This is a genomic window from Anaerobutyricum hallii DSM 3353 (assembly GCF_000173975.1).
Taxonomy (GTDB): Bacteria; Bacillota; Clostridia; order Lachnospirales; family Lachnospiraceae; genus Anaerobutyricum; species Anaerobutyricum hallii.
Genome location: NZ_ACEP01000011.1, coordinates 1 through 57,671, shown reverse-complemented (window position 1 = coordinate 57,671; position 57,671 = coordinate 1). Strand labels below are relative to the sequence as shown.

The following is a 57,671-nucleotide window of genomic DNA, read 5'->3' as shown; positions in this document are numbered from 1 at the left end:
CTTCGCATACAAGCCGGAGAACTTCGATTTCTTTAGCAGTAAGTTCTGAACTGTCAGCAAGACCCAGCTTTACGCTAGGTGTTTTGTCTGGGAAGATATGTTCACCTGCCATCGTTTCCTCTATAACATCAATTAGTTTTTCCGGACTGATATCTTTATACCAGAAGCTGTCGGCTTTTGCTTCTCTCGCTCTTTTTAAATATCCGACTTCTACCATCGAAGTTACGATAATTATTTTTATGTCCGGGAATTCTGCTTTAATTTCTGCTGCCGCTTCAATACCGTCTTTATTACCGGCAGTACACACATCCATTAAAATCAGGTCAATTTTCTCCCGCCTGCATACGGCAAGTGCGACATCTGCTCCGTTTACACTGGCACAAAGCTTATATTTGCCACTATCAAGGAGAATCCTTTCCATGTTTTCACGAGGCATCCTCTGATCCTCTACAATCAATACCTTCTTCATGATCTAGCTCCTTTTTTTGAAATGTTATTGTTAATGCAAAATATGGCATGGACTGTATATGCATTTCCCCACTATAATCAAATATATGACGTGAAAGATTATATAAGCCGCCTTTTGGAACAACTTCTTTTTCCGGAACTTCCCCATTATTTGTAATACAAATATGATAACAATCCTTATCTTCTTGCATCGTTATAAAAAGCTCTGTCGCACCGGCATGACATACTCCGTTTGTCAGACATTCCCTCATGGCAAGAATATATATGTGAGCATACTCTTCTTCCTTTGGTAAGGAGCCGGTGCAGCGAACCTTTACACCGATTGTTCGGGCATCCTGTAGAAATCTTTCAAATTCTCCCTCTTCTAAAGGATATTGATTATCATTCCAGATCGCATTTACTGCCTGACGGAGTAATCGCACCGCATTGCTGTAATCTGCATTTTCCTGTGCTAAACTTTGTCGGATAGCGGTTAATCCCGCTCCCATCTGATCATGCAATTTAGTCTTGGCAGCAAGGACTTCCCTTTCTCTTGTCAAAATCAATACATTATCAGAAAGATATCGTAGCTCTCTGGATATTTCTTTTAACTTTTCTGTTTGCCTTGTAAGATTTATTTTTTCATGATATTGCTTTGTGACATCTGAAAAAACGGCTTCTATATAGACATTTCCCTCTTTGTCTTTCACCTCACTTTCCTGATAATTCCATGCTCGTCCGTCAGGAAAAAGATAAATCTCCTTTTTATCTGTAAGGCGGATGATTTCATTTTGTATATTGCTGTGAAGGGCATCTCGTAATTCACTAAGTTTTTGCAGGTCTTTTTGAGCAAGTGTTCTAAAAAGCCGGTACATCTGTGAATTACAGAGCTTTATTGTACCATTCAAAGTAAAATAGCAGATTCCTACTGGAAGAAGGTTCAACGCTTCTTTAATGGAATTTTGACTAACCTTCTCTTTCGTTTTCTTTTTTAGGTGGATACTCTCTCTAACAAGTAAAAAATCAATAATACCGACAATGCACCAAAGTATCACGATTGGGACAGGCAGCAATTTATAATATTTTTCACCATTATTTATCTGATGGAAAGAATATGCCAGATGATTCAAAAGCAGAAATAAAAAGAAGAATAGAAAGCTGTTCCAATTTCGATAGCATTTCCACATATATGGTCGAAGTTCATAAAGAAGAAAGAGTAAAAGAAGAGAAAATATCAGACTGAGAAATACTACGGCCATAAACATCGTCTGTAGTAGCTTATATGACAGATAGAATGTCTGCATTACGCTTCACCTGCTTTCTTCACAGTAAATGTAAATCTCCATACTCCGTCCTCGTAACTGCTCGTATCGGTGATTTCAAAAAATGAGGTTAAGTTTGCGTTGCTTTCTACTTCCATACAAAAAATCAGACTTTCTTTATGTACACGAAACTTTACCCATACAGATAAAAGGGAATCAAGACAAGCTTCGATTACGGTTTCAAAAAAGTTATAAATACGGACGGCATCCCGCACATAGATAAATGCTCCTGACGGAGCGGCAAATGCACACATAACTCCCATTAGCCTAAGGCTGCTAAAAGACTCCTCCAGACAGGCTTCCAGTTCTGCGATATCAGACACCTCAGCTCTTTCTTCGATAAAAATTAAGTTACCACATCGCTTTATGTAAGTTCCAATTACACTGATTTTAGCAAGCAGCCTGCGTTTCGCTGTCAAATTTGTTTCCGCCTCATATTGATATAACAAGTTATTTAATAGTTCAATCTGCCCGGCAGTTTGCATCTGAAGCTTATCGTATAAGCGGTTCTTTTCCCGGAGCATATTAATCTTTGCTTTTGTCTGATAATTCTCCTGCTCAATGCAGTTACTCTCTTCTATCGTTTTCCGGTTTTCTTCCATCTTTTCCAACAGCATCAGGATGTCTTTAATGTCCTCCTGCCATAAAACATATCCTCCCTGAATCGGCCTGCTTTTAATTACGGTCTTTTTATCAACAACGACTTCTTTCTTTGCAGACTCTTTCATTATAGTCTTAGATAGTTCCATTGCATTAGAAGAAGCATAGCATACATGATACTTTAAATCTGTGATCTGCGCTCCCATCGTACATACTTCAAACAATTGTTCATATCCTGTATTTGTCTGAATCAGGCCACAGTAAATACAGCTTTCAAATATACATACAAACATCAGACATAAAACAGCGGTAATATCTCCGCCGATGACCTGCATCCACTGTACGCCACTTGCATAAATAATGGCATAGATGATAGTAATACAAATTCCTATAACGGGAAGATACTTCTTTCTCTGAGATAGTCGGCATTTATAAACCATCAAAATAAAAGCAGATACCCCACATAGGATTTCCCAGAGGAGTACGATGTAATAGCCGCTTTCATAACAATAAGTTTTATCTGTCCATATTTCTCCTAAAGGAAAGGAAAATACCCGTTGATGAAAATCATTGGATATTACAAGTAAAAAACAGAAAATGGCAGGAAGATATATTAATTTTGACCATTTGGGTAAAGTATACTCTTCCGGCTGTCCAAGAAGAATCGCTGCCTGTAGTGCCGCCTGTGGAATAAAGAGCATAGGCAGATAGTAGCTGTACCACAAATAGCGTTCTATGTTGGCATCTATTGTAAAAAAGTACTTTATAGTGCGGATAATAAACCAGAAAATCATTAACCCGGATATAAGGAGAATGGTATTTTTCACTGATTTTTGAACGACTCGTTTATGGATGCTTATCGCCCATCCGATATATAATCCAATGTATATTATACTTCGTACGATTCCATTTAAAACATACTGGAAACTTATTTTCCCTAAAATACGGCACAGTAGTGCAATGAGAACCATGCATATAAAAATAATGATATTTCTGTTTGCCTTTTTTTGTAATATTTTCTGCATCACAGCGAAAGTGCTCCACATTCATTTTCACGATTCGTCAAAATCCCAAGCCCGTGTTCTAAATTCGGAAGAAGAAACTCTAAAGACTCCTTTACTGCCTTTGGACTGCCCGGAAGATTGATAATGACAGTGTTGTTACGGATTCCGGAAACAGCACGGCTGAACATGGCACGAGGGGTAATCGCCATGGAATAATTACGAATGGCTTCAGCAATTCCGTTTGCCATGCGGTCACAGACGGCGATAGTTGCTTCCGGTGTCCGGTCACGTTTGGAAAATCCAGTTCCGCCAGTCGTAAAAATAAGATTAATCTGGCGCTGATCGCTTAAACGGATCATTTCTTTTTCAAGAAGCTTTTGTTCATCCGCAAGTAAAAGAGTTTCTTTTACATCGTATCCTGCAGATTTTAACATTTCTACGATTGCAGGACCACTTTTATCCTCTCTTAATCCGGCAGCTCCCTTATCGCTTAAAGTGATTACTGCTGCTGTATAAGGTCTGTCTGCTTTTGGAGGGATGCAGGTAACTTCCTGACCGATTTTAATATGCCCACCTGTAATCACTTCTGCAAATACGCCTTCTCTTGGCATGATGCAGTCCCCCATTGTCTTATAAATCAAACAATGATTATGACATTCCTTTCCAATCTGGGTCATTTCAAGAACGACATCTCCGATAACAAAACGGGTACCGACAGGCATAGAACTAAAATCAATCCCCTCAACAATTAAGTTTTCACCAAAAGAACCGGGATGGATATCTGCACCTTTGGCTTTAAAGGCATCCACTTTTTCTTTGGAAAGAAGACTGATCTGACGATGCCATTTGCCACCGTGAGCGTCGCCCTCGATTCCCCAGTCGCAAACAATATTAGCTTCTGTTATGAGATGCTTTTGCACCCCTCTTTTTTCACTGATACAAATTCCGGTAATTTTCCCCATATTAACTTCTCCTCTCATCCGCCAATCTAGAGCGTGTTTGAAAAATCATTCCTGCAATCTGCACGTCCCAATTTGGGGGAGATTTTGCCTTCATTCAGTTGCCGTAGCCCGCTACGTCGCCCTCATTCAGGCGAAATCTCCCCCAAATTGTAACGAACATCTTACAGAAAGCATTTTTCAAACACGCTCTAGCCCAATAATTTTAATAATCGTTCTCAAAATTATATCATATACTTTTACAAAAAGAAAGATATGCAGGAGAAAAACACACTATGCCCTCATATTCATCATAGATTGACATATCATCGGTACTTAGATATAATCACTTAAAAAGTGAATATTTATCGTAAATCACATATAAATGAAGTATACATTTATAGCAAAGAATGAATCAATTATATATTTTAAAGAAAAGAGAGAATATTATGCCAAAAGGTTCCGAACAATTAACTAACGCAAGAAAAGAAGAAATTATTAACGCCTGTGCAAAATTATATACGACGATGAACTTTAAAGATATCACTTTAAAACAGATTAGTCTTGAAACAACCTTTACCCGCACTTCTATCTATAATTACTTTCAGACAAAAGAAGAGATTTTTCTGGCACTATTTCAGAGGGAGTATGACTTATGGACAGCCGATATCCGACAGATTTTCGAAAAATATGAAGTGATGACTGTTGATGAATTTGCCAGTGCCTTAGCTCATACTTTAGAAAAAAGAGAATGTCTCCTAAAATTACTATCTATGAATCATTATGATATGGAAAGCCGCAGCCGTTTAGACAATCTTGTAGAATTTAAAAAATCTTATGGAAACTCTATGGCAGCCGTAACACACTGTCTTGAAAAATTCTTCCCTAAAATGACGATACACGATATTCAAGACTTTTTATATGCTTTCTTTCCATTTTTATTTGGTATTTATCCATATACTTATGTGACAGAAAAACAGACAGAGGCGATGGAAGAAGCACATACAGAATATGTTCTGTTATCCTTATATGAAATTACTTATTCGTGTATTAAGAAACTATTGGCAGATGCAGAATAGGGAGTTCTGACGCAACAGATACCCATAAAAAGCATATATACCAACTGACCCTTATTAGATACAATTCAACCCCCGATCTGCCCCATCGGATGGCTTTCTGTCACTTGCCTCGTATCTTCAAAACAATGCATTTGCGGCTTATTTTCAATACTTTTTCTTAATATATTTTGAATTTCTTCCTGTCGTTTTTCTGGATTTTCCATTCGCAAAGCAGGTTTTAAAGCCCAACGCTGTTCGTAGCACAGGCAGGGTTTTAAATCTCCAGTTGAAGTCATTCGAATACGATTACAGAGATTACAGAACTTTCCATGCATTGCACTGATAAATCCGACATTTCCCTGAAATCCTTCTATAGAGTAATATACTGCCGGACCATTCCCATATACTCGGAAATCCTCTGTTAAATTTCCATAGTGTTTTCGTATCGTTTCTTTTAACTCCTCATTAGAAATGCTTTCCGACATATTTCCATAACCAATCGGCATCATTTCAATAAAACGAACGCTTAACGGTAATTTTCTTGCAAGTTCCGTAAGAGGAAGCCATTCTTCCTCATTCATTCCTTTTTGTAAAACTGCATTAATCTTTACTGGAATACCAGAAGCTACTGCCTTTTCTATAGAAGAAAGGACAACAGCAAGTTTATCAAAACCAGTAATCCATTCATATTTTTTGATATCCAATGTATCAAGACTGATATTAACGGCATCAAGTCCTGCCGATAATAAAGCTTCTAATTGCTCTCCTAATAATAATCCGTTTGTTGTCAATGTGACAAGTTCTGTTCCCGGAATATTTTTTATCATGCGAATAACCTCCGGGCAGCCTCTTCGCACAAGTGGTTCCCCTCCCGTAATTTTAAAACGGGTGATGCCAAGCTTTACTGCTTCCTGACAGACCTCTGTAATCTCCTCATAAGTAAGAATCTCTTTCATCGGAATCCATTCAGCTCCGTCTGGCATACAGTAACGACAGCGAAGATTACAGCGGTCTGTAATGGAAATACGCATATAATTTATCTCTCTGCCATAGCTGTCTTTTATCCCTGTTTTTATCATTATAAAAATTTCCTTTTACTCTCCATTTGTTTTTGGCATATTTTTAAATTCAAGAAATGCCATGATAATTGTAACAACTGCTGCTAAAAAGTCTGCAATCGGTCCACAGTAAATACATCCTTCTATTCCCATAAAATGCGGCAGAATTAAAAGCAGCGGAATAAAGAAAATGATTTGTCTCGTAAGAGATAAAAAGATTCCCTTTGCCGGCTTTCCAATTGATGTAAAAAATGTGGATGTAATTGGCTGTAAGGCATCTAACCAGATAAAGAATAAGAAGATTCGAAAGAAACGTACTCCAAATTCAAAATATTCTGGTTCTCCCGTTCCAAATAGTCCGAGAATCTGTCTTGGGAAAATCTGAAACAGTACAAAAGAAACAATAGAAATGATAACTCCTGATGTTGCTGCAAGACCAAATGCCTTACGCACACGGTCGTAATTCTTTGCTCCATAATTAAAACTTTCTACTGGCTGGCTTCCCTGAGAGAGACCGATAACAATGGAGAAAAAGATTTGGTTTACCTTAATGACGATTCCTGCACAGGCTAAAGGAATCGCTTCTCCATAAACAGAAGCCGCTCCGTAGTGAGTCAGAGAATTATTCATAATAATCTGCACAACCATCATGGCAACCTGATTAAAGAAAGAAGCCATACCAATCTGTGCCGTCTTGCTGATATATTCTATCTGCGGACGGAAATGTTCTTTTGTCAGAGAAACGGTCTTGAAATGAAGCAAATAACGAATAACAATAATCGCTGAAATAATCTGCCCGATAATTGTTGCTAAAGCAGCACCTGCCATTCCCCAGTGAAATACCATAACAAATATGGCATCTAATACTGTATTAATAACTGCACCAATTAAATTACAGAGCATCGCCATATTGGGACTACCGTCTGCACGAATCAGATGACATCCTCCCGTTGTCAAAATCAAAAATGGGAAACCTATCGCTGTAATCCGCACATAGGTCTGTGCGTAGGGAAGGACATTTTCCGGAGCACCAAATCCCGTTAAAAGCGGAGTTAAAAATAATTCTGCAATCAAAAATAAAATTACACCGCTGCCTATCAGACAAATGATGGCATTTCCTACAAAATAAACAGCCCGGTCTTTATGACCGCCTCCCATATTTAAATTAAAGCAGGAAGCACCGCCAATACCAAACATCAGTGCAAGTGCAATACAGGATGTGGTAAGCGGAAAGGCAACATTTGTTGCAGCATTGCCAAGTGTGCCAACAGCCTGTCCAATAAATAACTGGTCAACAATGTTATATAAGGCACTGACAAGCATTGCGATAATACTTGGAACAGCAAACTTCACCATTAAAGAAGCAACGGAAGCTTCTCCTAACGGATTGCCTGTCTGTATGTTTTCTTTACGTTCTTCACTCATATTTTCATCTCCTTGTCTTTGTATTTTATTATTTTTTATTGCATAAAAGGCGGCTGCCTTCTTTGATTCAGACAGCCACCTTTTATTATAGCATTAATTTTGTGAAATACACAAACAAATATTTAAATTTTCTATTATTTTTGTTTATTCGGTTGCCTGAATGGCATCATATCCCGTTTCTTTTGTACGAATCTTTTGTGCATGACGGATTTCATAAGTAAATATCTTACCATCTCCCGGCTCTCCTGTATAAGCAGCCTTTTCGATTGCCTCAATTGTTTTTACTTCCCATTCTTCGGAAGATACCACTATTTCAAACTTTATTTTTGGCTGCATCTGCATATCTACCTGCATACCACGAACAATTTCTTTATAACCTCTCTGGATACCGCAGCCCATGACCTGAGATACGGTAAGACCATTTACACCAATTGCATTTAAAGCGGCTTTGACATCTTCAAATTTATCTTCTCTGACGTAAGCCTCAACTTTTATCATCATGATTAAGTCCTCCTGTTTTCATAATTACCAAAATTACCAAATGAACGATTAAATAACTAAAATTACTGATCAAGACCATTGAAAGATGGATATGCGTTTTCACCATGTTCAGAAATATCAAGTCCGACCTGCTCTTCTCTAACGCTTACTCGTAATGGTGTAAATACTCTGACAATAGCAACACAGATAAGTGTTCCAACAACGGCCACAGCGATCGTGATTATAATACCAACAATCTGTGCTACAAATAAATGGTAATCACCAAAAATAAGTCCATCCCATCTGGCAACTGGATTAATTGATTTCTGTGTAAAAATACCTGTGGCAATACCACCCCAGATACCGCCGATACCATGACAGCCAAATGCATCCAACGCATCATCTATTTTTAACTTTTTCTTGATAAATCCAACACCAAAGTAACAAATCGGACTGACAAGTGCACCGATAATGAAAGAAGACCAGATTGGAACAAAACCTGCACCTGGAGTGATCGCAACAAGTCCAACAACAAGTCCGGTAGCTGCACCAACTAAAGTCGTTTTTCCGTTCTTTATTGTATCAATAAACATCCAGGATAACAATGCTGCTGCCGCAGAAATGGCTGAAGTCATAAATGCATGTGCAGCCAGGCCATCTGCTTTTAATGCACTACCGGCATTGAATCCAAACCATCCAAACCAAAGAAGAGAGGCTCCGAGAACAACAGATGGAATATTATGAATACGATAGGTTGTATGTTCATAACCACGTCTTCTTCCAAGAATAATAGCAAGCACTAATGCACTGATACCTGAACTGATATGTACAACATCACCACCAGCAAAGTCTACAGAACCGATTGCCGCAAGAAAGCCGCCATCTCCCCATACCATATGAGCCATTGGGTAGTAAACAATAACAGACCAGATTGCTACAAAAAGAAATAACGCTTTAAACTTCATACGCCCTACCAGGGAACCAGTAATAAGTGCTGGCGTAATCATTGCAAACATCATCTGAAAAGCACAAAATACCAAATGTGGAATACTATCTGCATAAGGTCCTGCTTCCATTCCAACACCATTTAATCCAAACCAGCGAAAATCTCCGATAATTCCTGCATGGTTTCCACCAAAAGATAAAGAGTATCCAAAAAGTGTCCACATAACAACGGAAAGACCCATAATTGCCACACATGCCATAATTGTGTTACAAACATTTTTTCTTCTAACTAAACCACCATAAAAAAATGCAAGCCCTGGTGTCATAAAAAAGACGAGAGCAGCACAGATCATCATAAAAGCTGTATCTCCTGTATTCATAATTTATATAAGTCCTTTCTTCTCTTTTTTTCTGATGATTCATCATTTTAATTTGCTAAATCTCTTCCGGAAAACAAAAAAGGCGCCTAAAGTATAATTGTTATACTTTAGACACCCTTGTCACGTTTCGAATAGTATCACATATTTAAGTGCTTTGCAAGAGAAAATTATAAAAAAGCTTATTTTTAGTTAATTTTATTAATAAAATATACTATTCGCCTAATTTTTCAGACAATATGTTGGCTGCATCTTCTATACAGCCAGGACAGGAACGAAGTACTTTACCGGTATCCATCCCTTTCAATTCCCGACAGATTGTCGATCCGTTTTTCTTACGGAATATCTCATTTAATTCTCGTACTTTCTGATAAGTAGCCGCTTTTGAAGTTGGTGCTTCAAGATTTCCACAACTATTAGCCATACCCATAACAAGTGCCATACCAGTAACTGCGCCGCAGGTACCATAAGTATCACTGACACCCAGCCCTAATCCTTCTGACACTTTAAATGCTGTTTTTTCATCAAGGCCTACCTTATCGCAAAATGCACAGACAATTGCTTGCGCACAGTTATAACCTTTCTGATGATACTCTGCCGCTTTTTGTGCTCGATTCATTTGTGTTCCTCCTTAGTAAATCATAGTTTTTTATAAATTATAACAGAAATTTAGATGTTCCGACAGATAATTTTTTCTTTGCGAACAGATTTTTTTCTTCCAGCACTTTTTTATTATTATACATTCTTCTCTTGATTTCCTACATTAATCGTCTATCGGTATGTTGACCATAAAACAACAAGGCGATATAATAAAATAAAAAGGGTGGAGGTATTTATGAATAAATATTTAAAACGTACTTTGGTTGTTGCCTCAGTCATGATTATTATATTTTCCATAATCATGCTCTGGCCGCTGCCTCTTCGCAAAGTACTTCGACAAGAAACAGATACGGCAATGACTGTCAGCCTGTCAGACAATGACACGAATATATCGTCCTTTTCTTTGTCTGCAAGTTCTGTAGAATACAGAAGAATTATGGAAATTCTCGAAGATTATTCCTACCATTGTACCTGGTACAGTTTCATCCCTCATGAATCTTTTACCGGTCATGGTGAAAATCTGATTATATACACTGGAAACAGCGGACTAGTCATTGATACAGCTAGCGGACGAGTTTTTGTCGATAGAGGAACTGCGGAACATACATACCGTATGAATTATTTAGGACAAAATGATTCGGCCAAACTGACAGCACAAATTAAGAAAGTACTAAAAATCTGAACAATCGGTATGCAAACAGATAAAATAGAAAGACAAGATTTATAGTAAATTTTGTGTTTCTATTTTTTTGTGTTTCGAATTACATTGCAAATTACATTGAATGAAATAAAATAAAGAAACGCTACACTCATTTTTCATGAAATACTTATAGAATAATTCTTATCTAATATTTTTAGTGTATCTCCATTAACAAAACAGAATATTTTCGCTCTTTCTATACATACTATGAGTACTAAATTTTAGATTTTTTAAAGGAGATTACTATGGAATCAGATACAAAAAAACTGACAGATACTACAAAACTTTTAAGAGAATGTGATGCAGGAACAAAGATGGCGATTTCTTCAATTAATGAAATTTTAGAAAAGGTTGAAGATACAAAATTAAATGAGATTCTAACTAAGAGCAGAAATGCACACGAAGAATTAGAATCAGAGATTCATTCCCTGCTTAATTATCACAAAGAAGAACAAAAAGAACCCGATCCGATTGCAAAAGGCATGTCTTTTATCAAAACAAATGTCAAAATGGGAATCGATGAAAGTGATAAAACAGTGGCTAACCTTATTACCGATGGATGTAATATGGGAATTAAATCTTTAAATAAATATCTAAATCAATATGCCATGGCCGATGTGATTTCTAAAAAAATAACAGAAAAACTGATTCGATTAGAGGAAAATCTACGAAAAGAACTTTCCACATATCTTTAATATGTGTTTGAAAAAATATTCTTGCAATCTATATGCCCAAATTTACGGTATATTTCATATCCACAACCTCATTTCTTACGATAATATGAAATCTCTATAGTATAAAATGATAAAGAAAAGCCCGTCGAAAGCGAAAAACCAAAGAACATACTCACTTTCGACGGGGTTATGCAAAATGCAAAGTACATTCTGTATTATATGTTTTTTCTCATATTTTTCAAGTACTATTGCACGAAATGTAAATTTTATGTCTTGAACAACCACATTTTTTATATTCCCTGCTTGTAAATAAGAAAAAGTATTATATAATATATACATCATTTAAAAACAATGATATATTTTTTAATAAAAAATGTATTTTACATGAAAGGACTATTTTATGATTTCAATTGCTGTCTGTGATGACAATGAGATTACCGCGCAGGAAATCTCAGAAAAAGTAAAACAATGCTGCCCTATTGAAGCAGAAGTTTCTGTATTTTATCACATAAAAGATATACTATTTTCTATTCATAATGAAAACAAGCTGTTTGATATTATCTTTATGGACATCGAATTTGATGTTTCCTCTGGAATTGAGGCATCAAAACAGATTAACGCCTGGCATCCAGACTGTCAGATTATATATATTACAAATTATACAAACTATTTTACCTCTGTTTATGAGACATCACATATTTACTATATTTTAAAGAAAGATATAGATACCTATCTTTCAACCGCATTAAAAAAGGCCATACAGCAGATAGCAAAGATAACCCAGTACTATTTGATTATCCAATCAAAACAGCAGCATATTCGTATTGCACAAAGTAAGATTTTATATTTAGAACGAATTATGCGTACTACAAATATTCATACCGCAGATACAATCTATCAGACACCAGAAAAGATGGATTCTCTTTTAGAACGTTTATGTCCCTGGTTTTGTCCATCTCACCGAAGCTATATCGTAAATGGACGGCACATCGTTAATTTAGACCGTCACCATGCTATCTTATCAAACGATACTTCTGTTCCAGTCAGCAGAACTTGTTACGAAAGTTTAAAAAAGACATTTGCCAGATGTATATGGGCAGATGGGATGTATTTTACAAATGAAGAAGCGAAAGGAGAGCTTTAATGATGCATAAAAAAGATATGATTTTTCTTTCAATTCTTATTGCCTGTTCAGAATCTGTGGTTCTATTTTATTTTTGTTCCGCTAAGTCACCTCGCTCATTCCTATGCATGATGATTTCTTATGCGATTCTTCTTATTTTCCCATTAAATATCTTTCTTGCATCTTTAAGAGAACACCGGACAGGAACTTCTCTTTCTACGTTAGAAACTACAGAAGAAAGTTCAAAGCAGCAACGCGAAATAGAACAGTTTACTCATAAGCAGCTCAAACTTCATAAAAATAATTTTACCCAAAAATTGAAAGAACTTTACATACTTTTAGAGCAAAATGATTTAACAACTGCACAAAAAATACTTGGTGAACAGATTCCTCTTAAAGATACCGATATCATTTGCTGTACCAACTCTATCGTTGATGGTATTTTACAAAGCAAAAAATCAGAATGTATCCAACATAATATTTCCTTTGAATATACGATTTTGTTTCCTGAAAAGAATGATTTTTCTTTTTCTGTTTTAATTAGTCTGTTTTCAAATTTACTTGATAATGCCATAGAAAGTTGCCAGATGGCTTCCTCGTTAAATCCTAAAATTGAATTATCAATTGATTATAAGGGGGATTTCTTAATTATCTTCATGCAAAATACAAAGGAAACAGCCTTGATTTTTAACTCATTAGCAAGAAAAACAACAAAATCAGATTCCCTTTCTCATGGATTTGGATTATCTATCATTGAAGAGATTGTAAAATCTTATGATGGATTTTGTGAGTGGGAAGATCGGGGAAATATTTTTGAATCTCGTATAATGCTTCGTTATCTTTTATAATACCACCGCAAACGAATATGTTTTATCTTGGAATATATTTGAAAAATGCTTTTTGCAGATTGAGGTATGCAGATTGCAGGAATGATTTTTCAAACACGCTCTAATTCTAACGATTAAAATGGTAAAGAAAGGATTTTTTATGACTTTAAACCAAATGTTTGATTTTACACCAGTTTATATTTATATTGTAGCAGCCGTTCAGCTTTTTATAGGATTCTCATTAAGTTTTGCCATTGGGCAGATTCTGCCCTTGCGTATTCGAGAATTTATGTATTACCTTTTTAGTTTTCTTTTTCTATTTATTCCTTTTCTATATGAAATTGCAACAGCCAATGTACAGTCTGGAATGAGAAGCTTTCTTTTTTACCTCGCTCTTCTCATCACAATTTTTTTATTTACCAAAGAATCTTTCTTAAAAAAATTATCGCTGTTTTTTATCCTGGTTTTCTTTGATGGTATCTTAGAGATTGTTATTTGTTCTCTTTACTGGAAAGGAATCTGCGAAAAATTATTCGGTCTTCACTATACCCCGTATATTAATGTTCCTAATCAAAAAGTATCTACTATACTTATTTTCTTTTTACCTGCTGCCCTTGCCGAAATAGCATTTAACTTTCTCTTTCCTCTATTATGGAAAAGATATATTCGGTTTATTCATCTCACAACGTTTGTGGAAATGATTCTGCTTCCTGTATTATGTACAAATGGATTTCTTATCTTTTTACCTGAATTATTCGGAATGACCGGCTGGATTCTCTTGTTTTTTATTCTATTTGTTTTAAGCCTTTTATTTTTGCATGCGGTGACTCAAATTCCAGTCATCTTAAAACAGATTCGGGTTAATAAAGAAAAAAAGAAGCGAATTGAAAAACAAATATTTATTTACAAACAATATCAGGAACAAAATATTCTTCTTCGCAGGCAAAATCATGATATGAATAATCATTTACAGGCACTCTCCTTTTTACTGTCCCAAAATCGGATAGATGATATGAAAAAATATATTAAGGAGCTTTTAAAGGAATAAACTGATAATACATGTAAAAGGCTTCTGTTGCAAACCTTCTGTCGATTTGGTATACTTAATGTAAGTGTAGAACACACCAGAATTGTCAGCACAGGAGGATAGAACAATGATTAAGGCGACAAGCTGCGGTGGTGTTGTAATATTTCGGGGAAAGATACTTCTGTTATATAAGAATTATAAAAACAGATATGACGGATGGGTTCTTCCAAAAGGAACAGTGGAGGCAGGGGAAGAATATAAAGAAACTGCCTTAAGAGAAGTTCACGAAGAGACAGGAGTAAAGGCTTCTGCAATAAAGTACGTAGGAAAGAGCCAGTATACATTTAATACCGCACACGATGTAGTTGTAAAGCAGGTACACTGGTATTTAATGATGGCGGACAGCTATTACTCCAAACCTCAGAAAGAAGAATATTTTGAAGATTCCGGCTACTATAAGTACCACGAAGCATATCATTTGCTTCGCTTCCCTAATGAGCGGCAAATATTAGAAGATGCCTACCAGCAGTATATTGAATTAAAGAAAGCGGGATTGTGGGGAACAAGAAAGTATTTTTAATTCTGATTTCGTTTGAATAAGAGACACCCTTTAAAGGCAAATAAATCCCTATCTGTGACTTTAATCGTGGCGAGGAAAATACCTCATTCGGTATTTTCTCTTGCTCCGAGATCACAGATAGGGATTTATTTGCCTTCAGAGGGCTATCTTTGGCTGGATTTAGTTTAATCAGAATATGATTGGGGGGATTTGGAAATGAGGCATATAATTTAAGAAGGTACAACGAATTTGTGATAAAAAGAATTTTTCAAACACGCTCTAGTATAGTAAAAATAGAGTAAAAAAATAAGCTGTCTACTTTTTAGTAAGACAACTTTCTTTTAAAAAATATATTAAATGCCGCTGATGGGACTCGAACCCATATGGTTTCCCGTACGATTTTGAGTCGTATGCGTCTGCCAATTCCGCCACAGCGGCATATAGAAATTAGTCACAGCTAATGCAACCAACTTCTATATATTATCATCTGATTGTTATATTGTCAAGAAAAATTTATTGATTCGTCTGTGTAGATTCGATATCTGTTTTCTGACTATAATATTCTTTCATATTATTATTGTAATAAGAATCAAATACTCTTTTAGCAATCGGGACAGCATACTTACTTCCAGCGCCGACGTTCTCAACAAGAACACAAACAACTAAATCCGGGTCTTCTACATTAGAATAGCCAACGAACCAGGCATGTGCATATTTGCCCTCATTCTCTGCAGTTCCTGTCTTTCCTGCGGCAGTATATAAATCCGTATCTAAGTTATAACCCGTACCACTGGTAACTACTTCCCGAAGCATTTTCTGGAGCTTTTTCGCATCTTTTTCTGACATAAGATCGGCATAAATTTCAGGGATAGTTTCTTTTACCGTTGTTCCATCTGCTCCTTCTACATGGTCAACGACATATGGCTTCATCAAAGTGCCTTCGTTTGCAACTGCACACATAAGGAGAGCGTTGTGGAACGGCGTCATCAACGTATTTCCCTGTCCAATGACCGTTTGTGGGATTTCACTCTTGTCTGAATTTTGGGTTAATTCAAAACGACTCTTTTTTACTGCAAGATCAAAAGGAATCTCCTGATTGAACAGACATTTTTTATTTAGTGAAACAAAATTCTTTATGTCCAACTTACTACCTAATGTGACAAAAGCAGTATTGCAGGATTTTGCAAATGCCCTGTCTAAATCAACTTCACCATGTTCCTCATTTTCATAGCAGCTGATACGCACGCTATTAACAATCGTCTGTCCGTCACATTCATAACTAAAGTTCTTATAAGAGTTCGGATGTTCTTCCATGTATTCTAGCGCTGTCAGTACCTTATAGGTGGAACCTGGCGGGTAAAGCCCCTGCGTTGCTCTGTTTAAGAGGCAGCTTTCTGAAGAATCAGAAGTAATCTTATCCCAGATATCATCTAACTTATTCGGATCAAAATCGGGCTTGGAAACTAATGCTCTTACCTTTCCTGTTTTGGGTTCGATTGCCACTACCGCTCCCCTATAGTCCTCTAATGCTTCATAAGCGGCCTTTTGCAGACGGGTATCTAACGTCGTTATTACATTATCTCCGATATTCTTCTTGCTGGCAACACCGTTACTGAGCTGCTTCATCAGTTTTTCGTGTGATGTCAAAAGATCACTGTTACAAACAGATTCCAGTCCTGCCTTTCCATAACTGGTATATCCAATGATGTGTGCAAACATATTTTCGTAAGGATAGTGCCGTATCTCATCTCCAGCTTCATTATTCTCAGAATATGCAAGAATCTTCTGGTTCGCACTTAAAATCTGACCTCGTTTTGTCTGGTCAGAGAGAGAAGAATTTCTCTTATTATAAGAACTTTGCGCTACGCTGCTGCTATCCTTTAAGGTAAATTTCACCACATAGCCAATTAACCCCAGAAAAAGTGCGACAACAATAATACTTGTCTGTAGCATATAACGGTTCGTTTTTAATTTTTTCCCTCTTCTTGGAGTAAATAAGCTCTTTATATCAAAAAATAAGGTTTCCTTTTGATCGTGCCTGCGAGATTCTCTTCGTTCAGTCGTATTTTTTACGGTCACTCTCGTCCGGCTGCCCTGCTTGTTCTTCTTCATTCTCATCATCCTCTTTATAGGCAATGATAAATATGCCCTGCATAACTGCAAAAATTATTAATGTACTGGCTACAGAACTTCCTCCATAACTGATCAGTGGAAGTGTTACTCCGGTAGAAGGAATAAACTTAGTAACCCCTCCAATTGTAAGAAACACCTGAAAAATAAAGCAAATAGAAAATCCATATGCTAAAAGCTTGTAAAAGCGACCCCTCACGTCCATCGCAATTTTTAGGAAATGAATAAACACTCCCAAATAAATTAATATCAGACAAATTGCAAATAAAATTCCGAATTCTTCGGTAATTGCAGAGAAAATAAAATCACTTTCCACAATGGGAATATCATTTGGCCTGCCCTGTGTCAGTCCTTTCCCAAGCCAGCTTCCCGCGGCAATCGCAAATAAAGACTGCGTAATCTGATATCCGCTGCCCTCAATGACAGACCAAGGATCTTTCCAGGCAATAAAACGAACCCGCACATGCGCAAACAGCATGTACGCTAACTTTGCCGCAAGAGTGCCCGCTCCAATTCCTCCAAATAAATAAATTCCCCTTCCAGTAGCGACATAGCAAAGAAAAACATATACAACAAAATAGATTAATGCTCCACCTAAATCCTTTTCGCCAATTAATATGATAACATGGCATGCCGCAAAAATGCTCGTAAGAAGCATTGTTTTAAAATTCGGTGCTTTCGTAAGCATCGCTGCAATAAAAAAGACAAAAGAAATCTTAACAAATTCCGAAGGCTGCAAAGCAATCCCATGTCCCAAAGAAATCCAGTTCGTTGCTCCATTCTGTGAAGTACCAATTACAAATACACTAGACAAGAATATCAGTCCAAGGAGGCCATAAATCCATTTCAGCTTTTTGAGCCAGACAGCCTTTTCCATAAAATACGGAATAAATAAAACAATCAATGAAGTAGCCGCAGCAATAATAAATTGCTTTACTGCTTTATCAAATGACAGGCGTGTTAACATAACAAAACCAATCAAAAGCAAGAAACAGGTATGATTCATCAAAATTCGCGAACAGTCTACATATACTCGTGAATAGACAAAAATCAGCATCTTAAAAAATACGACCTGCGCAAGATACAAAAAAATAATCTTTGTATCCAAAGTTTTGGCAAATAATACACCATAACAGATAAAATGAAATACAAACATAAACAATTCCTGCCTGTCCATCCGCTTTACCTGTCGTTTCTCAGTAGAGGGAAGAAAAACGGTAAAACAGGTAATTGCGTAAATAACACCCATGATGACAATAATATAATTCGATCCTGTTGAAATCAAACTCACCATACTTTCATTCCCACCTTTCTACTCTATTCCATAATTCCAGTATGAATCTGAAGTATCTTTACTTTGTTCTTCTGTAAAATGCTGTTCTTTCCATTTAAGATATCTTTGTTTTACGGAAGATACTTCTGCTTCAGTAAGTTCAAATAAATCAAAGCGATGTCTCTTTATGTGAGAAGAAACCTCTTTGATATTCTCTCCGATCAGACTCTTCGGCTTATCCTGCCAAATAAGATTATAACAATCCAGACAGTGTGTAGTTACTAAAAGCTTTCTTTTCTTTTTATCCTCAAGCCATAATCGCCCGGAAGTTTTATTACAATGCCCACACGTCTTTTTAAGGCACTGTGCTGACTGCATTACCGGTATTCTTCCATAAATAAGTAATTCAAAGTCAACTGTCTGCTGCTGTTCTTTATCCATTCCCTTTATCATATCTGAAATTTCTTCTTCCGACAATTCAACAGGCAGCTCTCTTACGGTCATATTATCATAGAGTGCATTTGATTCCTGTATAGCCGAAGAATTCCAATGATAAAAAGAAGCCCCTGCAATCACTCTTGTAGTACATCCTTCTAACTGCATAAGAAATTCCATTTCATTTATAGTATATGCATAAATTCCATCCCAAATTGACAGAGAACAGATCTTTTTTAATTTATCTTCCAGCACATTATTACCTCGAAATACACGAGGAAGTGCAAGATACAGGCTTTTTCCAGCAGTCTTAATCTTTTCGCCCACATTTTCTAACTCTTTTTCCGAAAAAAATTCCCATGGAAGACAGATTCCATCAAAAAAAGTATCCTCACAATATAAAAATGCCTGCTTTATATTATATACACTTGCAATTCGCTCTTCCTGCTCTGAGTTTAGTTCTCGTTGTGCCTGATTCGGACAATCATAGCGCTTATTCATTAGATTCTGTTGATTATCCAATTCTTTTGAGGACAAGTTCTTCTCATAAAAATATTCTCTTTTTTCTGGCAGATTATCTACTCTATTTTTGCAGATGCGTAATTTTTCCTCTAAAAGAGCAAATCCGTCCTGACGAATTCTTTTTAAAGCAGACATTGGAAGAAAACATCCCTCATCTAAATTCACTTCAAAAGAAGTAAGTATAAATGGTACATTACCAGTCTTGTGCATCTGCCGCAGGATATCTTCCTTCGTTACCGGCCTCTTTTTAGAACATTCGATAACCGGTCCTTCAACAAACACACTTTCTTCTCTGCAAAAAAGCTGGAGCATCAAAGGTTCGCCAACTTTTAGTGTAATATCTCCTGTCACAGGGTATTTTATCACGCCATTTAAAATATTTTTTTCAATGTGTGTAAGAAGTTCTTCATTCCTCCTGCGATATACAGGCATTCCAGGCTTAATAGATTGTGTGCGCGGAGCGTTCAGTGTCACCTGTCCTTTTAAAGAAGTACCCACATCTTTAGAAGGGACTGTAAGAATCACTTCATCCTGCCCATCTTTTGAAACAGGAATTACTAAAATATCTTTTGGATGTAATGTATCTTCAAAATGCATCCGAACTTTATTTTTAGAGACAGATAGAACTTTACCAACTTTTCTTCCAGTATTTTTGGGAGAAACAGCTGCCATCATGTCCTGCCCATTGTGCTTGTTCCAATATCCCTCTGTAAAACTGCCGCGACAGTATAATTCTTCTAAGGCATGTATATCCTCTTCTTCTGGTTGAAATTGTGCTCTTTGTTCCCAGTTTTCAGAAATCTTATCTAAATATTTGCGGTAAATTGCTGTAACTCCTGCCACATACTCCACATTTTTCATGCGTCCTTCAATCTTTAAAGAATCCACAGGAATTTCCATTAAAGACGGCAGCATAGAAAGAGAACATAAATCCTTTGGACTAAGAAGATATTTCGTATACTTTGAAGGATTTAATATCGTTCCATCAGCATTCATCAGAGTATATGGAAGTCGGCAAGGCTGGGCACAGCGGCCGCGATTTCCACTTCTTCCGCCATACATACTGCTTAAAAGACATTGACCAGAGTAGCAATAACACAATGCCCCATGAACGAAAACTTCCACTTCAAGGCCTGTTTCTTTTTTTATTCTTTTTATTTCTGCCAAAGATAATTCTCTTGCTGGAACAACTCTGGTCATTCCCATGCGCTTCGCAGCAACAGCACCACGAAAATCTGTCACCGTTAGCTGTGTGCTTCCGTGAATTTCCAAGTCAGGGAAATTCTCTCGAATGAATCGAACCGCACCAATATCCTGAACGATAACACCGTCTAAACCATTCTCATAATAAGGAAAAAGAAAGTCTCCTAATTCTTCAAAAAGCTCTTTCTCTTTCATTAATGTGTTCACTGTAAGATATAACTTACGTTCATGAAAATGTGCAAACTGCAGCGCCTCTATCATATCCTCTCTGGAAAAATTATGTGCATACGCTCTGGCACCAAACTTTTCACCACCCATATAAATCGCATCTGCTCCCGCTGCAACAGCCGCTTTTAAATGCTCGAAAGAACCTGCCGGAGCAAGTAATTCCGGCAGGTTTCTCTTTTTAATGAAATTCATTGTTCGTCTCCAGTCCAATAATCTGTTTTTGCAGCTCATTCACCTTTGCTTTATAATCTGCAACCAGCTTATTCGCTGCATCAAGCCGCATATCTCTATCGACAATCTGCTGCTTTAATTCATAAAGCTCCTGCTCTCTGTCCCGGCCATCCTGATTAAATACTTCAATCTCATCCCGAAGTTTAAAGAGTTCTTCTGTAATATTGAGCGCCAGCAAAATATCACGATATTCTGTGGAAAGCTTATTATATCCTGGCTGTTTTTTTAATTCTCTTATCTTGCCGTCAACATAGGAGGCAAGTTTTTGGAGATAGATATCACTTCCACCCGACAATCTATATACTTTACCGTCAATTACTACTGACAATTCACTTTTTTCTTCCATATCAACCCTCCTGTGATGCAAAATCTTTTAATAAATCTCCTCCGGTACCGGATATCCCATATGTTCATAGGCGAAAGCAGTTAAAGCCCGGCCTCTCGGTGTTCGCTTAATGAGGCCTCTCTGAATAAGAAACGGCTCATACACATCTTCAATCGTACCAGAATCCTCTCCGATTGCTGCTGCTAGTGTATCTAAACCCACCGGTTTTCCCATAAACTTTGTAATCATCGCTTCTAAAAGGTTGCGGTCTGTCGCATCTAATCCCATAGAATCAACCTCAAGTAAATTAAGTGCCGTCTGTGCCACCTCATATGTAATCATACCGTCATATCGAACCTGTGCAAAGTCTCTTACCCGCTTAAGCAATCGATTCGCCAGTCTTGGTGTCCCACGACTTCTTTTTCCAACTTCCATTGCACCGGCCTCATCAATCTTTACTCCAAGAAGTTCTGCTGAGCGTTCTACAATTACTTTCAATTCTTCATCTGTATAAAATTCCAGACGGTTTACAACTCCAAAACGGTCTCGAAGCGGTGCAGTAAGCATTCCTGCTCTTGTTGTAGCTCCTACCAATGTAAAATGAGGAAGCTCTAAACGTATAGACTTCGCTGAAGCGCCCTTTCCAATCATAATATCAATAGAAAAATCCTCCATTGCTGGATAAAGAACTTCCTCCACCTGCCGGTTCAGTCGGTGAATCTCGTCAATAAAGAGAACATCTCCATCAGAAAGTCCATTCAATACTGCCGCAATTTCTCCTGGTTTCTCAATCGCCGGTCCGGAAGTAATCTTCAAATTACTGTCCATTTCGTTTGCGATAATCCCTGCTAATGTTGTCTTTCCAAGACCCGGAGGGCCATATAATAATACATGGTCAAGAGACTCTCCTCGCATCTTAGCCGCCTCGATAAATACCCGAAGGTTCTTTTTTACCTTCTCCTGTCCTATATATTCTGATAAATTCTGTGGCCGGAGGCTGCCTTCTACCGCAATATCCTCCTCCATCAGCTCTGTGCTGATCATTCTGTCCATGTTATCACCTTATAAAAATGTTAATACTTTCTTCAATGCTTCTTTTAATAACTGTTCTGCATCTAACTTCTCTGCTTCCGGCACACTATGTACGGCACGATATGCTTCTCCATTCGAATAGCCTAATGCTACTAATGCCTGTACAGTATCCGCAATGCTGTCTCCTTCTGTAAAGGAACTCTGTGGCGCTGCTTCCTCTGCCCCTGAAACTGACTCTAAAGCTTCTAGATTCAGCTTGTCTTTCAGCTCGATGATCATTCTCTTCGCACCTTTGGGACCGATACCCGGTGTCTTAGCGATACTCTTCGCATCCTCACTAAAAACCGCATAATACAAATCTTCCACTGACATCGTGGAAAGTACCGATAATGCGGCTTTCGGTCCGATGCCTGAAATTCCAAGCAGAATCTGGAAAGTCTCTAACTCCTGAATCGAAGAGAATCCAAACAATGCCAACTGGTCTTCTCGTACATACAGATAGGTATGAAGCATCGCTTCCTCACCGCTATTCACACCCTCAAGAACTCTTGACGGCACTTTTATCTGGTAACCAATTCCATGATTCTCTATCACAACAGAATCCTTCCCCTTATATGCAACTGTTCCCTTAATATATGAAATCAAATGAATTTCCTGCCTTCTTTTAAAATTGTTACTAGAGCGTGTTTGAAAAATATTTTCTGCAAGATGTGCATCACGCATTTTTCAAACACGCTCTAGAACTTATATTCTGACTTCTGACATGATACCATAATTCCCATCATATTACAACTCTTTTACTTTAAGCGCATTTACCCCTTTCTCGAAAATGTGTTTGACATATAAAACGTTCTCTGCTATGGTTATAGCATTATTATACTAAGAATTTTTGAGACAACATATGTCATTCTGGAGGTATCATGTTAACGATTAATAAAATATTCCCACAAGAAAAGATTCCCGAAAAGACAGAATCTTTTTTATTTTTTGATATAGAAACTACTGGTTTTTCCAGAGACAACACCATCTTATACCTGATTGGCTGCGGATATTTTGCAGAAGAAGGATTCCAATTCATCCAGTGGTTTAATGATGACGGCACAAGTGAAGAAGAGATTCTCCTTGCCTTTCAAAATATTTTAGTAAAAAAAGACTGGCAGCTTGTCACATTTAACGGCAACAGCTTTGATATTCCTTATTTAAAGAGGCATTACGACTTAAATGAACTAACCTGTGATATAGAAAAATATCCATCCCTGGATTTTTACCAGTTTTTAAAACCTTTTCAAAATCTTTTTCAGATGACACATGGAAAACAAAAAGACTGGGAACAGTTTCTTGGCTTAAATAGAGAAGACAAATATGATGGCGGACAGCTTATCGCTGTTTACAAAGACTACCTTATGTCAAAGGACGAAGACTTGTTACATAATCTTCTGCTTCACAATGAAGATGATTTACTTGGTATGAAGTATCTTCTTCCGCTCTTTTCCTATCGTCAGATTTTCCTTGAGGACATCACTTTACAGAGAATCGCACCCGCCAATAAAGTGTTTGAACGTGGAAATGGCAGCATTGCTATCTCCTGCAGACTTCCTCGCCCTCTGCCACAGCCATTAGAGGTATCTACCCCTATAGGAGAGCTCTTTTCTGACAAAAAAGATTTGTCCATACTGACGATTACCCTTCCTTTTGTTGAGGACGTGTTAAAACATTTTTACAAAGACTATCACAATTATTATTATCTTCCAAAAGAGGAACGGGCGATTCATAAAAGTGTCGGCTGCTATGTTGAACGTCAATACCGCCGGGCAGCAAAAGCTTCTACTTGCTATGTCAAAAAAGAAGGAATCTTCCTGCCGCTTCCAAAAGCGCAGAAACATTTTGGAATACAGATAGAGAATTATCCTTATGAAAAGACTTTTCCTTTGTATAAGAGAGAATATAAGGAACTTAGATGGTTTGCAGAATTTGATGATGTATTCTCAGAAAAAAATACGGGGATTTCTGTATATTTGCGGGATATCATAAAAGAACTGCTGATTACTCGTATGGAATGTGATTTATAGGATAAGTAATTCTGCTACAGCCAAAGACAGAACCAGGAAAAAGAAAAAATCCCTATTTGTGACCTCGAAGCAAAAATTGGATGCAAGCGTTTCCGCGAACATTCAACCTGCCGCGACTAAAGTCACAAATAGGGATTTTTTATCTTTCTTATTTCGTCAGCTTTGCCTAAAACGACTATTTCATCTCTTTTGCAAGAGCCACAATCTGCGCTTCACTTGTTTCATCTACCGCAGAGCGAATTGTCACCGTTGTATCTGCAAATGTAATATTCTTGCTCTTCTCAAAAGCAGCCTTCATAATCTTTGCTGCCAGCGGGGTCCAGCTTCCGTTCTCTACAAATCCAATCGTACGGTTCTGATAGCTTCTCTCTGTCAGATGGTTAATGAATTCTTTCATAAATGGGAAAATATCTCCGTTATATGTCGTTGTGGCAAGAATTAACTTTCCGTAACGGAATGCATCTTCTACAGCTTCTGCCATATCATCTCTAGCAAGATCTGTAACAACAACTTTTGGACAGCCTTCTTCTTTTAACTTCTCAGCTAACAGTTCTACAGCCTTTTTTGTATTGCCATAAACAGAAGTATAGGCAATTACTGTTCCCTCTGTCTCCACCTGATAGGAAGACCAGATGTTGTATAGGTTCAGATAATGCTCTAAGTTCTCAGTTAATACTGGTCCATGTAATGGGCAGATTGCCTTAATTTCAAGGGAGCCAACCTTGCCGAATAACTTCTGTACCATTGGGCCATATTTGCCAACGATACCGATGTAATAACGGCGTGCTTCACAATCCCACTCTTCCTCTACATCTAATGCACCAAACTTACCAAAAGCATCTGCAGAGAAGAAAATCTTATCTGTTGTATCATAAGTCATCATAACTTCTGGCCAGTGAACCATAGGAGCCATAACAAAAGTAAGGTTATGCTTACCTGTACTTAAAGTCTCTCCCTCTTTTACGATAACCTGACGGTCTGCAAAATCTGTTCCAAAGAACTGCTTCATCATAGGGAAAGTCTTTGCATTACCAACAATCTTTGCTTCTGGATACTTTTCAGCAAAGTTAGCAATATTAGCCGCATGGTCTGGTTCCATATGCTGCACGATTAAGTAATCCGGAGTTCTTCCCGCAAAAGCCTCCTCCAGATTTGCAAGCCACTCATCCTTAAAATGTGCATCTACCGTATCAAATACTGCAACCTTCTCATCAAGAACAACATACGAATTATATGCCATTCCGTTCGGTACATCATACTGACCCTCAAATAAATCTACTTCATGATCATTCACACCAACATAAATAATATCTTCTGTAACTTTAAACATGTAATCACCTCATATTTCTGATTATTGTAAAAAAATATCACTACGTAACCACCACAATTTTCTATGTGGCACAGTTCCTATTATATAAAATTTAATAGAAGTATACAAGACAAATTTCACCTAATTTGCAAACTGGCTGTTATACAGCTTCGCATAGAATCCATTCTGCTTTAACAACGTCTCGTGATTTCCCTGCTCGATAATATGCCCGTCTCGCATGACCAGAATCACATCCGCATTCTGAATCGTAGATAAACGATGTGCTACGATAAAGCTTGTTCGTCCAGCCATCATTTTCGCAAACGCATTCTGAATCTTTTGTTCGGTACGGGTATCAATGGAGGAAGTTGCCTCATCAAGAATCAGCATAGACGGAAGGTCAAGCATTACTCTTGTGATACAAAGAAGCTGTTTCTGCCCCTGACTCATTCCTGCTCCATCTTCTGTAATATATGTGTCGAGTCCCTTTGGCATTTTTTTAATAAAGCTGTAGGAATGAGCCTCTTTTGCCGCAGCGATAATCTGTTCGTCACTAAAGCCTTCTCGTCCCATCGTTATATTATCACGGATTGTTCCACTTCGAAGCCAGGTATCCTGTAATACCATACCGTAGGAAGTTCTAAGGCTCTCTCTCGTAATATCACGGATATCCGTTCCCTCTACCATGATCGTTCCTTTATTTACATCATAAAAACGCATCAAAAGATTAATAATTGTTGTCTTTCCGCACCCGGTAGGTCCGACAATCGCAATACGCTGTCCTTTTTTCACATTAAGATTAAAGTCTTCAATCAGGCGTTTCTCTGTGGTATAGGAGAAGTTTACATGAGAAAGTTCGATATTTCCCTCTGGATTTGCTAGAACAAGGGCATCTTTCTTATCATCGGTTTCCGGTGTTTCCTCAATGAGTTCAAAAATACGAGCCGCACAGGCTAATGCGTTCTGCAATTCCGTAACTACACCAGATATCTCATTAAATGGCTTTGTATACTGATTTGCATAGCTTAACAGACAGGTAAGCTGTCCAACGCTAAGTCCCCCGCCAATGGCAGTGAGTGCACCGCTTAATGCCACGCTTGCATATACAAGGCTGTTGACAAAACGGGTAGACGGATTCGTAATAGAAGAAAAGAAGATAGCTTTTAAAGAATATCCCTGTAACTTATCATTCACAGCTGCAAAACGTTCTCCGGCTCTCTTTTCATAGCCAAATGCTTTTACAACCTTTTCTCCTTCAATCATTTCCTCAATTAATGCTGTCTGCTCTCCTCTTGTCTCTGACTGCAATTTAAACATAGAGTAAGTGTGAGTTGCGATAAAACGGGCAACTAATAAAGAAATCGGTGTCAGACAGACAACCAAAAGAGCAATTCCTACATGGATGGAAAAAATAAATCCAAGCGTACCGAGAATCGTCACAACTCCAGTAAAAAACTGGGTAAATCCCATTAAAAGCCCATCGGCAAACTGATCAACGTCGGCAATAACACGACTTACTACATCTCCATAAGAGTGTCCATCAATATATTTAAGTGGCAGCTTTTCAATCTTTTTCATTGCCTCATTACGGATGTCTCTTGTTACATGAAATGTAATGTGGTTGTTACAGATATTCATGATCCACTGTGTGATTCCCGTAAATAAAATAACTGTCGCACCTTTTTCTAATATTTTTGCAATCGCCGCAAAATTTACCTGTCCTTTTTTAATAATAAAATCAATCGCATCTCCGACAAGGATTGGTACATATAATGTACCGGCAACGGTAAGTGCCGCCATAAGAATCGATAAAATCAGAAGGAAACGGTAGTTTTTTAAATAATGCCACACTTTTTTTATTGTGCTTTTTCTTTTGCCGTTTGTATTTTGCTGTGCCATTTACGCTTCCTCCTTCTTAAACTGTGTCTCATAAATTTCACGGTAAATATTACAGGACTTAAGTAACTGTTCATGCGTTCCCTGCCCTGCTATCTTTCCATCATCAAGCACTAAAATCATGTCAGCATTCTGGATGGAGGAAGTTCTCTGTGACACGATAAATACAGTCGGTTTTCTCTTCATATCCTGAATTGCTTTTCGAAGCCTGGCATCTGTTGCATAATCAAGGGCAGATGCACTGTCATCCATAATGAGGATATCTGACTGTGGCACTAACGCTCTTGCTAAAGTAAGGCGCTGTCTCTGTCCACCAGAAAGGTTTTTACCGCCCTGTTCTATCTTCGCATCAAGTCTTCCTTCTTTTGTGTCAACAAATTCCTTTGCCTGCGAGATAGCAAGTGCCTCTTCTATCTGTTCTTCTGTCGCATCCGGGCAGCCAAAAGTCAAATTATCCCGAATCGTTCCGGCAAAAAGCTGCGCCTTTTGTGGAACAACAGAAATTGTGTTTCTTAAAGATCCATAAGTATAATCCTGTACATTTTTCCCTGCAATATCTACCTCTCCCTCGCTCACGTCATAAAATCTTGGAATCAGATTGACAAGTGTAGACTTTCCAGAACCAGTACCTCCAATAATTCCAATGGTCTGTCCTGGCATTGCCTTAAAGGAAATATTCTCCACAGCATGATCTCCGCCTCCGGCGTAAGTAAAGGAAACGTTTTTAAATTCTACCGCTGGAGTGGTATTGCCTGCAGCAGCAACTGTTTTTGTTCCTTCTTTCATAGATGGCTCAATATGAAAAACATCCTGAATACGATTAAAACATGCCATCGCTTTTGTCACGGAAATAATGAGGTTTGCCAGCTTGATAAGCTCTACAAGAATCTGGGACATATAGTTATAAAGAGCAACAACCTGTCCCTGTGATAACGTACCAAGACTTACACGAACCGCACCGGTATGAATCAATACCAAAATAGCAAAGTTGATAATAATAAAAGTCAGTGGATTCGTAAGTCCTGATATTTTTCCAGCAAATTTCTGTAAAGAAGTAAGTTCTTCATTCTCTGCTAAAAACTTATTATATTCTGCCTGTTCCTGATGAAAAGCACGAATCACACGCACACCTGTAAGATTCTCTCTTGTTGTTCCAAGAATCGTATCGAGTCCTGACTGTACCTTTTTATAAAGTGGCTTTGTAATAAACATGACACCAAATACAACGATAGACAATAAAATGATTGCCACAACAAAAATCATCGCAGCCTTCACATCAATCGTAAATGCCATGATCATCGCACCAAATACGATAAATGGAGACCGCAGGAACAGACGAAGTACCAGATTGATTCCGTTCTGCACCTGATTAATATCACTTGTCATACGAGTAATCAATGTGGATGTTCCTACCGTATCCATCTCCTCATAGCCTAATGTCTGAATATGGGTAAATAATTCATAACGAATCCCTGTTGCCGCTCCAACAGCAGACTTTGCCGCAAAATACTGTGCGGTAATAGAACATGTCAATCCCACTGCTGCTAATACCAGAAGAAGCAGACACATTCTTATGATATGCCCAGAATCTTTTGGAACAATACCATCGTCAATGATTGACGCAACAACCAATGGTACAAATAATTCAAAGAACGCTTCTAACATCTTAAATAAAGGAGCCAGAACACTTTCTTTTTTGTAGTCTTTCATAAAGTATAATAATTTCTTCATAAAATCTTTCTTTTTCATCCTTTCTCTTCAAAATTTAATGACTATATCAATCCCATGTACAAAATCGTATCTATAATAAATATTCTCCTTTGTATTCATGGTTATCTGCCATAAATCTCCCGTTACAGTGTAGCATTTTACTCTTTCTTTTTAAAGGATTAATTTTAAAGGATTAATTTTAAAGGATTAATTTTAAAGGATTAATAATGATAAAACTTTTTAATACCTTTGTTTGAAAAATTGTCGCTAATATGTTATACTAATAACAATAAGTGAATTTATACGTTTATTGAGGTGATTATTTTGAAGGAAAAAAACAACGAATCTGCTGAAAACTATTTAGAGACTATTTTAGTTCTCAGTAAAAGACTTCCTGTTGTTCGTTCCGTTGATGTCGCTAATCAGCTTGATTTCAAAAAATCAAGTGTAAGTATCGCTATGAAGAATCTTCGCGAGAAGAATCATATCACTGTAACAGATGCCGGATATATTTATCTTACAGAATCTGGAAAGGCAATTGCGGATATGATTTATGAGCGTCATCAATTACTTACATCATGTTTAGAAAAATTAGGTGTTTCTGCCGAAATTGCAGAGAAAGATGCCTGTAAGATAGAACATGTTATCAGTAAGGAAAGCTTTGAGGCAATCAAAGAGTATGTGAAGGCGAACATTAGGTAAATGCTGAATGAATGTCAGTGACTGCCGAACCCAGAGAGAAGGAATAATAAAAAAGCTATTGCAGTGTTTATAGTGAACACTGCAATAGTCTTTTTTATTATTTATAATATTTTTGTCATATCCATTAAGGAACAGTAATATTGTCTCCAGTCTTCTTTTTCCTGCATATAGAATACTTTAATGTATACGGTGAGTTTATCGGTTTCTGTTCTTAAGAGATGGAGCATACCATCTGCACCGGATACTGGATTCAGGAAAGAGTTTTCGAGCATTTCGTTGAACTGGCTGCGTTCTTCTGCTGGAATCCGCGCTAAAAATTCTTTTTGAATGTCTTCTTTGAAGTGTTCTGCTCCAATCATCTGGAAGTACTGTTCATTGACGCGGGTTACCTTTATCTTGCCACTCTGTACTTCAAAAAAAACAACTGGGCCAAGTACATTATTGAGCATACTGTCACTGACAAAATTTGAATCAATGAACTCTCGGATATGCATCGGCTCTACCTGTTTGTAAACAATTCCCTGTGTATCAATTCTTCTATGGTCGCTCAAAAGTTCTTCAAATTTAGGAATTGGAAGGGGTTTATAATAATAAAATCCCTGTGTATAGCGATAGCCAAGACCTTGTACAAACTTCTCCTGACTCTCATCTTCTACTCCTTCAACAACAATCGGGAGATGTAACATACTTGCCATATTTACGATGGCTTCTAATATATGTGCACTTTTTTTGCGTTCCGCCTCCTCAAAACGAAGGAAACGCATATCGAGTTTTAATACATCAACAGGTATATTCTCTAACATATTTAAAGAAGAGTATCCACAGCCAAAGTCATCCATCATAACAACTAATCCTCCGCTTCGCAATGTATTTACTGCACTGGCAATCCGGTTATTATTCTCTGTGTAGGCACTTTCTGTAATTTCTACTTTAATCAAATGTTTCGGAATCTGATATTTCTCCATCAAATCAAATAAATAAGCCGGGACATTCATCGAAAAAATGTCGATGCGGGATACATTAATAGAGATTGGAACCGGAGAATGTCCTGTGTCAATCCAATGTCTGAGCCACTGACAGACCTTTTCCCAGATATAACGGTCCAGACGGTCTATCATCTTATTTTTCTCTAATACTGGAATAAATTCACCTGGTAAAAGGAACTCTCCATCCTCTTTCTGCCAGCGGACCAATGCTTCGGCACCGACAATCTGTCCTGTCATAATATTACACTGCGGCTGGACAAAAAATGTAAATTCTTCGTTTTCCAAGCCCTTCTCTATCTCTGCTAACAGATAGACTTCCTCTTCTAAACAGGATTCCATCTCTAAAGTATAACGACAGATATGCCATTTATAATCTTCTTCTGCATGAGAGCGCGCCAGCATGGCACGATCATACATTAATTCTGGCTGTATCGAGGTATCTTCTATCGTGTATACACCAAATAATGGAAAGAATACAGATGTGTTATTCCACTTGCCAAGCTTTTCTATAATTTTTTCCCGTATGCTACAAAGTAATTCATCACTGTCTGGCAAAAGAGCAACAAAATTATCTCCGCCTAAATAGGCATCAATTCCATCATTCTCCATGGTACTCTGTTTCAAACAGGCACAAATATAGCGGATAACCTCGTCTCCGGAACTTCTTCCATACAACTTATTAAAGAGGCGAAAATGTTCAATATCAATTGCCGCTATACAATATGTATTCGGAAGAAGCTTTGGTAGTTTCTTCCGAAGTCCATCCATAAAAGAATGGTTATAATAATAATCGCTTAAACTTTTACTATTCATAATCCCTCATTATCGGTCCTGTAGTTTTTTTACAATAGTTCTGCTAACTAGTCGTTGCTGTTTCATCACTGTATTTCGTTATAATATCATAACGCATACTAGTTCTACTATAATTTTCTTATATTTTGCAATATCTCTTACTGAAAAATTCACTTTTTTTATTCTAACATACTTTCTGCAAATATTCCATAGCCCATTTGCGGATTATCAATTAAAACATGGGTGACTGCACCAACAAGTTTACCATTTTGTAAAATAGGGCTGCCGCTAAGTCCCTGAATAATTCCGCCAGTAAGAGTAATCAGTTCGGAATCTGTCACCCTGATTTTTAACGTTTTTAAAGAATTTTTTTCGTGAAAGAATACTTTTTCTATTTCGATGGAATAATCTTTGCTTTTTCCACTGATACTGCTTCTAAGATATGCTTTGCCTGTTTTCACTTCTGATTTTTTTGCAATACTTATTTTTTTACCTGTAAAAAATTCTTTTTTGTTTTCTGTTATTTTTCCCAAAATTCCTCCGTTCGTATTCGCATATATCTCTCCAAGATAATTTTGCGGGCTATAATCAATCGTGCCGATTATTTCTCCAGGCATTCCTGATTTTCCCTTCAAAATCGAAGATATATTAGTTCGATACGCACTTCCACCCTCAATTAAAAAGCGGACACCAATATCTCCGTCATTAATTCCATGCCCAAGAGCTGCAAAAGTCCCATCCTCTCTTATAAAAGTAATCGTACCAATTCCCTGCGTATCATTTCGAATCCACACACCAATTTGATAACATTTATTTTTTGCAGAATATACGGGTTGTACTTTCACCTTTATCTTTTTGTTCTTACGCTTTAGTGTCAACACCACTTCTTTTTCTCCATTTTTCTGCAATAAGCGTATAAATTGCTGCTTTGTTGTGATATTCTGAGCGTTTAGTTTCAGAATATAATCCCCTTCCTTTATTTTACAGGATGCCGGAGAATTTTTCCCGTCAATCTGCTGGAGTCCTAATACAAGAATTCCTTCCGTTTTTATATAAATTCCGATTGGTATCCCTGATGCATACACTTTTTCCTCGCTTTTTTGTTCGGTTAGTCGTTTCCCCGTCTGAGATTTTGCCGAAACGGTTTCTTTTTGTGTAGAAAACACAGCTTCTGTCTGTAAAACGTGTCCATATTGCCCCATGATAGTTAGTATAAATACTAACAATACAATGTAAAACTGTTTTAATTTTTCCCTCATAAAAAATGCCCCCATATCTAAATTTTCACTTAGTATGGCAGGCATCTTCCTGTTTCAAACAGGCATATTTTACTGTTTTGCCAAAACACGCATTTCTCTTGCATTTTGTAAAACGGCTTCTGTAATTTTCACTCCGCCTAACATTCGTGCAAGTTCTTTTACCGATTCTTCTTCTGATAATGGGTAAATATTACTGATTGTCGAATTGGCATCACTTGTTTTTTCGATTAAATAATGCGAATCTGCCATTGCAGCAATCTGCGGCAGATGTGTGATGGCAATAACTTGTCTTTTTTTTGCAATATAAGCAAGTCGTTCTGAAACTTTCTGTGCCGTTCTTCCACTGATTCCTGTATCTATCTCATCAAAAATCAATGTCTCAATATTTTCTTCATCTGCTAAAATAGACTTGATTGCCAGCATGATTCTGGACAACTCACCACCAGATGCAATCTCATGAAGCGGTCGTACTGCCTGTCCTGGGTTTGTAGAAATCATAAAGCAGACATTATCCTTTCCTAATGCAGAATAGTGTTCTGACTGTTCAAAAGCGATTTCAAAGACAACATCTAAAAAGTTAAGATCTAACAATGCTTCTTTAATTAATTTTGTTAACGGAATCGCTGCCTCTTTACGCAAAGCAGTCAATCTCTCACACTGTATATCCAGTTTTTCCTTTACTTTAGATAATTCCCTTTTTATTTCAGAAATATACTCCTCATAATTGGAAAGTTTTTCATATTTTTCAACACTGTTATCATGATATTTCTGTATTTTCTCTATAGAATCTCCATACTTTGCTTTCAAATGATTAATCAGATTCAAGCGTTCCTCTATTTCTGCAAATTGCTCTCCATCAAATTCCATGGAATCAATATAACTGGAAAGTTCTCTGTTAAAATCATTCAGCAAAGAATCAATGGTCTGCAACTGCTCTGTTAGTCCCCTAGCCTCGGCATCAAGATTAGACACCGTATAAAGCCGTTGTACGGCCGAACCAATGAGATCACCCGCACAACCGTTTTGCCCTGCTGTCACTTCATGAACAGCCGCACAGTCAGAAAGAATTTCTTTTGCATGGGATACTTTCTGGTACTCCGTTTCAAGAGATTCATCTTCTCCAGGGCGAAGTTGCGCTTCCTCAATTTCCTGGATTTCATATTTTAAAAATTCCATCTCCCGAATTCTTTGTTCCTCTCCCATATTTTGTTCGGAAAGTTTCTTTTGAAGTTCCTGATACTCATGATATAAGGAAGCGGTCTTTTCTTTTACAGGAGCGATTACACTTCGATGATAACTATCAATAATTTTCAAATGATTCTGCGGTTTTAAAAGAAGCTGGTTCTCATGCTGTCCACTTAGGTCAAGAAGAAGCGGCGAAAGTTCTTTTAATCTGCCAATTGTAACACTGATATCATTTACCTTATTAATAACTCTGTTATTGGTAATCCTCCTTGATATAATAATCTCTCCATCTTCAAATGGAATCTCAAATTCTTCCATCTTTTTTTGGACTGCCTGGCTTTTTGTGTGAAATATCAGTTCAATAAGTGCACTGTCACAGCCATGTCTTATCATATCTTTTGGTATTTTCGCACCAAGCGCAGATTGAATCGACCCAATGAGAATCGACTTACCTGCACCTGTTTCTCCTGTAAGTATATTGAGATGATCCGTAAAATCTACCTCTGTTTCCTCAATAAGTGCCAGATTTTTAACGTGTAAATTTATGAGCATAGCACCCTCCGATGTTAACGATGTCCCTTCATAATCGTGTCAATTTCCTTCATAACTTCCTCCACCATAGGGGTTTCTTTCACCACGCACATAATCGTGTCGTCCCCGGCAATACAGCCAAGTACTCCATGAAGAGAAATAGAATCAATCGCCGCGGCACATGCCATTGCCATGCCTGGAACTGTTTTGATTACTAATATATTTTCTGCATTATCCATGTGAAGAATTCCCTCAGACAATACTCTTTTATACTTGCTGGAAACATGAATATCCTCAGTCTGAATCGGTGCATACTTCTGTTTTCCATTTGCACCGGTAACTTTTGTGAGTTTTAATTCACGAATATCCCTTGAAATCGTCCCCTGCGTCGAAGAAAATCCTGCCTCTGACAATTTTTTGGTCAGTTCTTCCTGTGTTTCTATATCATTTGTCCGAATAATCTCCAGTATTTTTTCCTGTCGTTTTCCCTTCATTCTTATCTCCACTTCTTTTTATAAAAGCTTCTCCTTTAAAATCTGCACAAAGCTGACTTCCGTTGCTTTAATAAACGGTGTTACTTCCTGTGATTTATATATCTTTACCTGATCTCCCGGAACAATGCTTAACCCTTCTCTTCCATCAAAGGAAATAATAGCCTCTTCCTTAATATTACTTCTTATCTGTTCTACTTCCACCGTAACCACATCTTCCTTGGCAAGTACAATACTTCTCGCAGTAAGAGAATGTGGGCAGATTGGGGTAATCACAAAGTTCTTACAAGTTGGATTAATAATCGGGCCGCCAGCAGACAAGTTATAGCCGGTAGAACCAGTTGGTGTACAAACAATAACACCATCTGCCCGGTAGCAGTCAATTGTTGAGCCATTAATACCCACTTTTAAACCGATAACTCTCGAAGCTCCACAACGGTTAATATTAAAGTCGTTGAGAGCGATATATGTTGCCGCTTTTTCCCCCTGCTTATACACTTCTGCTGTAAGCATGATACGATTCTCTACCTGATATTGGTCTTTTAATAATAAATCCAATGTCTTTGATAGATCAGCAAGATTCACGTCGGCAAGAAAGCCAAGTGTTCCAAGATTAATTCCAAGTAACGGAATCGTATTTCCAACAAGCATTCTTGCAGCAGCCAAAATGGTACCATCTCCACCAATAACAAGAATACATTGTGTCCCCTCTGGAATATCTATAGAAGTAACGTTTCTGTTATACTGGTCATATACGTTACATACTGCACCCATTCTTGTAATATGATGTTTGATCTGTTCTGTAATTTCAAGATTAATATCTTTTTGCTTATTTGCAATAATTAAAAAATTATTCATGCTGTCTATTTCGCCGCTTCACGATGAGACAACGACTGATGGGATGCCGCAACAACATCCGGTATCATCTCATCACTAATCTGGCTTTCCTCCGGTCTGTTTAATAAATGCAGTAAGTACTCTATATTTCCCTCTGGTCCTTTAATCGGTGAATAATCAAGATGCAGCAGTGAAAAACCAAGTGTTAAGGCAAAGTCCATAATCTGCTTTATAACATCTTCATGTACTTGTCGGTCTCTTACTACACCTTTTTTCCCTACCTTTTCTCTTCCTGCTTCAAACTGTGGTTTAATAAGACAGACAACCTGTCCATCCTCTTTTAAACACGCCTTTACTGGTGGAAGAATCTTTGTAAGAGAAATAAAGGAGACATCAATAGAAATAAAGTCGGCCAGTTCTCCAATATCTTCCGGTTTCACATAACGCATATTTGTCTTTTCCATACAAACAACACGTTCATCATTCCTGAGTTTCCAATCAAGCTGTCCTCTTCCAACGTCAACAGAAAATACTTTTACAGCTCCATTCTGAAGCATACAGTCTGTAAATCCTCCAGTAGAAGCCCCAACATCCATACAGGTTTTATCTTTTAAGGAAAAGCCGAACTGTTCTACAGCTTTCTCCAGTTTTAAGCCACCACGACTTACATAGCGAAGCGTAGAACCGTGAATCTCAATGGTTGCGGCAGCCTTCTCATCAAAGGTGCTTCCGGCCTTATCTTCTCGCTGGCCGTTTACGAAAACGACTCCTGACATGATCATCGCTTTTGCTTTCTCTCTCGACGCAGCATGTCCCTGCTCTACTAACAATACATCCAAACGTTGTTTCATTCTAATTCATCCTATCTATTATCGACTTTACAATGGAATCCGCATTGATTCCGGCTTCTTCTCTTTGCTCATTCACAGTGGCATGACCCACAAAATAATCGGAAATACCCAGAGTAAGAAGCTGATTCTTGCATACATTTTTATGGAGAAAAGCAGAAACCATCTGCCCATATCCTCCGATTAACTGATTCTCTTCTACAGTAACAATAAGTGAATATTTTTTGGACAGTACATGCAGCATCTCTTCATCCATTGGGCGAATAAAACGAACATTTACAAGCCCCGGATTATATCCCTGACTTTTAAGAAGCTGCACTGCTTTTTCACATTCTTCCATAATATTTCCTACTGCCAGGATTACGACATCTTGTCCCTCGTAAATCATTTCACTCTTTCCAAGTTCTATCGGAGCATTATATTCAGATAAACCATCATATACACTACCTCTTGGATACTTCATAGCGGTTGGTCCATTATACTCTAAGGCAAACTTCATCATTGCTGGCATTTCTTTTTCATTCTTTGGAGCCATCAATACCATATTTGGAATATGACTCAAATAAGAAATATCAAAAATTCCCTGATGTGTCTCTCCATCTGCGCCTACAAGACCGGAACGGTCAATGCCAAAAAATACAGGAAGCTTCTGGATACATACATCATGAAGGACCTGATCATATCCTCTTTGCAGAAAAGAAGAATATACCGCAAAAACCGGACGCATTCCCTGCGCAGCAAGCCCGGCCGCAAAAGTAACAGCATGTTCTTCTGCAATACCAACATCAAAAAAGCGCTTTGGATAATGCTTTTTAAAAGCTTTTAAACCTGTGCCAGATGGCATAGCCGCTGTGATTGCCACGATCTTTTTATTCTCCCTGGCTAATTCCACCAGGCTCTCAGCAAATATATCTGTGTAGGTCTTTTTCGTTTTCTTTGCTAAAACCTCTCCGGTCTCTTTATCAAATGGCCCGATTCCATGAAACTTCTCTGGATTCTTCTCGGCATACTTATATCCCATTCCCTTTCGGGTAATCGCATGAATCAAAATAGGGCCTTCGTGCTGTTTCGCTCTATTGATTGCGTGAATCAGTTCATAAATATCATGGCCGTTTACAAGTCCATAATACGTAATCCCCATATTTTCAAATAGCATTCCTGGAATAAAAAGCTGCTTGATGGAATCTTTTGATTTCTTTAATGTTCTCGCAACACTTTTTCCTACACCGGGAATATTATTTAGTGCATTTTCTACATTCTCCTTAAACTCACTGTAACTTCTTCTAGAACGCAAATCGTTTAAATAACGGCTCATTCCCCCAACATTCTCTGAAATCGACATTTTATTATCATTTAAGATAATAATCATGTTCTTCTTTTCTCTTCGAAGAATTGATAAATTATTCAGGGCTTCGTAGGCCATTCCACCAGATAAAGCGCCATCTCCGATTACCGCAGCAATGGTTTCTTCTTTTTGTTCTAAATCTCTTGCTACAGCCAGCCCTAATGCTGCTGAAATAGAGGTAGAACTGTGTCCTGTGCCAAATACATCACAGTCACTCTCACATCGCTTAGGGAAACCGCAAAGACCATCTTTTTGTCTTAAAGAAGTAAATTCGTCTTTTCTTCCTGTCAGTAACTTATGAACATAGGATTGATGCCCCACATCGTATACCACCTTATCCTCTGGAAAATGAAGACAGATATGCAGAGCCATTGTAATTTCCACTGCTCCCAAATTCGAGGCAAGATGCCCGCCAGTCTGACTGACATGATCTATGAGGAAATCTCTGATTTCCTGTGCCAGAATCGGATAAAGCTTTGGAGAAATTCTCTTTATATCATTTGGTTCTTTTATTTTATTTAATAAACGTCCCATTACGCATCCTCCGAATGGTATTTTTAATTTTTTCTTCCAACCAGATATAGAAGTAATTCACGTAAAAAAGAATTTTTATACTCTAATTCATCAAAAATCTGTAACGCTTCTCTTGTATATTGTTCTGCATCCTTTTTAGATTGCTCTATACCTTTGAATAAGACGTATGTATTTTTTCCGTTCTTTTCATCGCTTCCTGCTGGTTTTCCAATTTCTTCACTGGTACTTACTACATCGAGAATATCATCTTCTATCTGAAAAGCAATACCTACCTTGTTGGCAATCTGTTCGATCATGGATACTTCTTTCTCGGAAGCTCCTGCAAGTACTGCTCCGATCATCATCGCACATTCAATCAGCGCAGCTGTCTTATTATTATGGATATACATTAATGTATCAAAACTGATTGCCTTATTCTCCTGTTCTACATCGACAGTCTGTCCGCCAATCATACCATAAATTCCTGGTTTTCTTGTAAGAATCTGCAATGCCTTTGCTGTCTGTATATCTTTGTTTGTTCCGTCAAAAGCTTTTGCTGCTGTCTCAAATGCATAGTTTAACAGAGCATCTCCGGCTAATATCGCCATTGCCTCCCCAAACTTTATATGTGCAGTAGGCATTCCTCTTCGCAATGCATCATTATCAAGTGCTGGAAGATCATCATGTATCAACGAGTACGTATGAATCATTTCTATGGCAGCCATAAAAGGCTCGATTACAGAAGAATCCGCTCCCCCAAACATCTCATATGTCTCTGCCATAAGCATTGGGCGCAGACGCTTGCCCCCAGCTTTTACACTATAATTCATTGCAGAAAGTACTGTTTTTTGTAATCCTTTTTCTTCTGGAAGATAGAAATCAATTGTTTGTTCAATCTTCTCAATCTTCTTCGAAAGCTGTTCCTTTATGGATGGCATCATTTTGTCCCTCCTGTAAGATAATTATCTCTTTTTGTGTTTTATCTAATGTCTGAGAGCATTTATCTAAAATCTTCACTCCCTTTTTATATAAGTCCATAGAATCAGACAGGCTGATTTCTTCGGAAGAAAGCTGTTCGATAATGTCTTCTAACTGCTCGAAAGCTCCTTCAATTGAAAATTTTGTTTTTGCCATGACAAACCTCTTTATTTTTTATTCTTTTTCACTGAAACCGGCATTACCTCAGCCTGTCCATCTGAAAAAGTAATGAAAAAAGGATTCTCCTTTTCTATCTGCCCGGCAGAAGTAAGGGGATTTCCCTCTTTCGTTTGTGCAAATACATATCCGCCTCTCAGACGGGATGTTGGGGACAGGGCGGAAAGCCTGTCTACATATCTTGTAAATTGCTGCTGTCTGCTTTGATACTTATCCCGCATTGCCTGTTGCAATCTGCCTTCTAACCGCTCGTAAATGAGCTGATGACTCATCAGCTTTTTATCTGGCCGCTGTGCCTCAAGCTGCCTTTCTAACAAAGCGGTCTTCCCATACATCAGCATCAGTTTTTGCTGTAGCAGTGTCCCGAGTACTTCCTGATAGTTATGCATTCTTGTGTAAAAAGAAGTCATATCCGGAATAGCCAGTTCACAGGCTGCAGAAGGAGTTGCTGCCCGCACATCTGCACAGTAGTCAGCAATTGTCATATCAATTTCATGTCCAGTTCCTGATATGATCGGTGTGTCTGCATAATAAATCGCATCGGCAACTTCTATCTCATTAAAGGCCCATAAATCTTCGATAGAGCCTCCACCACGGCCGATAATAATAATATCAACCCCTGCTGTATCAAAATACCGAATACCTCTTGCAATCTGAGCAGCCGCACCCTCTCCCTGTACTTTTGACGGATAGAGGTACAGCTGAACCGAAGGATTTCGTCTTTTGGCAATACTTTTAATATCTTCTATTGCTGCCCCGGTAAGTGCTGTCACAATCCCAATTTTTTCTGGATAAGGCGGCAACGGCTTCTTTCTTTCAAAATCAAAATATCCTTTCTGCGCTAATTCCTGCTTTAACTGTTCATAACGAATATATAATTCTCCAGCTCCGGAGAGTTCTATCTTTCGAACATACATCTGATATGTTCCTGTCTGTTCATATACAGAAATATTACCACAAGCTTCTATAAGCTGACCATCTTCGAGATGAAACGTTAGCCCTTTATAGCGGTCCGAAGAAAACATAACACAGCGCAGTGCACTCTTTTCATCCTTTAGTGTAAAATAAATATGGCCGGAAGAATGATATTTGCAGTTAGAAACTTCTCCCTTTAAATATATTTTTTTTAAGGCATAATCGCTTTCAAAAATACGATGAATATAAGAATTAATTTGTGTGACAGAAAAAATATGCTTCATTTATAAATACCCAATCAAAAAGGCGGCAAAGAATATTGTTCCGTGCCGCCTCATTCTTCTTCAGTTATCCAGGTACAGGTCACGAATTATTCGCTATGCCAGCTTTGCAAGAACTCCATTTACAAAACGAGGAGCTTCCTCGCTGCAATAAATCTTTGCAAGCTCTACGGCTTCATTAATGGCAACTCCCGTAGGAATATTCGCATCATTTGTAATCTCATAAACTGCAAGACGCAAAATGGCAAGCTCTGGCTTTCCAAGTCTTTCAAGTCTCCAGCCCTCACAAATCGAATGAATCTGCTCATCAATCTCCGGAAGGCGTTTTAAGATACTTCCAATCTTTGTCTCGATATAGATCTGGTCTTTTCCCTCTATATCCGGTCTTTCTTCAAAGTACCATTTTATCTGCTCCTGTAATTCTTCCTGTGTATTAAATTCTACGCGAAACAGTAAAAGAAAAATAGTCTCTCTTACTTTTCTTCTAGACATCTTCATATGTCAAACCTCCGTTATCTTCCGTGTACTCTTTGTAGTCAGTCTATTCATAATCCATCTGGATTCCGGCTATGCGGATATTCACTTCAGAAACCGTAAGGCCTGTCATCGTCTCAATCGCGCTCTTTACCTTGTCCTGTACTTCCTGAGAAGTTTTTGGGATGCTTACACCGTAGCTGAGTACAAGATTCAGTATCACATCAACTTGTGTGCCAGTAATTGTTACTTTTACACCTTTGGAAAGCTTCTTCATTCCAAGCTTACTTACGATTTCATTGGTAATATTACCGGACATCTTAGCAACGCCCTCTACTTCTGTTGCTGCAAGACCAGCGATAACTGCAACTACTTCATCTGCAATCTGAACCTGTCCTACGTCTTCTATGTTATAAACCGTATGATTTATCTTTGTATCTTTTTCTTTTCCCATGGAAACCTCCTTTTGTCTACAGTCCACAGAAAACTCTCCATGAAATTTCCCACATCATTAACAGATATTGGAAAACTACATGGAAAGTCCTCACATAAAAATGTAAACAATTTTATATCGATTTATTCTATAATTATAACAGACATCTATGTTTTTGCAACAGAAATCTTTTAACTTTCTGTCGTCTGCATTTTACTTATGACAAGCTGACTGACACTATATCCTGTTTTTCTTGTAACAATATCCTCAATCTGTGCCCGGTCAGACGAGGAAAGTTCCTCATAATTTAGTACGACATCTACACTGTCCTCTCCGATAGAGACTACTGCATCTTCAAATCCTTTGGATGCCAAAAGCTGTTCCGTTGCAGATTCTTTTTCCATAATATCCGCAAGTTCAGTAAGTTTATCTACCGCTTCTTTCTTTGCATCTTCACTGACAGAAGTGCTGTTAATAATTTCATTAAGGGACTCTTTGGTTTTGGAATGTGTCTGTTCTCTCTCCATTCTGGCACCCGCTACATATTCACTTACCTGCGCCTGTGTCAGGACAGCATCCCCAATGGTCTCACTGCTTACGTCTGTCTGCGTCTCTTTTGCATTCTCTGATGAATTTTTTGAAAGACTTTTTGATACATCTTTTGAAGCCTTAGCTTTTTCCTTTATCAGGGAATCTCCATCTGAAATATCCATCGTATCAATTGTTTCCACGGAACCGGCTGTTTTTTTCGTTCCATCAGAGGATGTATTTTGCTCTGTGAAATTCAGATATCCTGCAACTGCAATCATGATTGCCAATGCCGTAATGGCAATCTGATTTTTCTGAAATACTTTCTTCATTTTGCAACCTCCATTTTTAACACTTTAATATGATTTGCCGAAACTCCAAACAATACCTGCACTGCTTCTAAAACGGATGCTTCTACCACCTTATTTCCCGCTCCTTCACAGGAAATGACAATTCCTGAAATTTCCGGCTCTAATTCTTTTATTACATAAGGGGCAGAATTTCCAGAAGAATCGGAAAGAATCGTCTCTTCCTGCTTTTTTTGATTTTTATTTACTTTTTGTGTTTCTACGCTTCTTTCTTCCTCTGTTTGTTTCTCCTCTGACAAATCTTTATTTAATACAGATTCTTTAGAAGATTTTAAGGTAATCATCACTTCTGCTTTTCCTACACCATCCACATTTTCAAGGATATGTACTAATTTATTTTCAAGTGCCTCCACATATGCATCATTCTGACTTGTCTCTATGGATTTTTCTTGTTTTTCGCTTGTTTTTGAAGAAGAATTTTTCCATTCAGAAAAATTAGCAACAAGAAGAACGATTCCCGCAATTGCTATTAAAATAATTTTCTCCATCCCAAAGTCTTTTAAACTTATCTTTTTAGGCATTTTTTTATCCATCTTCACTCCACCTCTACAAAAACATCTGATTCTTCTAAATCATAAAGCTGCATTAAAATCTTTTTTAAACTTTCTACATGTGAGGGATTGTCTGTTGTATGAAGCGTGCTGTCGCTCCCTTTTAGCAAGATTCCCCTTATCTCTATCTGTTTTAAATGTTCTTTTTTGTTATCCCACCAAAAGGTAATCTTTTTTACCTGAATATTCTTTTTCTTTGCAATTTCTTCTATCTGATTTTTATATGCTGTCTCATATTCTTTTTTTAGCACGTCTTGCATATCCTGAAATTCTTTTACATTTCCTAGTAGATTTCGTTCATTCTTCCATTCTTCCTGCAAAAAAGATACCTGGAAATACTGCTCTGTTCCTGCAAAATCAATGACAGGTTTTAACAGACACACTACAAGCAAAAATCCAGAAAAAAAACGATAATATTTTTCATATGCTGTTTTTTGCATTAAATTATCACAGATTAATAATAGAACATTCATATATAAAATTGTTTTTAACCAGCTTTTTATATATTCCATTACATCCAGCTCCTACTTTTATTTATGGTCTTTTATATTTTCACAATGCTTTATCCTATATGATTTGTGGTAAGTGTGGTAAGTGCGATAATCACAATAAATAAAACAGAAGACATACACAATACCTTTATTAACAGCAATCCACATTTCACTGCCGCACTAATACACTCTACAAAACGTTCATCCGCAATCGGCTCTAACACAACAGACAATAGGAAATAAAAAAAGACATAACATAACAGTTTTGTAAGAGGCAAAAGAAGAAAGAGAAAAAGGAATACAATGCCAGCTGCCCCTAATGCATTTTTTATAACAAGGGAAGAACCAAGTACCGTCCCTGTAACACTTTGGACAACAGATCCTGCTCCCGGAATCAATCCGATCATTTTGTTTAGTACATTATTTTTTGCCGCATCAAAAGAAGGCGCAATCATTGTTTCTAACAGATGAAATCCAAAAAAGAGAAAAAAAAGTACCTGTACACCTTTTGATAAAAAAAGAAAAAGGCCTTCACATAATCTTGAAATATTTTGCTTTTTTGAAAATCGGTTTAGTAACTCTAATAGAAGATAATATTGTAGCAACGGAAGAAAAATTTTTATACAAATCCAGTTTAAAAGCAGCACTACAATAATAAAATACTCATAAAATACAACACCTGTAGATAGATTTCCAGAAAGAGAAACTGCCAGTGTATACACAGGAAGCAGTACTTTTAGAAAAGAGGACAGAAGAATTACTGTATTTTCAAACAAGGTTGTCATTGCCGTAAAATTAGTAAAAATAATAGAAAATGTTATGAGATATGTAACAAAAAATCCACTGTCCGATACTCCATATGGTTGAAAGGAAGAAGAGATATTCGAAAATACCGCCGAAAATAAGATGACACCGATAAGCTCTGTAATAAGTATTTTCGAAGAAAAAACTTCTCTAAAAGCAATATCTATAAACCATCCTCCGATTTGCTGAAAGACTTCTGTAAACTGCATAGAAAGAATTTTTTCAAAGATAGAAGAAAAATCAGGGTACTTTTCTTCTCCAAGTTGTTCTATTTGTTTTGAGAGAGCTGTAATATCTATTTCTTCTTTTTTTGTCTGTGCCTGGAGAGTAAGTGGATGAAGATAGCAAAGAAAAAGAAAGTGTGTAAGAAATCCTATAACATATAAAAAAGTTTTCTTTTTATTTTTTCCCATTTTTTACCTACTTTCCGTTCTGGCCTTCTTTTCTATAAAAAATCATCATGTAAGTAAATGTTCGATCGTTTCAAGTAAGGAACTGATAATTGGAATACTTAATACTAAAATAGATAATTTACCGATGGTTTCTATCTGAAAAGAGATGGAGTGATAGCCAAGATCCTCACACAAATTAGACGCAATCTGGCATATATAAGCAATAGCAAGTAATTTTAATAGTATTTTAATATACATACTACTTATCGGAATTCTCTTTTGCAATGTCTGTACAAAATTTAAAACTTCTTTCAAATTAGAAGTCAGATATCCAATCAGGAATAAACAGACTGCCAAAAGAACAAGTGTACTATATTCTGGTTTAAATTGTTTTGTAACCATTGCAAGCATTGCTCCTGCAATTCCTATCAGTGCAATTTTAAAAACAAGCATCCTATCCTCTCCTATAATTGAAAAAGGCTGTATATCTCTGTAAAAAGTTCACTGATGCAGGGAATAATCCAGGAAAGCACAATAAAAAGACCTGCCAGAGAAACAAGAAATGCCTGTTCTTCCCGTCCTGAATGTTTTAGTACCTGGCCAAGTATTGTGACAAGAATTCCTACCGCTGCAATTTTAAAAATTAATTCAATTGTCATCTTTCTCTCCTTTTTCACGCTACCTGTTTCTTTTAAAAAAGCAAAATTACTGCCAATGCCCCCATACAAAGACATGAAATGAGGACTACTTTCTTCTTATTTGTATATTCTTTTTTCATCTGCAAAATTTTCTCATTTAAATATGTGGAAAGCTGCTTTATCTCTTCCCTCTGATACTCCATATCATCGGACAAAAGATTTCTTCCAGCATTTAAGAATAAATTTTGTTCTTCTTTTGAAAACTTTTCTTTCCATGTTTTTTTTAAAAGTCTTTCATAGATTGTCAAAAAGCTTTCCTCTGTATTTTTTGTTAATGTGATAGAAAGCTCAAAAAAAAATTATGCCAGCGGGTATTAGTACGGTCGCTTAACTCTCCAAATAAAATAGGCAGCGGCGTTCTTGTATTACGTATTTCCGATTCAAGAATCCGATATAATAAATCCCCTTCTTCTAAGAGGCGGATATGTTCTGCAGCAGGCTCCATCAATTTCATTCCAAAAAGATAGGCTGCAATTAGTACCAGACTACCTCCCAATATTTTTACCATAAAATTTTTTCTCCCTTTTCTTTGATTTTTTATTTTTCTTACTTTCTCTGCTGCTCTTTTACTTTTATAAGTATAGATTATCTGTTTTTTGTTATTTATTTCTGTATCCCATCCTGATTATATATCGTTATTATTCGTTCTCTATCTTCCTTCTTACTTAAAAATACATATCGTTCAAAAGGATATTTTTTTAAATATTCCCCCAATACCGGGCGTGCAAAAATATCCTGCATCGAATTTCCATGTACTGTCATTAATAAACGACAGCCACAATTTCGTACATATGCCATTGCCTTAATATCTTTTTCTCCGCCAATTTCATCCGCGGCAAGAATTTCCGGTGTCATAGTACGGAGCATCATTAGCATTCCCGCCGCTTTTGGACAGTGATCCATTAAATCTGTTCGGTTTCCCAAATAAAATCCAATTCCTTCTCGGGTGCGGTTTCCAATCTCACTCCGCTCGTCTACAACAGCTACATTCTTTCCTGTAATTGTGTCTGTTCCATCAGAAAGCAGGCGGATTATGTCCCGCAAATACGTTGTTTTTCCACAGCCTGGCGGTGAGATTAGAAGTGTGTGACAAAATGTGTTTCCTTCAAAAAGTTTTGGTACAATGCACTCTGCGCATCCAATGACTTCTCTTGCTACACGAAGATTGATTGAAGAAATATGTTTTATCTGCGGCTTTTCTTCCCCCCTGTAATAATATTTGCCACATAAGCCTGCCCGGTGTCCTCCTTTTAAAGTAATAAATCCTTCCCCGATTTCTTCTGTGTAAGCAAAAACAGAATACTGGCTGATTTTTTCAAAGATAAGTTTTAGTTGTTCCGGCGATAAAATCCAATTATCCTCTTCTTTTGCTATAGCTCTTCTTTTTTCCGCAGCTTCTTCTTTTTTTAAAAAATAGTTTTCCTGCGTTGTCTCAATCAAAACCGGAAGATCTGCTCGCAGACGGATTTCTGTTAGATTTTTAAAAGTTACGCTTTCTTCTATTCGCTGCCTTAATTTTTGTGGAAAAATCTGAAGCAGTTCCTCTCGGTATAGCTTCTGCTGCACCTATTTCCTCCTTTCTAAAACGGCTATATAAAAATTCAAGAATGCCCCGGCATACATGCTCCTTCCCCTTTTTGAAATTGATCATATAGCAGGTTTTTATAAAACAAAAATCTTAATGAAGTATCCAGCAATGGAATTAACGAGGATTCTCGCTTAATTCCCTGAGAATTTTGTTATCTGTAATACAATTTCCTTACACAAAAAAAACAGCCTGTTTCTTATAATATATGAAACAGGCTGTAAGATATGTTATCTTTTCTTTTTATAATTTAATTATGAATTTAGTTGTACAATAAGGAAACTCTTCCTGCTATACAATGATTCCTTTATACCACAGGCGATATTTAGATCGCATTTTACAACTACAGAGTCTATTGATAAACACCTCTTGTTGTTCTTTCCTTTGGTTTGAAACCAGCAGCACGTAAGGCATCTATGATTTTCTTCTTATGATTATGTCCAAATGCTTCCATTGTGATCGTAAGCTCTACAGAACTGTTACGGTTTACGCTGACAAACTGATTGTGCTCAAGCTTGATAACATTACCCTGTACATCTGCGATAACTTTAGATACTTTATTAAGCTGTCCTGGTACATCCGGCAGTAAAACCGACACGGTAAAGATTCTGGAACGCTGGATAAGACCGTTTTGTACAACAGAAGCTAATGTGATGATATCCATATTTCCACCGCTTAAGATAGAAACAACTTTCTTTCCTTCTGGTTTTAAATGTTTTAAAGCAGCTACTGTAAGAAGTCCGGAGTTTTCAACAAGCATTTTATGGTTCTCTAAAATATCAAGGAACGCAACGATTAACTCGTCATCTTCGATGGTGATAATATCATCTAAATTCTCCTGGAGATATGGGAAAATAGTTTCGCCTGGTGTCTTTACAGCAGTACCGTCTGCGATTGTATTGACTCCCTTTAATGTTACTGGATGTCCTGCTTTTAAAGATTCCTGAAGGCAGTTTGCTCCGGCTGGCTCTACACCGATGACTTTAATCTTTGGATTTAACATCTTAGCAAGAGTTGAAACACCAGTAGAAAGTCCACCACCGCCAACTGGTACTAAAATCATATCTACGGTAGGAAGTTCTTTTACAATTTCCATTGCAATAGAACCCTGACCAGTTGCTACTTCTAAATCATCGAATGGATGAACAAAAGTATATCCATGTTCTGCTGCTAACTCTTTTGCTTTTTCGCAGGCTTCATCGTATACGTTACCATGAAGAACAACTTCTGCTCCAAGTTCCTTTGTACGGTTTACCTTTAATAAAGGTGTTGTTGTAGGCATAACAACGATTGCCGGTGCACCAAACTTTCTTGCGGCATATGCTACACCCTGTGCATGGTTTCCAGCAGAAGCTGTGATAAGACCTTTTGCTTTTTCTTCATCACTTAATGTACTGATTTTATAATATGCTCCACGAATCTTGTATGCTCCTGTGAGCTGAAGATTCTCTGGTTTAAAATAAACTTTGTTTCCTGTCATCTGTGAGAAGAAGTCACTTTGTACAAGGTTTGTTGGCAGAACAACTTCCTGCACTCGCTCGTACGCTTCTTCGAACTTGTCTAATGATAATTTTTCCATCATTATATGCATTCCTCCATTATATTCTTCTTGCATTTTTATAATTATATCGCAATTATATAATTATGAATAGTTTTTTTCATTCTTTTTTCCTGTCTGCAGTTGTTTGAAATTATAATTATTGTCAATATACAAAAAATTTATTATTGTTAATTTTTATATATTAACAATTTTTTATTCTTCGTCTTCTGCTGGTTTTTCAAAGAGTGCATTTACAAAAGAATCAGCATCAAACTTTTGTAAATCTTCGATTTTCTCTCCGATTCCAATATATTTTACTGGAATTCCAAGCTCTGCCTGAATTGCGATGGCAATACCACCTTTGGCTGTTCCGTCAAGCTTTGTAAGTACGATACCGGAAATATCAGATACTTCTTTAAACTGTTTTGCCTGCACTAAAGCATTCTGACCTGTTGTTCCGTCAAGAACGATTAATGTTTCAAGGTAAGCTTCTGGAAATTCTCTTTCAATGACTCTTCGAATCTTTGAAAGCTCATTCATAAGGTTCTTCTTATTATGAAGACGTCCGGCAGTATCGCATAAAAGAACATCTGCATGTCTTGACTTTGCTGCCTGGCAGGCATCATAAATAACTGCTGCCGGATCAGAACCTTCCTGCTGTGCAATAATGTCAACACCAGCTCTGTTAGACCACTCTGTAAGCTGCTCAATCGCTGCTGCACGGAAAGTATCCGCTGCTGCCATAATAACCTTTTTATTCTGTGATTTCAGCTGTGCAGCAAGCTTTCCAATTGTTGTTGTTTTTCCAACACCGTTTACACCAATCACAAGAACGACTGAAGTACGGTTCTCATATTCGTAAGCTGTCTCATCAACTTCCATCTGCTTTTTAATAATATCAATTAAAAGCTGACGACACTCAGCAGGCTCTTTAATATGTTCCTCTTTTACCCTTTCCTGTAAATCTTCAATAATATTCATTGTCGTATCTACACCCAGGTCACCCATAATCAGAATCTCTTCTAATTCCTCATAGAAATCATCATCAATTTTTGAGAATCCATGAAAAATTGAATCAAGACCTGAAGCAATGTTCTTTCTTGTTTTGGTCAGTCCGCTAACCAGTCGGCTGAAAAATCCTTTCTTTTCTCCCATAACTACTCCTTTTTAATTTAAATCTTTGTCAATCAAATCAACAGAAATCAATGTGGAAATACCCTTCTCCTGCATTGTGATTCCATACAGGGCATCTGCCGCATTCATTGTTCCTCTTCGATGTGTGATGACGATAAACTGTGTGTCTTTCGAGAGTTTCTTTAAATATTTGGAAAAACGCACGATATTGGCATCATCAAGTGCAGCCTCAATCTCGTCAAGAAGACAGAATGGAGATGGCTTTAAGTTCTGAATGGCAAATAATAGTGCAATCGCTGTCAACGCTCTCTCTCCACCAGAAAGCAGCATAATATTTTGCAGTTTCTTTCCCGGCGGCTGTGCGATAATTCGAATGCCACATTCTAAAATATTCTCGTTATCCATCAGTTCAAGAGAAGCAGTACCTCCCTCAAATAAATCTTGGAAAACCGTCGTAAACATCTGCTGAATATTACCAAATTCCTTTGTAAACTGTTCTTTCATGGCAGTATTTAATTCCTCAATCATTGTTAGAAGTTTGGCTTCTGCTTCTTTGATATCATCATACTGGCCTCGTAAGAACTCGTATCTCTCGCCAACCTCTTTGTATTCTTCAATGGCGTTGATATTGATATTTCCAAGTTCTTTAATCTGTCTTTGCAGTTCTTTTTTCTGTTTACGCTGTTCGGCAGCTTCCTCTGCTTTTACCTCGTAATGCTTCAAAGTAAATGCCTGATTATATGTAATCTCATAAGTTTCCCACATATAGTCAATCTTACTTTCAAAATCTTCTTTCATGCGCTCTTGCTTAGAAGATAACTTAGCAGCTTCTTTTTCAAGAATCAACAGCTTTTCATTCTCACTCTCTAATTCCTGAAAAATCTGATTCTGCTTTTTCATTGCTGTGGAACGCTGCTGCTTTAATTCTTCGAGATTGGTGGAAATTCCATCCATCTGTATTGTAATCTCCTGCAAAGCTGCTTTCAATGTCTTTTGTTCTTCCTCATAGGAAATATTTTCTTCGGTAAGGCGTTTAATTTCTTTTTTATTTTCCTCTAGAGAGTTCTTGATATTCTCTATTTCTTTTTCAATACGTTGCTTATTACTACGCAGATAATCTAATTCCTGACGCATTTTTGAAAGCGAAATTCTCTGCTCGTTCTTCTCGGATTCCAGTTTAGAAACTTCGGCTCTTATTTCAGAAAGCTGTTCTTTTAAGGAATCAAGTACCGTATTGTTCTGCTCATGAATCTGTTCATTGTCTTCCTGTTCTTTTAACAGTGCCTCTTTCTGAGAACGAATTTCATCAATTTGTTCTTTTAAAATCTGATGTTCTTCTTTTAATGATGTAATTCTTTCAGAAAGTTCTTCTTTTTTGGCATCCATATCAGGAATCTGATTACTCAGGTCATGAAGTAAAAGCGATGCTGCATCCAGTTTGGCCTTCCTTTGCTGTTTTTGTTCCTCTAATTTCTGCTGTCCTGCTTTTAATTCCGAAAGAGCTTCCTTTCTCTCTTCCCAGGCAGCCTTCGCCTTTCTTAAAGAATCTTTGCACTCTTCAATCTCACGCTTTCGACCGAGAAGATTGCCAGAATGCCGGAACACTCCACCAGTAATTGCTCCACCAGGATTTAACAGTTCACCATCAAGTGTAACAAGACGAAGACTGAAGTTATTCTTTCTCGAAAGAGAAAGAGCATGGTCTACCGTATCTACAACAACAGTTCTTCCGAGCAAAGAATCTACTAACGCCTGAAAACGTTCCTCTACCTTCACAAGTGTACTGGCAATACCAATAACACCTTCATCTTGTAAAACAGATGGGGAAATTGTGCTGTTTCTTCTTCGGATATTTGTAAGCGGTAAAAAGGTTGCCCGGCCAAAACGATTCTTCTTTAAAAAGTTAATCATCTTTTTAGCAGTCTCATTATCCTCAGTAACAATGTTCTGTAACGCACCACCAAGCGCAATTTCAATGGCGGTCTCGTACTTTTCCGGAAGTGCTAAAATATCCGCTACTACACCGATGATGCCCGGATTGGCATTCTTTTGCTCCATGATACGGCGGATAGACTGATTATACCCATCATACCGCTCCGTAATATTCATCAATGTCTCATAGCGGGACTTCGTACGAAGGTATTCTTGATTTAAGTTCCCCATCTCGTCCTGATATTTCTGTTCTTTTTCCTGAAGATGTTTTTCCCTTTTCTCAAGTTCCTGATACAGATTTTCCTGCTTTTCAAAGGCCTCTTTTGCTGCATCCTGCTGTTTGAGCAGTTCTTCCGCTGTTTCGTTATATTCCTTTAATTCGGAGTTAAAAGAAATATAGCGACTGTTATATTCAGCATTACGAATCTCTAACTGTTCTTCCATTGCCGCATAACGGCTCAGTTTTTCCTTTGTGTCAGAACTGGTGTTCATAATCGAAAAGAGACGGTCATTCTCCCCGGAAATCTTCTTCTCGCAAGCTTCCTGTTCTTTTCTTTTTGTAAGAATGGACTCTTCTAACTCTTCTAACTTCTTTTGTCCGTTACTGATTTCCTGTTTTTTTTGAACAGTTTCTTTTTTTAATACCTCGATTTCCGCTGTTTTTGTGTCTTTTTTTTCATCACTCTGTTTTTCTAACTCTTCATAATGTGTAATTAAAAGAGTGTTCGATTCTACTTTATGAGAAAGTAAAAGAATCTCATTATCTTTCGTCTCTTTTTTCCGGCGAAGCTCTTCTTTTTCTGATTCCTTTGTCTCAAGACTTTCTGTAACTGCCTGCGTCTGATCCTGAAGCTTTCCATTCTTTTCCTTAATCTTTTCGTATATCTTTCTCGTATCCTCTAAATCTCCGGAAACGATTTTGTACTGGCGCTCATTTTCCTCCTGCTCTTTTTTCAGTCGTTCATAATCATAAAGGAAAAGATGAATATCAATATCTTTTTCTTCATCACGAAGTTTTAAATATTCCTTTGCCTTCGCACTTTGTTTTTCTAACGGACCGACCTGTTTTTCAAGCTCAGCCAGAATGTCGGTAACACGCTCTAAGTTTTGGCGTTCCTGCTCTAAGGATTTCTCAGTAACCGTACGATTCTTTTTATATTTGGCAATTCCAGCTGCCTCATCAAATAGTTCTCGGCTGTCTTCAATCTTGCCACTTAAGATTTTTTCCACCTGGCCTTGTCCGATAATCGAATAGCCCTCTTTACCAATACCAGTATCGTAAAAAAGCTCCACGATATCTCTTCTTCGACAGGAACTTCCGTTAATGAGATACTCACTCTCTCCAGAACGATATACTCGTCTTGCCACCATCACTTCCTCATAATCAAGAGGAATAATACGGTTTGCATTTTCAAAAGTAATCGCCACATAAGCAAATCCCATCGGTCTCCTGCTTTGTGTACCGGAGAAAATAACATCTTCCATCTTCGAACCTCGAAGCTGTCTGGCACTCTGCTCACCTAAAACCCAGCGCACCGCATCTCCGATATTACTCTTTCCACTTCCGTTCGGGCCTACAATACCTGTAATTCCCTGTGGAAACTCAAACACGATCTTATTGGCAAAGGACTTAAATCCATTAATTTCGATACTTTTTAAATACATACTACCTCCGCCGCTTTTTTAACAACAGTATCGTCTGATAAGCGGCAATCTGCTCTGCTCCCTTTTTTGTCTTTCCTTTACCGATAGCATATGTCTTACCACCGATTTTGGCTTCAACGGTAAACTCTTTATTATGGTCTGGACCTGCTTCTCTTGTAAGGACATACTCAAGACGTGGATCAGGACCTGCCTGCACCATCTCCTGCAAAATCGTTTTCGCATCATAAAATAAGGATTTATCTTCTACATCTTTTAACAGATGTGTATGAATAAATGTTCTCGCTCTATCCATTCCGCCGTCTAAATAAATCGCTCCGATCAATGCCTCAAATGCATCGGAAAGAATAGAATCTCTTTCTCTTCCACCCGTTGCATCCTCTCCTCTGCTTAAAAGAAGATATTTGCCAAGTTCTACATCTCTTGCACAGATAGCTAAGGTATACTCACATACGAGACTGGAACGAAGCTTTGTAAGACGGCCCTCATTATAACCTGGATATTCTCTGAATACATAATCAGAAATGGTAACCTCTAACACAGCATCTCCCAAAAATTCCAGACGCTCATTATTTGCCTTCCTTCGTCCTCTCTGCTCATTCGCATAGGAACTATGTGTCATTGCCAGTGCTAATGTACGCTTATTTGTAAAAGTATAACCTATCTTTTCTTCTAATCCTTTAAATCTCTCTGTCCGAATCATTACTGCTCGCCTGCCTTCTCTTCTTTTGCCTGTGCCATTTCTTCTGCAAGATGCGCTACAATCTTTTCATTAATACGCTGCTCTTTAAAAGTAACACACTGGAAAATGGCAGTCTTTGTCTCTTTTGCCTTTGCACTTCCATGAATCTTTACAACAAGTCCCTTTAAACCAAGAAGTGGTGCTCCGCCGTACTCTGTTGCATCAAATGTCTTTAACGTATCTTTTAAAGCAGGTTTTACTAAAAGACCACCAATCTTACTTCTTGTTGTGGACATCATTCCTTCTTTAATTACATGAATCAATGTGCTGGCAAGACCTTCCTCAAGCTTTAAGATGACATTACCAACAAACGCTTCTGTTACGATAACATCTGCCTCACCCTTTGGAATATCTCTTGCTTCAATACTTCCGATAAAATTAATATTCTTACATGCCTTTAATAAAGGATAGGTTTCCTTTACAAGTGCATTACCTTTTGCCTCTTCTGCACCAATATTTACAATAGCAACACGAGGATTCTTTACACCGACAACGTCCTCCATATAAATAGAACCCATCTGTGCAAACTGTAAAAGATGTTCTGGACGGGCATCGACATTCGCACCGCAGTCAATTAAAAGCGAAACCCCTTTGGCTGTTGGAGTAAGAGGGGCAAGAGGAGCTCTCTTTACTCCTTTTCCCTTTCCAATTAAGACCTGTCCACCAACAAGAATCGCTCCTGAACTTCCGGCAGAAACAATGGCATCGCACTCGCCGCTCTTTACAGACTTAATCGCAACAACTAAAGAAGAATCTTTCTTCTTCTTAATTGCCATTGCAGGAGCTTCATTACAACTAATCTCCTCCGTTGTATGAGTAATCCCAATCTGTTCCTTATTATAAGTATATTTATTAAGTTCCGTCTCAATCTTATCTTTATCACCAAATAGACGAAGCTTAATATCTGCTCTTTCGTTAATCGCCTCAATCGCACCTTTGATAATCTCTGCGGGTGCGTTATCTCCACCCATCGCGTCAATTGCGATTACGTTCTTATATTCCATAAAAGGCTCCTTTCCTTTAAGAAAGTACTCTCGGAAAATCATTTTACAAAAACCTTCCGAGAATACTTTGCAATTTTATTGTAAGTTTTATCATATAATAAAGTCACAGACTAGAGTAACACAATTGGGAGAAGATTTCAAGAATGCAGATTACTATTTAATTCATTAAGAGACAGACACCTGAGAAGAAAACCGATACCCTATAGTTGTGGTCTCGGAGCAAGATTTAGATGCGAGTGCATAAAGCGAGCATTTAAACTGCAGCGACTAATGTCACAAACAAATATAGGGTATCGGTTCTCTTCCCGCCTGTCTTTAGGTGGATTTTGTTTGAATTAAATTTAATTTCATAACATGAATTTTTCCTGATTCATTTTTCTTTTGATGAATACAGCGCTGTCCTACAAAGTGTATTTCTGGATTCTTTGTTACTTCTATTAAATTTTCAAGATATGTTTCACCTGTTACGAAATCTTCTTCTTCCTTTGCCATATGTACAGCAATCATAGAACTTGACAGTTTTCCGCAAAGATGAACAACGCTATTTGAAAGGAACTTCTCTATTTCTTTTAAAAGCATGAATGTAGCCATTCCACTACACTCTTTAAAACACTTTTCTCCAACCATATCCATTGTTGCTGTTGGTTCTGCTAAAGAAATGATTCGGCAGCCTGCCTGGATGACAGCTTTGATATATTCTGCTTCTTCTAATACAATCTTTTTCAATATTTTCTCAAGCTTTTCTGGTTCCGTTTGCATTGCCAGATACAGTTTCATAGGATCAATCAAGGCTGCTAATATAGAAAACGGAGCTTCTGCTTCAAGGATAAGAGGCTTTTCTTTTAATTTCTTTGTAACCTCTATGATAGTTTTAATACGTTTGTCTTGCATAAGAGTAAACTGTTCTGGTTTTATTTCTTCTAACCTAGAAAAAGGATAATCTCCTGTTGTCCAGTAATTTTCTCTTTTTATAACATCAGCTCCAAGAACTGCGCCTTCAAGGTTCTGAACAAGAGGTAATATAATTTCTTTCCGATTTTCTGCCTTTTTCCATGCAAGCAGAACTTTAGCCATCTCTTCTTCATTTGAAAGAATTGATAAATCTTTTTCCCATAGCCATCGGGGCATCGTTCTTTTGTCGTCTCCATTGCATTTCCATATTTGTCCCATTCTCGCACTCTCCTTAGAAGCAAAAAATCTTATTAGGATAATAAAAAAGGATACTGTAAAGTACCCTTCCTTAAGTGATGTTATTAAAACGTGGGCAAGAGGATTCGAACCCCCGACCTTTTGGTCCGTAGCCAAACGCTCTATCCAGCTGAGCTATGCCCACAAATTATTAAGATATGCCGGCGATCGGAATCGAACCGATACGGGAGTATAAGTCCCGCAGGATTTTAAGTCCTGTGCGTCTGCCAGTTCCGCCACGCCGGCACAAATGGGACCTACAGGACTTGAACCTGTGACCCTCTGCTTGTAAGGCAGATGCTCTCCCAGCTGAGCTAAGATCCCATGTAAGTAGCGGGAATAGGATTTGAACCTACGACACCACGGGTATGAACCGTGTGCTCTAGCCAACTGAGCTATCCCGCCATAAATATATATTAAAAATGGAACTACAAGGTGGGTAGAGGGATTCGAACCCTCGGCCTCCAGAGCCACAATCTGGCGCGCTAACCAACTGCGCCACACCCACCATAAATCAGAACCATCTGAAACGTGCCTGAAGGGATTCGAACCCCCGACCCACGGCTTAGAAGGCCGTTGCTCTATCCAGCTGAGCTACAGACACATAAGCGGGTGATGGGAATCGAACCCACGTATCTAGCTTGGAAGGCTAGTGTTCTACCATTGAACTACACCCGCAGATATCGGGGTGACAGGATTCGAACCTGCGGCCTCTTGATCCCAAATCAAGCGCTCTAGCCAAGCTGAGCCACACCCCGATATAGAAAGTATGATTAAA

The 57,671-nt window shown here is 37.7% G+C and carries 52 protein-coding genes, 9 tRNA genes and 3 pseudogenes (1 of these 64 running past the window's edge); 10 read left to right on the top strand and 54 right to left on the bottom strand.

Annotated features, from left to right (window positions below):
• The 5 genes and pseudogenes from EUBHAL_RS00900 to EUBHAL_RS16610 form a co-directional block, all read right to left on the bottom strand.
• On the bottom strand, positions 1 to 469 hold the 5' portion of the coding sequence (locus EUBHAL_RS00900) for a response regulator transcription factor (RefSeq protein ID WP_005343640.1). It extends 179 nt beyond the left edge of the window; the window shows 469 of its 648 coding nt (coding positions 1–469); it begins with the start codon at positions 467 to 469; its stop codon lies beyond the left edge, outside the window.
• A complete protein-coding gene (locus EUBHAL_RS00895) occupies positions 426 to 1,577 on the bottom strand; it encodes a sensor histidine kinase (protein WP_167534376.1) in 1,152 nt (383 codons plus the stop codon). Before EUBHAL_RS00895 ends, EUBHAL_RS00900 begins: the two co-directional genes overlap by 44 nt.
• Before the next feature lie 173 nt (positions 1,578 to 1,750).
• Positions 1,751 to 3,394 carry a hypothetical protein gene (locus EUBHAL_RS00890; RefSeq protein ID WP_005343636.1) on the bottom strand — a complete coding sequence of 548 codons (1,644 nt, stop codon included), beginning with the start codon at positions 3,392 to 3,394 and terminating at the stop codon, positions 1,751 to 1,753.
• Positions 3,394 to 4,335 (bottom strand): MOSC domain-containing protein, encoded by a 942-nt coding sequence (locus EUBHAL_RS00885; protein WP_044921251.1) that lies wholly within the window; start codon positions 4,333 to 4,335, stop codon positions 3,394 to 3,396. The genes EUBHAL_RS00890 and EUBHAL_RS00885 overlap by 1 nt, the downstream gene beginning before the upstream one ends.
• Position 4,336: 1 nt before the next feature.
• Positions 4,337 to 4,495 (bottom strand): annotated as a pseudogene (locus EUBHAL_RS16610) (DUF6783 domain-containing protein).
• On the opposite strand from EUBHAL_RS16610, the pseudogene EUBHAL_RS16605 reads away from it, so the two are divergent.
• Together EUBHAL_RS16605 and EUBHAL_RS00880 are read left to right on the top strand one after the other, a co-directional pair.
• Positions 4,433 to 4,633: pseudogene (locus EUBHAL_RS16605) on the top strand (DUF6783 domain-containing protein); the annotation flags it as partial. The pseudogenes EUBHAL_RS16610 and EUBHAL_RS16605 overlap by 63 nt on opposite strands.
• A gap of 88 nt (positions 4,634 to 4,721) precedes the next feature.
• Positions 4,722 to 5,390, top strand: coding sequence for a TetR/AcrR family transcriptional regulator (locus EUBHAL_RS00880; protein ID WP_005343632.1), 669 nt, complete (start codon positions 4,722 to 4,724; stop codon positions 5,388 to 5,390).
• Positions 5,391 to 5,455: 65 nt separating this feature from the next.
• Here EUBHAL_RS00880 and moaA read toward each other — a convergent pair whose 3' ends face one another.
• The 5 genes from moaA to EUBHAL_RS00855 form a co-directional block, all read right to left on the bottom strand.
• Positions 5,456 to 6,448 carry a GTP 3',8-cyclase MoaA gene (gene moaA / locus EUBHAL_RS00875; RefSeq protein ID WP_245194197.1) on the bottom strand — a complete coding sequence of 331 codons (993 nt, stop codon included), beginning with the start codon at positions 6,446 to 6,448 and terminating at the stop codon, positions 5,456 to 5,458.
• 15 nt (positions 6,449 to 6,463) lie between these two features.
• Complete coding sequence (locus EUBHAL_RS00870; RefSeq protein ID WP_005343629.1) at positions 6,464 to 7,852, bottom strand: MATE family efflux transporter; 1,389 nt, start codon at positions 7,850 to 7,852, stop codon at positions 6,464 to 6,466.
• 144 nt (positions 7,853 to 7,996) lie between these two features.
• Complete coding sequence (locus EUBHAL_RS00865) at positions 7,997 to 8,353, bottom strand: P-II family nitrogen regulator (RefSeq protein WP_005343627.1); 357 nt, start codon at positions 8,351 to 8,353, stop codon at positions 7,997 to 7,999.
• 62 nt (positions 8,354 to 8,415) lie between these two features.
• Positions 8,416 to 9,657: an ammonium transporter gene (locus EUBHAL_RS00860; RefSeq protein ID WP_005343625.1), complete on the bottom strand. Its 1,242-nt coding sequence runs from the start codon at positions 9,655 to 9,657 to the stop codon at positions 8,416 to 8,418.
• A gap of 211 nt (positions 9,658 to 9,868) precedes the next feature.
• Positions 9,869 to 10,273, bottom strand: a complete 405-nt coding sequence (locus tag EUBHAL_RS00855) for a C-GCAxxG-C-C family protein (protein ID WP_005343623.1) — start codon at positions 10,271 to 10,273, stop codon at positions 9,869 to 9,871.
• A 216-nt stretch (positions 10,274 to 10,489) separates the two neighbouring features.
• Between EUBHAL_RS00855 and EUBHAL_RS00850 the strand changes: the two genes are divergently transcribed.
• The 6 genes from EUBHAL_RS00850 to EUBHAL_RS00825 all read left to right on the top strand — a co-directional run bounded on the left by EUBHAL_RS00850 (position 10,490) and on the right by EUBHAL_RS00825 (position 15,185).
• Complete coding sequence (locus tag EUBHAL_RS00850) at positions 10,490 to 10,936, top strand: hypothetical protein (protein WP_005343621.1); 447 nt, start codon at positions 10,490 to 10,492, stop codon at positions 10,934 to 10,936.
• A 263-nt stretch (positions 10,937 to 11,199) separates the two neighbouring features.
• The gene (locus tag EUBHAL_RS00845; protein WP_005343619.1) at positions 11,200 to 11,649 is read left to right on the top strand and encodes a hypothetical protein; all 450 of its coding nucleotides are present in this window, start codon (positions 11,200 to 11,202) and stop codon (positions 11,647 to 11,649) included.
• A gap of 379 nt (positions 11,650 to 12,028) precedes the next feature.
• Positions 12,029 to 12,772, top strand: coding sequence for a LytR/AlgR family response regulator transcription factor (locus tag EUBHAL_RS00840; RefSeq protein ID WP_005343616.1), 744 nt, complete (start codon positions 12,029 to 12,031; stop codon positions 12,770 to 12,772).
• Positions 12,772 to 13,599, top strand: a complete 828-nt coding sequence (locus tag EUBHAL_RS14550) for an ATP-binding protein (protein ID WP_005343615.1) — start codon at positions 12,772 to 12,774, stop codon at positions 13,597 to 13,599. The genes EUBHAL_RS00840 and EUBHAL_RS14550 overlap by 1 nt, the downstream gene beginning before the upstream one ends.
• A gap of 676 nt (positions 13,600 to 14,275) precedes the next feature.
• On the top strand, positions 14,276 to 14,626 hold the full coding sequence (locus EUBHAL_RS15805) for a Spo0B domain-containing protein (RefSeq protein WP_242648716.1): 351 nt from the start codon (positions 14,276 to 14,278) through the stop codon (positions 14,624 to 14,626).
• Positions 14,627 to 14,732: 106 nt separating this feature from the next.
• Positions 14,733 to 15,185, top strand: a complete 453-nt coding sequence (locus EUBHAL_RS00825; RefSeq protein WP_005343611.1) for an NUDIX hydrolase — start codon at positions 14,733 to 14,735, stop codon at positions 15,183 to 15,185.
• Positions 15,186 to 15,522: 337 nt separating this feature from the next.
• Here the strand turns inward: EUBHAL_RS00825 and EUBHAL_RS00820 are convergent.
• From EUBHAL_RS00820 to ruvA, 7 genes are all read right to left on the bottom strand, one after another.
• A tRNA-Leu gene (locus EUBHAL_RS00820) sits at positions 15,523 to 15,602 on the bottom strand.
• A 75-nt stretch (positions 15,603 to 15,677) separates the two neighbouring features.
• The gene (locus tag EUBHAL_RS00815; RefSeq protein ID WP_049940612.1) at positions 15,678 to 17,276 is read right to left on the bottom strand and encodes a peptidoglycan D,D-transpeptidase FtsI family protein; all 1,599 of its coding nucleotides are present in this window, start codon (positions 17,274 to 17,276) and stop codon (positions 15,678 to 15,680) included.
• Complete coding sequence (locus EUBHAL_RS00810; RefSeq protein WP_044921246.1) at positions 17,221 to 18,588, bottom strand: FtsW/RodA/SpoVE family cell cycle protein; 1,368 nt, start codon at positions 18,586 to 18,588, stop codon at positions 17,221 to 17,223. Before EUBHAL_RS00810 ends, EUBHAL_RS00815 begins: the two co-directional genes overlap by 56 nt.
• 18 nt (positions 18,589 to 18,606) lie before the next feature.
• Positions 18,607 to 21,147 carry a peptidase U32 family protein gene (locus tag EUBHAL_RS00805; protein ID WP_005343604.1) on the bottom strand — a complete coding sequence of 847 codons (2,541 nt, stop codon included), beginning with the start codon at positions 21,145 to 21,147 and terminating at the stop codon, positions 18,607 to 18,609.
• Positions 21,134 to 21,532 carry a cell division protein ZapA gene (locus EUBHAL_RS00800; RefSeq protein ID WP_005343602.1) on the bottom strand — a complete coding sequence of 133 codons (399 nt, stop codon included), beginning with the start codon at positions 21,530 to 21,532 and terminating at the stop codon, positions 21,134 to 21,136. The genes EUBHAL_RS00805 and EUBHAL_RS00800 overlap by 14 nt, the downstream gene beginning before the upstream one ends.
• Positions 21,533 to 21,559: 27 nt before the next feature.
• Complete coding sequence (gene ruvB / locus EUBHAL_RS00795; RefSeq protein WP_005343600.1) at positions 21,560 to 22,564, bottom strand: Holliday junction branch migration DNA helicase RuvB; 1,005 nt, start codon at positions 22,562 to 22,564, stop codon at positions 21,560 to 21,562.
• Positions 22,565 to 22,573: 9 nt separating this feature from the next.
• Positions 22,574 to 23,188, bottom strand: a complete 615-nt coding sequence (gene ruvA / locus EUBHAL_RS00790; RefSeq protein WP_044921273.1) for a Holliday junction branch migration protein RuvA — start codon at positions 23,186 to 23,188, stop codon at positions 22,574 to 22,576.
• Positions 23,189 to 23,463: 275 nt separating this feature from the next.
• On the opposite strand from ruvA, the gene EUBHAL_RS00785 reads away from it, so the two are divergent.
• Positions 23,464 to 24,612: a ribonuclease H-like domain-containing protein gene (locus EUBHAL_RS00785; RefSeq protein WP_005343597.1), complete on the top strand. Its 1,149-nt coding sequence runs from the start codon at positions 23,464 to 23,466 to the stop codon at positions 24,610 to 24,612.
• Positions 24,613 to 24,787: 175 nt separating this feature from the next.
• On the opposite strand, the gene EUBHAL_RS00780 is transcribed toward EUBHAL_RS00785, so the two are convergent.
• The 3 genes from EUBHAL_RS00780 to EUBHAL_RS00770 all read right to left on the bottom strand — a co-directional run bounded on the left by EUBHAL_RS00780 (position 24,788) and on the right by EUBHAL_RS00770 (position 29,548).
• On the bottom strand, positions 24,788 to 25,942 hold the full coding sequence (locus tag EUBHAL_RS00780) for an FprA family A-type flavoprotein (RefSeq protein ID WP_005343594.1): 1,155 nt from the start codon (positions 25,940 to 25,942) through the stop codon (positions 24,788 to 24,790).
• A gap of 120 nt (positions 25,943 to 26,062) precedes the next feature.
• Positions 26,063 to 27,820, bottom strand: coding sequence for an ABC transporter ATP-binding protein (locus EUBHAL_RS00775; RefSeq protein WP_005343592.1), 1,758 nt, complete (start codon positions 27,818 to 27,820; stop codon positions 26,063 to 26,065).
• Positions 27,821 to 29,548 carry an ABC transporter ATP-binding protein gene (locus tag EUBHAL_RS00770; protein WP_044921267.1) on the bottom strand — a complete coding sequence of 576 codons (1,728 nt, stop codon included), beginning with the start codon at positions 29,546 to 29,548 and terminating at the stop codon, positions 27,821 to 27,823.
• A gap of 303 nt (positions 29,549 to 29,851) precedes the next feature.
• On the opposite strand from EUBHAL_RS00770, the gene EUBHAL_RS00765 reads away from it, so the two are divergent.
• A complete protein-coding gene (locus EUBHAL_RS00765; RefSeq protein ID WP_022169653.1) occupies positions 29,852 to 30,229 on the top strand; it encodes a metal-dependent transcriptional regulator in 378 nt (125 codons plus the stop codon).
• Between the two features lie 101 nt (positions 30,230 to 30,330).
• Here the strand turns inward: EUBHAL_RS00765 and EUBHAL_RS00760 are convergent, their stop codons facing one another.
• The 34 genes and pseudogenes from EUBHAL_RS00760 to EUBHAL_RS00590 form a co-directional block, all read right to left on the bottom strand.
• The gene (locus EUBHAL_RS00760) at positions 30,331 to 32,028 is read right to left on the bottom strand and encodes a GGDEF domain-containing phosphodiesterase (protein ID WP_049940611.1); all 1,698 of its coding nucleotides are present in this window, start codon (positions 32,026 to 32,028) and stop codon (positions 30,331 to 30,333) included.
• 158 nt (positions 32,029 to 32,186) lie between these two features.
• Positions 32,187 to 33,266 carry a SpoIVB peptidase S55 domain-containing protein gene (locus EUBHAL_RS00755; protein WP_022169651.1) on the bottom strand — a complete coding sequence of 360 codons (1,080 nt, stop codon included), beginning with the start codon at positions 33,264 to 33,266 and terminating at the stop codon, positions 32,187 to 32,189.
• A gap of 69 nt (positions 33,267 to 33,335) precedes the next feature.
• Complete coding sequence (recN, locus tag EUBHAL_RS00750) at positions 33,336 to 35,003, bottom strand: DNA repair protein RecN (protein ID WP_005343583.1); 1,668 nt, start codon at positions 35,001 to 35,003, stop codon at positions 33,336 to 33,338.
• A 14-nt stretch (positions 35,004 to 35,017) separates the two neighbouring features.
• A complete protein-coding gene (gene argR, locus EUBHAL_RS00745) occupies positions 35,018 to 35,476 on the bottom strand; it encodes an arginine repressor (RefSeq protein WP_005343581.1) in 459 nt (152 codons plus the stop codon).
• 18 nt (positions 35,477 to 35,494) lie between these two features.
• The gene (locus EUBHAL_RS00740) at positions 35,495 to 36,331 is read right to left on the bottom strand and encodes an NAD(+)/NADH kinase (RefSeq protein WP_005343579.1); all 837 of its coding nucleotides are present in this window, start codon (positions 36,329 to 36,331) and stop codon (positions 35,495 to 35,497) included.
• A gap of 5 nt (positions 36,332 to 36,336) precedes the next feature.
• A complete protein-coding gene (locus EUBHAL_RS00735; protein ID WP_005343577.1) occupies positions 36,337 to 37,161 on the bottom strand; it encodes a TlyA family RNA methyltransferase in 825 nt (274 codons plus the stop codon).
• 1 nt (position 37,162) lies between these two features.
• On the bottom strand, positions 37,163 to 39,037 hold the full coding sequence (gene dxs, locus EUBHAL_RS00730) for a 1-deoxy-D-xylulose-5-phosphate synthase (protein ID WP_005343575.1): 1,875 nt from the start codon (positions 39,035 to 39,037) through the stop codon (positions 37,163 to 37,165).
• A gap of 23 nt (positions 39,038 to 39,060) precedes the next feature.
• Positions 39,061 to 39,954, bottom strand: a complete 894-nt coding sequence (locus EUBHAL_RS00725; RefSeq protein ID WP_005343573.1) for a polyprenyl synthetase family protein — start codon at positions 39,952 to 39,954, stop codon at positions 39,061 to 39,063.
• Positions 39,917 to 40,150 (bottom strand): exodeoxyribonuclease VII small subunit, encoded by a 234-nt coding sequence (gene xseB / locus EUBHAL_RS00720; protein WP_005343571.1) that lies wholly within the window; start codon positions 40,148 to 40,150, stop codon positions 39,917 to 39,919. The genes EUBHAL_RS00725 and xseB overlap by 38 nt, the downstream gene beginning before the upstream one ends.
• Before the next feature lie 11 nt (positions 40,151 to 40,161).
• Positions 40,162 to 41,370, bottom strand: coding sequence for an exodeoxyribonuclease VII large subunit (xseA, locus tag EUBHAL_RS00715; RefSeq protein ID WP_005343569.1), 1,209 nt, complete (start codon positions 41,368 to 41,370; stop codon positions 40,162 to 40,164).
• Positions 41,371 to 41,463: 93 nt separating this feature from the next.
• On the bottom strand, positions 41,464 to 41,859 hold the full coding sequence (gene nusB, locus EUBHAL_RS00710; RefSeq protein ID WP_044921261.1) for a transcription antitermination factor NusB: 396 nt from the start codon (positions 41,857 to 41,859) through the stop codon (positions 41,464 to 41,466).
• 49 nt (positions 41,860 to 41,908) lie between these two features.
• Positions 41,909 to 42,295, bottom strand: coding sequence for an Asp23/Gls24 family envelope stress response protein (locus EUBHAL_RS00705; RefSeq protein WP_005343565.1), 387 nt, complete (start codon positions 42,293 to 42,295; stop codon positions 41,909 to 41,911).
• 170 nt (positions 42,296 to 42,465) lie between these two features.
• On the bottom strand, positions 42,466 to 43,134 hold the full coding sequence (locus EUBHAL_RS00700; protein ID WP_005343562.1) for a SpoIIIAH-like family protein: 669 nt from the start codon (positions 43,132 to 43,134) through the stop codon (positions 42,466 to 42,468).
• Complete coding sequence (locus EUBHAL_RS00695) at positions 43,131 to 43,703, bottom strand: hypothetical protein (protein WP_044921241.1); 573 nt, start codon at positions 43,701 to 43,703, stop codon at positions 43,131 to 43,133. The genes EUBHAL_RS00700 and EUBHAL_RS00695 overlap by 4 nt, the downstream gene beginning before the upstream one ends.
• Before the next feature lie 2 nt (positions 43,704 to 43,705).
• Positions 43,706 to 44,233, bottom strand: coding sequence for a stage III sporulation protein AF (locus EUBHAL_RS00690; RefSeq protein WP_005343560.1), 528 nt, complete (start codon positions 44,231 to 44,233; stop codon positions 43,706 to 43,708).
• Positions 44,234 to 44,283: 50 nt separating this feature from the next.
• Positions 44,284 to 45,429, bottom strand: a complete 1,146-nt coding sequence (locus EUBHAL_RS00685; RefSeq protein WP_005343559.1) for a stage III sporulation protein AE — start codon at positions 45,427 to 45,429, stop codon at positions 44,284 to 44,286.
• A 45-nt stretch (positions 45,430 to 45,474) separates the two neighbouring features.
• Positions 45,475 to 45,861 carry a SpoIIIAC/SpoIIIAD family protein gene (locus EUBHAL_RS00680; protein WP_005343558.1) on the bottom strand — a complete coding sequence of 129 codons (387 nt, stop codon included), beginning with the start codon at positions 45,859 to 45,861 and terminating at the stop codon, positions 45,475 to 45,477.
• An 11-nt stretch (positions 45,862 to 45,872) separates the two neighbouring features.
• The gene (gene spoIIIAC, locus EUBHAL_RS00675) at positions 45,873 to 46,067 is read right to left on the bottom strand and encodes a stage III sporulation protein AC (protein WP_044921239.1); all 195 of its coding nucleotides are present in this window, start codon (positions 46,065 to 46,067) and stop codon (positions 45,873 to 45,875) included.
• A 32-nt stretch (positions 46,068 to 46,099) separates the two neighbouring features.
• Positions 46,100 to 46,551, bottom strand: a pseudogene (locus EUBHAL_RS16060) (stage III sporulation protein AB).
• A gap of 158 nt (positions 46,552 to 46,709) precedes the next feature.
• Positions 46,710 to 47,672, bottom strand: a complete 963-nt coding sequence (locus tag EUBHAL_RS00660) for a hypothetical protein (RefSeq protein WP_005343550.1) — start codon at positions 47,670 to 47,672, stop codon at positions 46,710 to 46,712.
• 371 nt (positions 47,673 to 48,043) lie between these two features.
• On the bottom strand, positions 48,044 to 49,270 hold the full coding sequence (gene ilvA / locus EUBHAL_RS00655; protein WP_334290868.1) for a threonine ammonia-lyase: 1,227 nt from the start codon (positions 49,268 to 49,270) through the stop codon (positions 48,044 to 48,046).
• A gap of 174 nt (positions 49,271 to 49,444) precedes the next feature.
• The gene (gene ftsY / locus EUBHAL_RS00650) at positions 49,445 to 50,386 is read right to left on the bottom strand and encodes a signal recognition particle-docking protein FtsY (RefSeq protein ID WP_005343547.1); all 942 of its coding nucleotides are present in this window, start codon (positions 50,384 to 50,386) and stop codon (positions 49,445 to 49,447) included.
• A gap of 12 nt (positions 50,387 to 50,398) precedes the next feature.
• Positions 50,399 to 53,962 carry a chromosome segregation protein SMC gene (gene smc, locus EUBHAL_RS00645; protein WP_005343545.1) on the bottom strand — a complete coding sequence of 1,188 codons (3,564 nt, stop codon included), beginning with the start codon at positions 53,960 to 53,962 and terminating at the stop codon, positions 50,399 to 50,401.
• Position 53,963: 1 nt separating this feature from the next.
• A complete protein-coding gene (gene rnc / locus EUBHAL_RS00640; protein WP_005343543.1) occupies positions 53,964 to 54,662 on the bottom strand; it encodes a ribonuclease III in 699 nt (232 codons plus the stop codon).
• Positions 54,662 to 55,705, bottom strand: coding sequence for a phosphate acyltransferase PlsX (plsX, locus tag EUBHAL_RS00635; protein ID WP_022169634.1), 1,044 nt, complete (start codon positions 55,703 to 55,705; stop codon positions 54,662 to 54,664). The genes rnc and plsX overlap by 1 nt, the downstream gene beginning before the upstream one ends.
• Positions 55,706 to 56,020: 315 nt before the next feature.
• The gene (locus EUBHAL_RS00630; protein ID WP_044921235.1) at positions 56,021 to 56,875 is read right to left on the bottom strand and encodes a uroporphyrinogen decarboxylase family protein; all 855 of its coding nucleotides are present in this window, start codon (positions 56,873 to 56,875) and stop codon (positions 56,021 to 56,023) included.
• Positions 56,876 to 56,964: 89 nt separating this feature from the next.
• Positions 56,965 to 57,038 (bottom strand) — tRNA-Arg (locus EUBHAL_RS00625).
• 14 nt (positions 57,039 to 57,052) lie between these two features.
• Positions 57,053 to 57,139 (bottom strand) — tRNA-Leu (locus EUBHAL_RS00620).
• A gap of 5 nt (positions 57,140 to 57,144) precedes the next feature.
• A tRNA-Val gene (locus EUBHAL_RS00615) sits at positions 57,145 to 57,217 on the bottom strand.
• Between the two features lie 7 nt (positions 57,218 to 57,224).
• Positions 57,225 to 57,298, bottom strand: a tRNA-Met gene (locus EUBHAL_RS00610).
• A gap of 29 nt (positions 57,299 to 57,327) precedes the next feature.
• Positions 57,328 to 57,401, bottom strand: a tRNA-His gene (locus EUBHAL_RS00605).
• Between the two features lie 22 nt (positions 57,402 to 57,423).
• Positions 57,424 to 57,497: transfer RNA gene (locus tag EUBHAL_RS00600), tRNA-Arg, on the bottom strand.
• A 3-nt stretch (positions 57,498 to 57,500) separates the two neighbouring features.
• Positions 57,501 to 57,571 (bottom strand) — tRNA-Gly (locus tag EUBHAL_RS00595).
• Between the two features lie 5 nt (positions 57,572 to 57,576).
• A tRNA-Pro gene (locus EUBHAL_RS00590) sits at positions 57,577 to 57,651 on the bottom strand.
• Positions 57,652 to 57,671: the final 20 nt, after the last annotated feature.

What these genes read in the sequence shown, in the direction of transcription:
- EUBHAL_RS00785 (WP_005343597.1), top strand. Translation starts at nt 23,464, where the DNA reads ATGTTAACGATTAATAAAATATTCCCACAAGAAAAGATTCCCGAAAAG.
- EUBHAL_RS15805 (WP_242648716.1), top strand. Translation starts at nt 14,276, where the DNA reads ATGATTCTGCTTCCTGTATTATGTACAAATGGATTTCTTATCTTTTTA.
- EUBHAL_RS00680 (WP_005343558.1), bottom strand. Translation starts at nt 45,861, where the DNA reads ATGCTTGTTTTTAAAATTGCACTGATAGGAATTGCAGGAGCAATGCTT.
- EUBHAL_RS00800 (WP_005343602.1), bottom strand. Translation starts at nt 21,532, where the DNA reads ATGGAAGAAAAAAGTGAATTGTCAGTAGTAATTGACGGTAAAGTATAT.
- EUBHAL_RS00770 (WP_044921267.1), bottom strand. Translation starts at nt 29,548, where the DNA reads ATGAAGAAATTATTATACTTTATGAAAGACTACAAAAAAGAAAGTGTT.
- EUBHAL_RS00850 (WP_005343621.1), top strand. Translation starts at nt 10,490, where the DNA reads ATGAATAAATATTTAAAACGTACTTTGGTTGTTGCCTCAGTCATGATT.
- EUBHAL_RS00815 (WP_049940612.1), bottom strand. Translation starts at nt 17,276, where the DNA reads ATGAAGAAGAACAAGCAGGGCAGCCGGACGAGAGTGACCGTAAAAAAT.
- EUBHAL_RS00705 (WP_005343565.1), bottom strand. Translation starts at nt 42,295, where the DNA reads ATGGGAAAAGAAAAAGATACAAAGATAAATCATACGGTTTATAACATA.
- EUBHAL_RS00775 (WP_005343592.1), bottom strand. Translation starts at nt 27,820, where the DNA reads ATGGCACAGCAAAATACAAACGGCAAAAGAAAAAGCACAATAAAAAAA.
- EUBHAL_RS00860 (WP_005343625.1), bottom strand. Translation starts at nt 9,657, where the DNA reads ATGAATACAGGAGATACAGCTTTTATGATGATCTGTGCTGCTCTCGTC.
- EUBHAL_RS00725 (WP_005343573.1), bottom strand. Translation starts at nt 39,954, where the DNA reads ATGCCATCCATAAAGGAACAGCTTTCGAAGAAGATTGAGAAGATTGAA.
- EUBHAL_RS00740 (WP_005343579.1), bottom strand. Translation starts at nt 36,331, where the DNA reads ATGAATAATTTTTTAATTATTGCAAATAAGCAAAAAGATATTAATCTT.
- smc (WP_005343545.1), bottom strand. Translation starts at nt 53,962, where the DNA reads ATGTATTTAAAAAGTATCGAAATTAATGGATTTAAGTCCTTTGCCAAT.
- argR (WP_005343581.1), bottom strand. Translation starts at nt 35,476, where the DNA reads ATGAAGGGAAAACGACAGGAAAAAATACTGGAGATTATTCGGACAAAT.
- moaA (WP_245194197.1), bottom strand. Translation starts at nt 6,448, where the DNA reads ATGATAAAAACAGGGATAAAAGACAGCTATGGCAGAGAGATAAATTAT.
- rnc (WP_005343543.1), bottom strand. Translation starts at nt 54,662, where the DNA reads ATGATTCGGACAGAGAGATTTAAAGGATTAGAAGAAAAGATAGGTTAT.
- EUBHAL_RS00865 (WP_005343627.1), bottom strand. Translation starts at nt 8,353, where the DNA reads ATGATGATAAAAGTTGAGGCTTACGTCAGAGAAGATAAATTTGAAGAT.
- EUBHAL_RS00870 (WP_005343629.1), bottom strand. Translation starts at nt 7,852, where the DNA reads ATGAGTGAAGAACGTAAAGAAAACATACAGACAGGCAATCCGTTAGGA.
- EUBHAL_RS00825 (WP_005343611.1), top strand. Translation starts at nt 14,733, where the DNA reads ATGATTAAGGCGACAAGCTGCGGTGGTGTTGTAATATTTCGGGGAAAG.
- plsX (WP_022169634.1), bottom strand. Translation starts at nt 55,705, where the DNA reads ATGGAATATAAGAACGTAATCGCAATTGACGCGATGGGTGGAGATAAC.
- xseB (WP_005343571.1), bottom strand. Translation starts at nt 40,150, where the DNA reads ATGGCAAAAACAAAATTTTCAATTGAAGGAGCTTTCGAGCAGTTAGAA.
- EUBHAL_RS00700 (WP_005343562.1), bottom strand. Translation starts at nt 43,134, where the DNA reads ATGAAGAAAGTATTTCAGAAAAATCAGATTGCCATTACGGCATTGGCA.
- EUBHAL_RS00690 (WP_005343560.1), bottom strand. Translation starts at nt 44,233, where the DNA reads ATGGAATATATAAAAAGCTGGTTAAAAACAATTTTATATATGAATGTT.
- EUBHAL_RS00845 (WP_005343619.1), top strand. Translation starts at nt 11,200, where the DNA reads ATGGAATCAGATACAAAAAAACTGACAGATACTACAAAACTTTTAAGA.
- EUBHAL_RS00630 (WP_044921235.1), bottom strand. Translation starts at nt 56,875, where the DNA reads ATGGGACAAATATGGAAATGCAATGGAGACGACAAAAGAACGATGCCC.
- EUBHAL_RS00890 (WP_005343636.1), bottom strand. Translation starts at nt 3,394, where the DNA reads ATGCAGAAAATATTACAAAAAAAGGCAAACAGAAATATCATTATTTTT.
- EUBHAL_RS00805 (WP_005343604.1), bottom strand. Translation starts at nt 21,147, where the DNA reads ATGAATTTCATTAAAAAGAGAAACCTGCCGGAATTACTTGCTCCGGCA.
- EUBHAL_RS00685 (WP_005343559.1), bottom strand. Translation starts at nt 45,429, where the DNA reads ATGGGAAAAAATAAAAAGAAAACTTTTTTATATGTTATAGGATTTCTT.
- EUBHAL_RS00755 (WP_022169651.1), bottom strand. Translation starts at nt 33,266, where the DNA reads ATGAGGGAAAAATTAAAACAGTTTTACATTGTATTGTTAGTATTTATA.
- EUBHAL_RS00810 (WP_044921246.1), bottom strand. Translation starts at nt 18,588, where the DNA reads ATGGTGAGTTTGATTTCAACAGGATCGAATTATATTATTGTCATCATG.
- ftsY (WP_005343547.1), bottom strand. Translation starts at nt 50,386, where the DNA reads ATGGGAGAAAAGAAAGGATTTTTCAGCCGACTGGTTAGCGGACTGACC.
- EUBHAL_RS00735 (WP_005343577.1), bottom strand. Translation starts at nt 37,161, where the DNA reads ATGAAACAACGTTTGGATGTATTGTTAGTAGAGCAGGGACATGCTGCG.
- EUBHAL_RS00855 (WP_005343623.1), bottom strand. Translation starts at nt 10,273, where the DNA reads ATGAATCGAGCACAAAAAGCGGCAGAGTATCATCAGAAAGGTTATAAC.
- EUBHAL_RS00840 (WP_005343616.1), top strand. Translation starts at nt 12,029, where the DNA reads ATGATTTCAATTGCTGTCTGTGATGACAATGAGATTACCGCGCAGGAA.
- EUBHAL_RS00695 (WP_044921241.1), bottom strand. Translation starts at nt 43,703, where the DNA reads ATGGATAAAAAAATGCCTAAAAAGATAAGTTTAAAAGACTTTGGGATG.
- nusB (WP_044921261.1), bottom strand. Translation starts at nt 41,859, where the DNA reads ATGTCTAGAAGAAAAGTAAGAGAGACTATTTTTCTTTTACTGTTTCGC.
- EUBHAL_RS00880 (WP_005343632.1), top strand. Translation starts at nt 4,722, where the DNA reads ATGAATCAATTATATATTTTAAAGAAAAGAGAGAATATTATGCCAAAA.
- recN (WP_005343583.1), bottom strand. Translation starts at nt 35,003, where the DNA reads ATGCTCATAAATTTACACGTTAAAAATCTGGCACTTATTGAGGAAACA.
- EUBHAL_RS00760 (WP_049940611.1), bottom strand. Translation starts at nt 32,028, where the DNA reads ATGAATAGTAAAAGTTTAAGCGATTATTATTATAACCATTCTTTTATG.
- EUBHAL_RS00780 (WP_005343594.1), bottom strand. Translation starts at nt 25,942, where the DNA reads ATGTTTAAAGTTACAGAAGATATTATTTATGTTGGTGTGAATGATCAT.
- dxs (WP_005343575.1), bottom strand. Translation starts at nt 39,037, where the DNA reads ATGGGACGTTTATTAAATAAAATAAAAGAACCAAATGATATAAAGAGA.
- spoIIIAC (WP_044921239.1), bottom strand. Translation starts at nt 46,067, where the DNA reads ATGACAATTGAATTAATTTTTAAAATTGCAGCGGTAGGAATTCTTGTC.
- EUBHAL_RS00885 (WP_044921251.1), bottom strand. Translation starts at nt 4,335, where the DNA reads ATGGGGAAAATTACCGGAATTTGTATCAGTGAAAAAAGAGGGGTGCAA.
- ruvB (WP_005343600.1), bottom strand. Translation starts at nt 22,564, where the DNA reads ATGGACAGAATGATCAGCACAGAGCTGATGGAGGAGGATATTGCGGTA.
- ilvA (WP_334290868.1), bottom strand. Translation starts at nt 49,270, where the DNA reads ATGGAAAAATTATCATTAGACAAGTTCGAAGAAGCGTACGAGCGAGTG.
- EUBHAL_RS14550 (WP_005343615.1), top strand. Translation starts at nt 12,772, where the DNA reads ATGATGCATAAAAAAGATATGATTTTTCTTTCAATTCTTATTGCCTGT.
- xseA (WP_005343569.1), bottom strand. Translation starts at nt 41,370, where the DNA reads ATGAAGCATATTTTTTCTGTCACACAAATTAATTCTTATATTCATCGT.